The organism is Pseudomonas sp. 86_A, assembly GCF_017491705.1.
GTDB lineage: Bacteria > Pseudomonadota > Gammaproteobacteria > Pseudomonadales > Pseudomonadaceae > Aquipseudomonas > Aquipseudomonas koreensis.
In genome coordinates, this window is the sequence record NZ_JAFGYS010000018.1 from 1 (window position 1) to 57,671 (window position 57,671).

A 57,671-nucleotide genomic window follows, 5' to 3' on the forward strand; every position below is an offset into this window, starting at 1 on the left:
TCGGCGCCGTCTCCCACGACCTGCGCACCCCGCTGTCGCGGCTGAAACTGCGGCTGGAACAGATCGACGACGACAAACTGCAGGGCCAGATGCGCCAGGACCTGAACGACATGATCGGCATGCTCGACGCCACCCTCACCTACCTGCACGAACAGCGCACCAGCGAAGCCCTGCAGTTGATGGACGTGCAGGCGCTGGTCGAATCGCTGTGCGAAAACGCTCAGGACCAAGGCGCGGACGTGCAGGTCAGCGGCCATTGCGCACCGCTGCAGGTGCAGCCGATGGCGCTGCGCTCGTGCATCAACAACCTGATGGACAACGCCCTGCGCTATGCCGGACAGGCGCGCATCGAGCTGCAGGATCAGCGCGAGCAACTGCTGATCCGCGTGATCGACCACGGCCCCGGTATTGCCGAAGACAAGCGCGAAGCAGTGTTCGAACCGTTCTATCGCCTGGAAGGCTCACGCAACCGCAACTCCGGCGGTGTCGGCCTGGGCATGACCATTGCCCGAGAAGCGGCGCAACGACTGGGCGGGCAATTGAACCTGGCCGAAACACCCGGCGGCGGCCTGACCGCAATCATCCGCCTGCCGCGCACCTGAGAGCCACCCAATTCCCTGTGGCAACGAGCCTGCTCGCGAAGGCGTCGGCTGATCCAACCTCTCCTTTGGATGTGCCGACCTCTTCGCGAGCAGGCTCGCTGCCACAGATTTCGGTGGCGCTCATTGCATCGTGTGTATCCACCGGTACAAAAACCAAACACCCAGGACAACTTGCCCCTTGAGTCTGCACAAGCCGGTACGCCCACCGGTTTTACAGTCCAAGGAGTGAGCCCATGATCGGTAGCGTCAGCAACTACACGAGCTATACCAGCACCAGCAGCACCTCTACCCAGAACGCCCGCAGCCAGCAATTGCAAAAGCAACTGTTCGCCAAACTCGACAGCAACGGCGACGGCGCGGTGGACCAGGATGAACTGAAAAGCGCCCTGTCGCAGAAGTCCGACGACGGCCTGCTGGTCAACCTGAGCAAACAATTCGGCGATCTGGACAGCGACGCCAGCGGCAGCCTCAGCGCCGAAGAAATGACCGCCATGGCGCCCCCACCGCCACCCCGCGACGAGGCCCCGGACACCGACCTGGCCGACGCCCTGATCAGCGCCCTCGACACCGATGGCGACGGCGCCATTAGCAGCGATGAACTGAACAACGGCCTGACCAGCGCCGGCAGCAGCGCCGACGGCAACCAAATCTTCTCGGCACTGGACAAGAACAAGGACGGCACCGTCAGCCAGGACGAACTCACCGCCAGCCTGCCGCCACCACCGCAACAAGCCTCCAGCGACGAACTGTTCAGCCAACTGGATGCCGACGGCGACGGCAGCATCAGCGCGACGGAACTCAGTAGCGCGTTACAGAGCAGCAGCGACAACACCTCAACGAACAGCACTGATACCAGCGCCGCACTGCTCAAGGTGCTGGACAGCGACAGCAGCGGCGGAGTGAGCAGCGACGAATTGAAAGCCGCGCTGCAATCCGGCCGGGAACGCCCGCCTGAGGAAAACACCGCCAGCACCCAGACCACCACCGAAGCGCTGAACCGGATGATTGCCAACTTGAGCAAACAGTATTCACTCGACAATGCTGCGCCGGTAGGCAAATACCTGAATGTGGCGACTTGAGTTGATGAGGTGAAGGGTGATCGTTTCCATGGGAGTGGTGTGGGAACGGTCATCTGAATGCAGCAGGAAGAGGGTGGCTGGCTGAAAGGGCCTCTTCGCGAGCAGGCTGGCTCCTACAGTTTGATTCAGTTTTTTCAGTCAGAGATTGGCTGGCTGTCAGGCCGCCATCGCTGGCAAGCCAGCTCCCACAATTGGATCGGGTGCATTCAGTTGGAGACTGGTCGGCTGTCAGGCCGCCATCGCGAGCAGGCTCACTCCTACAGTTGGATTAGGTGTGTTCAGTTGGAGACTGGTCGGCTATCAGGCCGCCATCGCGAGCAGGCTCACTCCTACAGTTGGATTGGGTGCGTTCAGTTGGAGACTGCTCGGCTGTCAGGCCGCCATCGCTGGCAAGCCAGCTCCCACAGTTGGATTGGGTGCGTTCAGTTGGAGACTGGTCGGCTGTCAGGCCGCCATCGCTGGCAAGCCAGCTCCCACAGTTGGATTGGGTGCGTTCAGTTGGAGACTGGTCGGCTGTCAGGCCGCCATCGCGAGCAGGCTCACTCCTACAGTTGGATTGGGTGCGTCCAGTTGGAGACTGGTCGGCTGTCAGGCCGCCACCGCTGGCAAGTCGAATCGTCGCACCGCAGCTCCCACAGAAATCAACAGCACACCGCATCCGCTTCTCACCACTCAACAGGATGAGCGTTAGCTCGGCTGCAGCTCTTGATCTTAAGGCCCCTTCGGCAGGCTGAGTGGAGGGATTCATCCGGGGGGTGGGAGCGCAGCGACCGTTCGACGAAGTCGAACACATCGAGAGGAGGTGCAGCGAAGCAAACCGTAGACGATGCCCCCGGATGAACCCCGCAACGAAGGAACCCGAGCCACGGCGAGGGCCGAACGCCGGGGCCCAGCGTTTTGGTTACTTTTGGGCGTCTGCAAAAGTGACCCGCTGTAAGAGCGGAACCGCCAGCCGCCACACCCGCAGCAACGGATAAACACCCAAAACCCCAAGAACCTGGTCGGCCCAAAGGCCGCCAAGCCATAGCATCCCCGCCCACCCTAAACCCGAGCCTGACTCTTGCTCCAATCCGTCAACAAACTATAAGCCACCGCCAACAACGTCGGCCCAATAAACAACCCGATAAACCCAAACGCAATCAACCCGCCAAACACCCCAAGCAACACAATCACCAACGGCAGATTCCCGCCGCGGCTGATCAGATAAGGCTTCAACACGTTATCCACGCCACTGATGATGAACGTCCCCCAGATCCCGAGAAAAACCGCCATCCCATACTCACCCTTCCACGCCAGCCAGGCCGTCGCCGGAATCCACACCAACGGTGGCCCCATCGGAATCAGGCTCAACAGAAAGGTCACGATCCCCAGCACCAGCGCCCCTGGAATCCCGGCGATCAGAAACCCGATCAACGCCAGAATCGCCTGGGCCGCCGCCGTACCGATCACTCCGTTGACCACCCGCTGCACGGTGCCGGCCACCAACTCGATGTAATACCCGGCCCGCTCACCGATCAGCCGCTGCAGCAGACCGTGCACGAACGCCGCCAGTCGCGGCCCGTCACGGTAGAAAAAGAATACGAAAACAATGCTCAGGGTCAGCTCGAGAATCCCGCCGCCGATCTGCGCACTGCGCGCCAGCAACCAGTTCCCGACCTGCCCCAGATACGGCTTGATCGACACCATCAGTGCCGCGCCCTGCTGATCGATGCTGTTCCAGACCCCGACCAGGCGCTCCCCCACCAGCGGCACAGTGCCGAGCCAGACCGGTGCTTCCGGCAAGCCATCAACCTGCACATCCTTGATGAACGCCGTGGCATCGCGCACATGATCGGCCAGGTTGAACCCCAGCCACACCAGCGGCGCCGCCACCAGCAACATCCAGCCCAGGGTCAAGATACCTGCGGCCAGCGATTCGCGACCATTGAGCCAACGGGTCAGCAGACGCATCAGCGGCCAACTGGCGAACGCCAGCACCGCGCCCCAGAACAGCGCCGACCAGAACGGCGCCATCACCCACAGGCTGGCGCCAAACAGCACCAGCAGGAGGATTTGCACCAACAGCCGATCGTTATTGAGCATGTAAAGTCTCGAGAAAGTCAGTCCGTCAAAGAGTAGGCGAACACGCCACGCGTGCTCGCCCGATACAGCTTATCGCAACAGATCGATGCGCAGGCCCGCGCTGTCGGCACTGCCCGCCTCCATCCGTGCCGCACGCACACCCTGACCGATCAGCGCCTGACGCCAGGCCTCGGCCTTTGGCCCGGAAATCGTTACCCGCTGGGTGGTGTCGAGGTTCAAGCCACGGGAAATCAACCGCAACCAGGTGTCATCCGGATCGCCCGCCAGTTTCGGCAAGCTCAGCTCGCCAGTGCTCTTGAGTTGACGCAACAGCGTGGCCGAGGTCGGCAGCAGCTCGCCCAGCGGTGCGCCCGCCTCGAACTGCTCGACATGCAGATAGGCTTTGCGATTGCCACGGGTGATGCTGTAGAGCGCCACCAGGGTGTTGTCCTGCGGTGCGGCCAGACGCAACAGCAGATAGGCCTGTTGCTCGTCGGCACCATACAGCTTGGCATTGCCGAACACTTCGTTGGCCCAGAGGCTGCTTTCGCCGCAGTCGCGGGCCTGACACCAGAACAGCAGCTCGGCACCCTGTTTTTGCAGGGCTTCACGGGCAGCGGTGAAGGCTTCGGTGGCGGCGTGTTCCGGTGGCAACTCGTAGGTCACCGACGTGGTCTGGCCGCGCGCCGTGACCTGGCCGTCGAAGCGTAACTGGCCGCTGATCTTGCGGATCGAGCCCAGCGGGTAAATCCGCTCGAGCTCCACGGGAGGGCGATAGTCGACGATCTGCGCATCGGCCAGACGCGGCACGATCTGCAGATCCTGGCTGCCCGGCACATCGGCTGCGAATAGAACGGGACTGAAACAGCACAGCGCCAACAGACTGAGTGACCGCATAGTCAGGCTCATCGGATCGGCATGGCTTGGCGGGTCGGGGTCGCAGCGGTATAGAAATCCATCGTGTTTGTCTCCCATTTCAACCCGCCCAGCCTCGACAGTTGCCCGGTGCAAGTCAAGGAATGGCGAAGAAGCGATTGAAACAGTCTGCGACAAGGTCGGCACCGGACTCGTCGTTCAGGTGCAAATGGTGACCACCCGCCAGCTGTTCCTGGCTAAAGGGTAGACGTTCCAGCAACTCCGGATGTCGGGCCAGCATGCCGTCGGCGGCGACCACCAGTTGCGCCGGGCAGGTGATGCGCTGAACGAAGGCCATGGCCTGCTCCTGCGTCAGGCGCAGCGGCGATGGCAGGGTCAAGCGATTGTCGGTGCGCCAGGTATAACCGCCGGGCACCGGCACCAAGCCGCGTTGCGCCAGCAGTTCGGCGGCTTCGCGACTGACCGCCACCAGGCCTTTCATGCGCGCTTCGATGGCGCGATCGAGGGTGTTGTAGACCGGTTTGCGCTTCTCGCGCAGGTCCAGTTGCGCCTGCAGCGCCATGCCCATGCGCTCGGCCGCATTTTCACCTTTGTCCGTCGGCGGAATCACCCCGTCGATCAACGCCAGATGGCTGATGCGCTCCGGCAACGAGCCGGCCAGCACCAGCGAAACGATCGCCCCCATCGAATGCCCGAGCAGGCCGAAGCGCTCCCAGCCCAGTTGCTCGGCCACCTGCAACACATCATGGGCGTAGTCCCACAAGGCGTAACCAGCGCCGTTCGGCCGATGCCCGGAGTGACCGTGCCCGGCCATGTCCAGGGCAATGATGCGCAGGCCTTTGAGCTTGGGCGCCAGCCGCGCGAAGCTGTTGGCGTTGTCGAGCCAGCCATGCAGGGCAATCACCGGCAGACCGTCCTCGGGACCGAACAAATGCGCTGCCAGTTCGATATGCGGCAGGCTCAGGCGCACTTCTTCGAAGGTCGGGCTCATGCGCAGTCCTTGTCCTGACGACCTTCCCAGCGGTTGAACAGATTTTTCAGCAGCCGTGCGGTGTCCTGTGGACGTTCCAGGGGAAACATGTGCCCGCCGGGCATGCTCAGCAATTCACCTTGGGGCAGGCGCGAGACGAAACTGCCGTGATGACGCATCACCACGCGGCTCTTGTGCCCGCGCACCACCGCCAGTGGCACTTTCAGTTGCCGGGTGCGGCCCGGGCTGGTGTGCGGCACGCCACGATAGATGCTGATTTCGGTAGCCGGATCGAAGCGCAGGCGCAACCTGTCGCCGACCTTGTGCAAACCGTGTTGCAGGTAGGCGTCGAAGCACTCCGGATCGAAACCGCGAAACAGGCTCTTGCCGGCAAAGTAGCGGCGCGCACTGTCGAGGTCGGCAAACTCTTCGCGACGGCCCAACGTGCGCCCGGCCGGGGTCAGTCTGTCGATGAAACCGAAGCGCTTGGCCGCGCGGATCACCCATTGGTCGGTGCGGGTCAGCACCGGCGAGTCGAGCATCACCACGCCGCGATACAGCTCAGGACAACGCAGCGCCGCGTGCAGGTGCAACACGCCGCCAAAGGAATGACCAACGCCCCACACCGGTTGATCCTGTTGCTGCAAATGGTGGATCAGCTCGTCGACGAGGTTGTACCAGTTGTCGTCCGCCGGGAACCGCGGGTCATGGGCATGCACGTCCAGATGCGCGACCCGATACTCGGGCGCCAACGCCGCGAACAGCTTGCCATAGGTGCCCGAGGGGAACCCGTTGGCGTGGGTGAAAAAGATCGGTTGCGACATGCCGGTAAATCCATGAGCGGAAACATGCGCTGATTGTCCGCAAGAGCGCGGCCCTGAGCAATGACCGTAACTGCCAGGAATGATGACAGTCCGGTCATGGCTATGGCGCATCGAACATCAACGGGCCGGCGGCTGCTCGCCCAGCGGCACCACCGCCATGGTCAGGCGCGAGACACAACTGGCCTTGCCTTCATCGCTGGTCAGGCGGATATCCCAGACGTGCGTGGTGCGACCGATATGAATCGGCGAGGCCACGGCCGTCACCCGCCCGCTGCGCAAGCCGCGCAAATGATTGGCGTTGATCTCCAGCCCCACGCAGTAGAACTGGCTGGCATCGATGCACAGGTAACTGGCCATCGAACCGACGGTTTCTGCCAGCACCACCGAGGCGCCGCCGTGCAGCAGACCGTAAGGCTGGTGGGTACGGTGGTCGATGACCATGCTCGCCGTCAGCGACGCTTCGTCGAAGGACTCGAAGCGGATATCCAGCACTTCACCGATGGTGTTTTTCTGGATTGCGTTCAACTGCTCGATGTTCGGAGTGGTGCGCCACAAGGTCATCGCAGGCTTCCTTTGTTGTTTTGATCGTCGCTCAATCCTGCCACAGCACCGCCTCGCTGCGCGCGCTCCATTCTTCAAACCGCGCGCCGTAGGTGTCTTCGATGACGTTGCGCTTGATCTTCAACGTCGGCGTGAGAAAACCGTTTTCCACCGCCCAACTGTCCTTGACCACCACCAGCCGGCGCAGGCGTTCATGCTTGTCGAGCACCGCGTTGACCTCCTCGAGCAATTTTTCCAGGCTCGAATGCAGACTCGCCCGCCCCTCGTCCTGATTGACCGTCGACAACACGCACAAGCCCAGCGGCGCGCTCAGACCATCACCGACCACGCACACCTGTTCGATCCGCGAGTGCACCGCCAGGCGGTTTTCAATCGGCGCCGGGGCCACATATTTGCCCTTGCTGGTCTTGAAGATTTCCTTGAGCCGCCCGGTCAGGCGCAAGCGCCCCTCGGCATCCTGTTCGCCCTTGTCGCCGGTACGCAGGAAGCCGTCCTCGGTCAGGGTCTCGGCGGTTTTCTGCGGCTCCTTGAAATAGCCGAGCATGTTCGCCTGACTGCGCACCTGCACCTCGCCCGATTCGTCGATCCGCACTTCGACCTCCGGGCACGGCTTGCCGATCCAGCCCTGTTTGTACTGGCCCGGCAGACAGATGTGGGAATAACCGCAACTCTCGGTCATGCCATAGACCTCCAGCACATCGAGGCCGAGCTTCTGATACCAACTGAGCAAGGTCTGTGGCACCGGCGCCGCGCCAGACAGGGCGACGCGCAGTGCATCGAGCCCCAACCCGGCCAACACCTTGTGCCCGACCCGCTTGCCAATCCACGGCAGACCGAGCAGGAAATCCAGGCGCTTGGCCGGGATCTTGCCGTACACGCCCATCTGGAATTTGGTCCAGATGCGCGGCACGCCGAACATCGCGGTCGGCCGCGCCCGCTGCAGATCAGTGATGAAGGTGTCGAGGCTTTCGGCAAAGAACACCGTTTGCCCGGTGTAGATCGACGCCAGTTCAACGAACATCCGTTCAGCGACATGGCACAGCGGCAGGTACGACAGCAGCCGATCGTTCTCGTTGAGCCCGAACAACTGCGTGCCATGCGTCGTGGCAAATCCCAGATTGGCAAAGCTGTGCATCACACCCTTGGGCAACCCGGTGGTGCCGGAGGTGTAGATGATGGTTGCCAGTCGCTCGCCCGCCGGGCGCGGATCGTCCTGGATCGGCGAACTCTGTTGCAGGTCGTTCCAACTGAAATCGAACTCGCCCGGCGGATGCAGCGGCAGGCTGATGGTCGCCAGCCCCGGCGGAATGCCTTTGGACATCCCCGGCCAGTCATCGAGTTTGCCGATAAACGCCAGGACGCTTTCCGAGTGGGTGAGGACCTGATTCACCGAGTCTGCGGTGAGGTTGGGATACAGCGGCACCGACACGTGCCCGGCCATCCAGATCGCCAGATCGGCGATGATCCAGTGCGCGCAGTTTTTCGAGATCAGCGCGATGTGGCTGCCTTGCGGTAATTCCCGGGCGCGCAGCCAGTGCGCGGCGCAACGGGCCTGATGACCGACGTCGGCCCAGGTCAGGGTCTCGACCTGCCCGCCGCCGATGGGCTGCACGAGGAAGCGCTGGCGCGGGTGCCGGGCCTCACGCTCGTAAAAAACGTCCAGCGGCAAACGGAAGGCGGCAGACATGCGACTCGCTCCTGTTTTTTTGGTCTGGAGCAAGCGTAGTCAACCAAGCAAGTGCTTGGTTGGAAAATTCCAACAAATAATTTCGCCCGCATGAAGAACCTGTAGGAGTGAGCCTGCTCGCGATAGCGGTGTATCAGTCAACCTCCATTTCGGCTGACAGGGCCTCATCGCGAGCAGGCTCACTCCTACAAGGGAATGGTGTCAGGGGTGCTTGAGGCTGTTAAGCGTTATCGAGCCAATCAACAGCTCGGGGCTTTCCAGCTCGGCCAGACCCGCGGTGCCAACCTGCTCCGGCGGGTACCCGGCGCCATGCTGCAGATAGCTCAGCAGATTGCCCACCAGCGGGTTGTGGCTGACCAGCAGCACATTGCTCACCGACACCAGTTGATCGGTGACCTTGTCCGGATCGGTCTCGGGCGTCAGCCATTCGACCGTACGAATTTCCGGCTCGAACCCCAGCGCCTCGCGGACAATCTGCGCGGTCTGCTGCGCTCGCAGATAAGGGCTGGCGTAGATCGCCGTCAGCGGCTGCCCGATCAACCGGGCCGCACTGCTCAGAGCTTCCTGACGGCCGTGCTCGGTCAACTCGCGCTCGGAGTCCGGGCACGAGCCATAAGGCACCGCCTCACCGTGACGCAATACCCAGAGTTTCATAGCTTGGGTTCCTCATCCCGGGCCGGATGCGGGGCTGGCGGCACGGCGTGCGGCGCCTCGCCTTCCGGCGCGCGCGGGGTTGGCCAGTCGGCGAACGGCCACGGTTTCTGGTCGCTGTGAAAGCTGCCGAAGCGGCCGATCTGCGCCAGGAACTGGCTCAGGCTGTCGCCGAAATTCATCAGGCTGGCGCTCGGGGCGCCGTAGATCAAACGATAGATCAGTTGCACCAGCACCACCGCGCCGAGGATGAACTGTGCCACTTGCCAGACCAGCACGTAGACGATCATCCACAGCACCCGCAGGAGAATGGATTCGTACTTGGCTTCGGTTTTCGGTTCGTTCATGGCTCGCTTCCTGTTGAATCAGTTGAAACCACTGGTGGAAATAAAGTCGACGTCGGTTTTCGGCTCGGCCCGCATCAGTAGACCGATCACCTGCTCCAGCGTGCGTCCTTCAAACAGAATCGCGTGCAGCCCGGCGACCAGCGGCATGTACACGCCAACCTCCTGGGACTTAGCCTTGAGCACCTTCAGGGTGTTCACGCCTTCGGCGACTTCGCCCAGACGCGACACCGCTTCGTCGAGGCTCAAGCCCTGACCGAGGGCAAATCCCACCTGGTAGTTGCGGCTCTTGGGTGACGAGCACGTCACGATCAAGTCGCCGACCCCGGCCAGACCGAGGAAAGTCATGGGGTTGGCACCCTGATTCACCGCGAACCGGGTCATCTCGGCCAAGGCACGGGTGATCAGCATGCTCTTGGTGTTCTCGCCCATCTCCAGCGCCACCGCCATGCCGGCGATGATCGCGTAAACGTTTTTCAACGCCCCGCCCAGCTCGACACCGAAGCGGTCGGCACTGGCATAAACGCGGAAGGTGCGACCGTGCAGCGCAGCCTGCACCTGTTTGCACAGGTCTTCGTCTTCGCTGGCGACCACCGTGGCGGTCAGCGCATGTTCAGCGATCTCCCGCGCCAGGTTCGGCCCGGACAACACGCCGATGCGTGCCTGCGGGGCGATCTCTTCGAGGATCTGGCTCATCAGTTTGAAGGTGTGGGCTTCGATGCCTTTGGTCAGGCTGACCAGCATCTTGCCGCTCAGGCGCTCGGCGTGGGCGGCCAGCACCGTGCGCAGGGCGCTCGAGGGCAGCGCGACGAAGCACAGCTCGCAGGCGTCGAGGGTGGCCTGCAGGTCGGTGACGGCGGTCACTCCCGGCAGAATCTTGATGCCCTTGAGGTAACGCGGGTTCTCGCGATTGACCCGGATGGCCTCGGCCTGCTCGGGGTCACGCATCCACTGCCGGACTTGATGGCCGTTCTCGGCCAAAAGATTGGCCACGGCGGTACCAAAACTTCCGCCTCCCAGGACCGCAATCGGGCGCTGTTCAGTCATATGCAATCCGTTAATCCATACCAGTGGCGATGCCGGCATTATACGGGGCGACCGGGTCGCGGCCAGCCCCTGCGTCAATTACCGGCACTTGTAGGAAGAAGACCAAGAAAACCGAGGAAAATGCCCGCATCGTGACTGGAAAAGTCGCTGCCCTCGGTTAACATGCGCGCCAATTCTCTGTGATCAAGGCTGTGTCGTGTCTTTTGGCTCTCCCCCCTCGCGTTCATCCCTGTTGCTGGCGCTGCTGATCAGCCCGGCATTGCAGGCGGACGACCTGTTTGTCGACAGCGAAACGCTGCCGCAGGTGCTGACGGCCACGCGCCTGAAACAGACACCGGCGGAAGTGCCGGGGAGCATGACCGTACTCGACAGTGAATTGATCAACGCCAGCGGCGCCCGCGACATCAGCGAACTGCTGCGCCTGGTGCCGGGGATGATGGTGGGCAACATCAGCGGCAATCAGGCTGCGGTCAACTATCACGGGACCAACGCCAGTGAAGCACGGCGCATGCAGGTGCTGATCGATGGCCGCTCGGTGTACCGCGCGGGTCTTGCCACGGTGGACTGGAGCGATATTCCGGTGGCCATGGAAGACATCGAGCGCATCGAGGTTTTCCGTGGGCCGAACACGGTCAGCTACGGCGCCAACGCGTTGATGGCGGTGGTCAACATCATCACCCGCAACCCGGCGGACAGCCACGGCACGCGCCTGAAGTACACCCGTGGCCAACGCGGCATCAATGACTTCTATGCCAGCCAGGGCACCGGTTGGAATGGCGGCGATCTGCGCCTGTCGCTGTCCGGCCAGGAAGACGATGGTTTCGACCACGACCGCAGCGGCGCCGATTACCGTGACAGCCGCCGCTTGAACCGCTTCAGCCTCGCCGTCAGCCAGACCTTGAACGACAACCAGAGCCTCGACTGGCAGGTCAACGCGAAGGACGGCAGCAACCAGCGGCCTTACACCTACCGCCCGGTGTTCTCGGGGATTACCGCTGCCGGGAACAATTCCGACGTGGTCGCCAAGGATTATGCCGGTTCGGTGCGCTGGAACCTCGACATCAACCCGCAACACAGCCTCTATATACAAGGCTCGGCCCAGCATTGGGATCGCCAACAGGTGTGGCGCGCCTGTGATGCCGAAGTGTCGTTCAGCCCACAACTGACGCAGCTGTGGCAGCTCAACCCGAACTACACCGAACGCCTGGCGCGCAACATCACCCGTTTCACCGGCCCTGGCCCGGAGACTGGCACGCCGCAGGAGATGGCCTTGGCCAATCAAGTGCTGGATCAGTGGCGCAACGGTGCCAGCCAGACCCTGTGTGGCGACATCGACCAGAGCGCCCGCGAATCGCGCTACGACCTCGAGTTGCAGGACACCCTCAGCCTGTCCGACAGCCTGCGACTGGTCAGCGGCATGAACTATCGTTACGACCGGGCGGATTCCGAAACCTACTTCAACGGCACGCTGGACGACACCACCTGGCGTGCGTTCGGCCAACTGGAGTGGCGCGCCAGTGAACACTGGCTGCTGCAGGGTGGCGCCATGTTCGAAAACACCCAATTGATCGGCAGTTCGCTGACGCCGCGCTTCGCGGTCAACTACCTGATCAACCCGCGCCATGGCCTGCGCGCGGTGTACTCGGAGGCGATCCGCTCGCCGGACATGTTCGAGAACAACGTCAACTGGAGCTATCAGGTGAGTAACCTGCGGCCCTCGGCCTACGGTCAGTCCTCGGCCCGTTACTTCGTCAAGACCCGCGGCCCGGGCAATCTCGACCAGGAACACATGCGCTCGCGCGAGCTGGGCTACAACGGCTATTTCGCCGAGCTGGGCCTGGCGGTCGATGTGAAGCTGTTTTACGACGAGATCACCGGGATGATCAGCGAGCCGCTGCGCAACAACCAATACATCGCCAGCAACGCCAACAGCTCACGCTTTCGCGGTACTGAAACCCAGCTCGACTGGCGCCTGAGCACGATCGATCGCCTGCGCTTCACTTACGCCTTCGTCGACGCCGAGGCGAGCAATCCGCTGGATCAGCAATTCACCTCGCGCAACAGCGGCTCCGCCGGTTGGCTGCGCGACTGGGGCCACGGGTGGAACAGCGCCCTGTTCTATTACGGCGACAACGCACTCAACGGCTACCGCTTCGAACGGGTCGACACGCGCATCGCCAAACGCATTCCCGTGGGCAAAGCTCAATTGCAACTGGCCGGCGTGCTGCAACAGCGCCTCGACAACGAGCCGACCACCTTCGTCGACAACAATTACGACGAACGCCGAGTGATGTATTTCAGCGCCGAGCTGGAGTTCTAGGGTGCGCTACGGCACGGCAAACAAGACGCCAACCCTTGGCCACTGGCTGGCCGGTGCCTGTCTGTTTTTGACTGCTTGGCTGCACGGCGTGGCGGTGCAAGCCGCCGATATTCTGTTGACCGGCGCTGAAGACAGTCCCGGTGTGCAGGCCTTCGTCCAGGCCCTGAGTGAGTTGCGCCCCACCGACAGCGTGCGCTTCCAGCCGCTGGCCAGCCTGCCTTCGCCGGGCAAGTTGCCGGGCAACTTGCGGATGATTCTGCTCGACCTGCCAAGCCTCGACTGGCGCCTGCAAGAACCCCAGGGACCGGCGACGCTGGTATTGCGCATCAGCCGCCTGCAGGCCCGGCAACGGCTGGGTGGCACACAACCGGCGCACTTGAGCCTGCTGTGGAGCGATCCACCGCTGGGGCGGCAACTGCAATTGATTCAGCGGATTCTGCCGCAGGCGCGGCGAGTGGGGGTGCTGTTCGATCAACACAGCGAATTCCTGCTCAAGGAGCTGCAACTGGCTGCCGCGCCGTTGCACCTGCAAATCGTCAGTCAACGCTGGGACAACACCCAGGACAGCCGCTCCTTGCAGACAGTCCTGAAAAACAGTGACGTGCTGCTGGGCCTTGACGACCCCGACCTGTACAACCCGAAAACCGCGAAGAACCTGCTGCTCAGCAGTTACTCAAGGCAAATCGCACTGGTCGGGCCCAACGCGGCGTTTGTCCGAGCCGGCAGCCTGGCCAGCACGTACAGCGATCAGTCCGATTGGCTGACCATCCTCGACCAATTGCTTGACCGCCCGCCGGCCACCTGGCCGCGAACGCTCTATCCCGAGCGCTTTAAAGTTTCAAGTAATGCGCAGGTCGCTCGTTCCCTGGGTATCGAGCCAATCGATGAAGCATCTGTTGCCCGCCAGTTGGCTGAAGGAGAAAGCCACCCATGAATCTGCGTCGCCGCTGGGACATCAATACCCGCACGCAATTGATCAGCCTGGGCCCTGCACTGCTGCTCACGCTGTTGCTGATCAGTTTCTTTACCTTCGTGCGGATCCAGGATTTGCGCCAGGAGCTCAATCACACCGGGCAACTGATCGCCAATCAACTGGCCCCGGCCACCGAGTACGGGGTGATTTCCGGCAACAATGAAGTGCTGGAAAGTCTGCTCAAAGCGACTCTGGCCACACCGAACGTGCGTTTTCTCGAGGTGCAGGACAGCGCCAACCGGATCCTGGCCTACGTTGAACAAGCCGCCGACGTGCACAACCGACCGCATCAGGTCGAGGTATTCCAGGCCCCGGTGCGCCTGCAACGGATTGCCCTGAACAGCGATTTCTTTCACGACGCCAAAGCCAGCAACAACGTAACCAGCGAGGATTATCTGGGCCGGGTGATCGTCGGTCTGTCCAACGATGCTTTCAGTCAGCGCCAGCAGGAAATCCTGTTCAAGGCCGCAATTCTGGCGTTGTTCGCCCTGCTCTTCACCTTTGTTCTGGCGCGGCGTCTGGCCGGCAGCCTGTCGGCGCCGATCCGCGATATCGGCAACGCGGTCAAGGCGATCCAGCAAGGCGACTACAAGACCCCGCTGCCGATCGTCGATGACACGGAATTGGGCGCCCTGTCGCAGCACATCAACAACCTCGCCCAGGCTCTGGAGCAGGCCAGCCGCGAGCAGCATCAGGCGATGGCGCAACTGATCCAGACCCGTGAGGAAGCGGAAAAGGCCAACAACGCCAAATCCGACTTCCTGGCGATGATGAGCCACGAACTGCGCACACCCATGAACGGCGTGCTGGGCATGTTGCAGTTGCTGGAAACCACGGACATGACCGAGGAGCAGATCGAGTACGCGGCGCTCGCCTCGGAGTCGACCGAGCACCTGCTGAAAGTCATCAACGACATTCTCGACTTCTCGCGGATCGAGCGCTCGGAGCTGGAGCTGGAGCACATCCCGTTCAATCTCGCCGATCTGATCGGCGCTTGCGCCCAATCCTTTCAGCACAGCGCGGTGCAGCGTGGCCTGGACCTGAGCCTGCGGATTCCCGAGGACATGCGCGACTTGCAGGTGCAAGGCGATCCGACACGGATCCGGCAGATTCTGGTCAATCTGGTGGGCAACGCCTTGAAGTTCACCGAGCGTGGTCGGGTCAGCATCGAGGCGCAATGGCAGTCGCTGGATCACGAATTGCTCTGGTTCACCTGCTCGGTGCGCGACAGCGGCATCGGGATTTCGTCGCAGAGTCTGGAGTTGATGTTCAATGCCTTCCAGCAGGCCGACAGTTCGATTTCCCGGCGCTATGGCGGCACCGGCCTCGGTCTGCCAATCGCCCGCACCCTGGCCGAACGCATGGGCGGGACGTTGCGGGCGCAAAGTGAAGAAGGCCTGGGGTCGGTGTTCACCCTGGAAATTCCGCTGGCCCTCTATAAGCAGACGCCGCCCCCACTGGCGGCACCGCGCGCCGCCAGTGGCAACGGGCATGGCGAGGGACGCAATGTGTTGCTGGTCGAGGACAATCCGGTCAATCAGACGGTCATCGAAGCCATGCTGCGCAGCCTGGGCTTTACCGTCAGCGTCGCCACTGATGGCGCGCAAGCCGTATGCAGCGCCGAGGGCAATGATTTCGAAGTGATTCTGATGGACTGCCGCCTGCCGATCATCGACGGTTACGAAGCGACCCGGCAGATCCGCCAATTGCCCGGGCGCGGCAAGGTGCCGATCATCGCGCTGACCGCCAATGCCTTGCAGGGCGACCGCGAAACCTGCCTGTCGGCGGGCATGAACGATTACCTGGCGAAGCCGTTCAAACGCAATGACCTACAACAGATTCTGCAGCGCTGGGTGCAGTAGTGACGGTTTTTCGACCATCTGCGACTGGCGTGAAAAGCGAAAGTGCGGCAGTCTTAGGCACCCGAACAAGCCTCAAAAGAGGCTTGAATAAAAATTTCAGTGCACAAGTGTACATTCATGTCCTTGGTGCTGTGACTTTCACCACAACGCAATAGTCTATGAGTAGGCTGCCGGTACGAGGCATGAACGCGTCGATCGGCCGGGAAGATTTGCCCCACCTGCCGCATGGGATTATTGAGGAGCTCGCATGACCAAACAAAACGCCTTTACTCGGGAAGATCTGCTGCGCTGCAGTCGCGGTGAGCTGTTCGGCCCAGGTAACGCGCAACTGCCCGCCCCGAACATGCTGATGGTGGATCGCATCACCCTGATCAGCGAAGAAGGCGGCAAGTACGGCAAAGGTGAATTGGTCGCCGAGCTGGATATCAACCCTGACCTGTGGTTCTTCGCGTGCCACTTCGAAGGCGATCCGGTGATGCCGGGCTGCCTGGGTCTGGACGCCATGTGGCAACTGGTCGGCTTCTTCCTGGGCTGGCAAGGCCTGCCGGGCCGCGGCCGTGCGCTGGGTTCGGGCGAAGTGAAATTCTTCGGCCAGGTCCTGCCGACCGCCAAGAAAGTCACCTACAACATTCATATCAAACGCGTCCTCAAGGGCAAGCTGAACCTGGCCATCGCCGATGGTTCGGTGACTGTCGACGGTCGCGAAATCTACACCGCCGAAGGCCTTCGCGTCGGCGTGTTCACCTCCACTGACAACTTCTAAGGGTTATTCGCATGCGCCGCGTCGTTATCACTGGTCTGGGCATTGTTTCGTGCCTGGGCAATGACAAAGAGACCGTCTCCGCTAACCTGCGTGCAAGCCGCCCTGGCATCCGGTTCAACCCGGAATATGCTGAAATGGGTCTGCGTAGCCAGGTTTCCGGCTCCATCGACCTCAACCTTGAAGAACTGATCGATCGCAAGATCTATCGTTTCGTCGGCCACGCAGCGGCTTACGCCTACCTGGCCATGAAAGACGCGATCACTGACTCCGGCCTGACCGAAGAGCAAGTGTCCAACCCGCGTACCGGCCTGATCGCCGGCTCGGGCGGCGCGTCGACCCTGAACCAGATGGAAGCGCTGGACATCCTGCGCGAGAAAGGCGTGAAGCGCGTCGGCCCATACCGCGTCACGCGGACCATGAGCAGCACCGTTTCCGCGTGCCTGGCCACGCCGTTCAAGATCAAGGGCCTGAACTACTCCATCGCTTCTGCCTGCGCCACCAGTGCTCACTGCATCGGTACCGCCATGGAACAGATCCAGATGGGCAAACAGGACATCGTCTTCGCCGGTGGCGGTGAAGAAGAACACTGGAGCCAGTCGTTCCTGTTCGACGCGATGGGCGCCCTGTCCAGCAAGCGTAACGACACCCCGGAACAAGCCTCCCGCGCCTACGATGCCGACCGTGACGGTTTCGTCATCGCTGGCGGTGGCGGCATGGTCGTGGTTGAAGAGCTGGAACATGCGCTGGCCCGTGGCGCCAAGATCTACGCCGAAATCGTTGGCTACGGCGCAACGTCCGACGGCTACGACATGGTTGCCCCAAGCGGCGAAGGCGCGATCCGTTGCATGCAAATGGCAATGTCCACTGTCGACACCCCGATCGACTACCTGAACACCCACGGCACCTCGACTCCGGTCGGCGACGTTGCGGAAATGAAAGGTGTGCGTGAAGTGTTCGGCGACAAGGCACCAGCGATCAGCTCGACCAAGAGCCTGTCTGGTCACTCCCTGGGCGCCGCCGGCGTTCACGAAGCGATCTACTGCATGCTGATGATGGAAGGCAACTTCATTGCCGGTTCCGCCAACATCGACGAGCTGGACCCTGAAGTGGCCGATCTGCCGGTGCTGACCAAGACCCGCGAGAACGCCACCATCAACACCGTGATGAGCAACAGCTTCGGCTTCGGCGGCACCAACGCCACGCTGGTACTGAAGCGCTGGGAAGGCAAGTAATTCCCCGCTGCTGAGCTCCACATGAAAACGCCCCGACTGGTTCGGGGCGTTTTTTTTTGGCCGGTTTGAAACCTCGGATCCCTGTAGGAGTGAGCCCTGCTCGCGATAGCGGTTTTCCAGTTGCCATCACCAGTGACTGACACTCTGCTATCGCGAGCAGGCTCACTCCTACAAGGGTTTCGAGGCGCCCTGAAAATGAAACTTCTGTCATGCAACTTCCCGCCCTGCGACCGAATGTCGCGGATTTAGCGGGCTGCAGCACTGTTGCAAAAACCGCAACAACACCTTGCACGAATCAAGCGTTTACTTAGCAAGCTAACAAATCATATAAAAGAGTCCTGCACACGCCTTGCTGCAGATAACTTGAGATTTGGAGCTAGCAGATGACTGTAAAAGTAACTGAACGCGACGATTCACACATGTCCCATGAAGGCGTAGCCGCCGGTGTACGGATCTGGGATGTGCATCAACAAGACTTGCTGGTCGGCATGTTCCACAACGAGATCGATGCCCACAACTACAAGGCCGAACTCGAACTGCAGGAACAGCAACGGGATCTGAAATCCGCTTAGCGAATATTGAACTTGTGGCGAGGGAGCTTGCTCCCGCTGGGGCGCAAAGCGGCCCTGTTCTTTAACTCAAGAGCAGGGCCCGTTACGCAGTCCAGCGGGAGCAAGCTCCCTCGCCACAATGTGTCGTTGTTACAGCTTTATCGGTTTACCACATCAGGTCATCAGGGATCTGATAGGCCGCGTACGGATCGTCCTCGGCGTTGACCTCTTCGGTCTGCACATTGAGCTGCACGATGCGTTGCGGGTCGCGCTCCTGGATCTTCAGGGCCGCTTCACGGGGGATCACTTCATAGCCGCCGGCATGGTGCACGATGGCCAGCGAACCGCTGCTGAGCTTGTTGCGCATCAGCGTGTTGACCGAGATGCGCTTGACCTTTTTGTCGTCGACGAAGTTGTAGTAGTCCTCGGTGGTCAGCTTCGGCAGACGCGAGACTTCAATCAACTGCTTGACCTGCGCGGCACGGGCCTTGGCCTCGGCTTTCTCTTGCTGCTGACGGTTCAGCTCCTGATCGCGCTTGACCTTCTCGGCCATGGCTTCCTGCGCCGCACGCTGCTGCGAATCATCCAGCTCGGCCTGCCCCTTGTGGGCCAGACGCTGTTGCTTCTGCTTGTCTTTGCTGACCTGCTTGGCCTGCTTTTGGTTGACCAGGCCTGCTTTGAGCAACTGGTCGCGAAGGGAAAGGCTCATTAATGCTTACTCACTTGGGCAACGGCTCAGCCGCAGCTGGGCACATTCTTTTCCTGGCGTTTGGCTTCACCCCACAGGGCGTCCAACTCTTCGAGGGTGCAATCTTCCATGGGACGACGGGTGTCGCGCAATGCCTGTTCGATAAAACGGAAACGTCTTTCAAACTTGGCGTTGGCGCCGCGCAGCGCGGTTTCCGGATCGACCTTCAGATGCCGGGCCAGGTTGACTACGGAAAACAGCAAATCGCCGATCTCGTCGGCCACCGCTTGCGGATCGTTTTCGGACATGGCTTCGAGCACTTCATCGAGCTCTTCACGCACCTTGTCCAGCACCGGCAGTGCATCCGGCCAGTCGAAACCGACTTGCCCGGCGCGCTTTTGCAACTTGGCCGAACGCGACAGCGCCGGCAGCGTGGCTGGCACATCATCGAGCAGTGACAGTTGCTGCGGCGCGGCGGACTTCTCCGCGCGCTCTTCAGCCTTGATCTCCTCCCAGCGCTGCTTGACCTGTTCTTCGCTCAAACGCGGCGCGTCCAGCGGCGCATACAGATCCCCGCTGGGGAACACGTGCGGATGACGGCGGATCAGCTTGCGGGTGATGCTGTCGATCACGCCGGCAAATTCAAAGCGCCCTTCTTCCCGGGCCAACTGACTGTAATAGACGACCTGAAACAGCAGATCGCCCAACTCGCCCTGCAAGTGATCGAAGTCGCCGCGCTCGATGGCGTCGGCCACTTCGTAGGCTTCCTCGAGGGTATGCGGGACGATGGTCGCGTAGGTTTGCTTGATGTCCCACGGGCAACCGTACTGCGGGTCGCGCAGACGGCTCATCAGGTGGAGCAAGTCTTCAAGGCTGTACATACAAAATCTCACTCAACCGTGTAGGAGCTGCCGCAGGCTGCGATCTTTTGATCTTAAAAACAAAGTCAAAAGATCGCAGCCTGCGGCAGCTCCTACAGGGGACCGCGTTATGGGGTACGGTTACGCCGCGTCTCGATGATGTTCGGCAACTGCGAAATCCGCCCCAGCAAGCGTCCCAGCGCATCCAGCCCGGGGATCTCGATGGTCAGGGACATCAGCGCGGTGTTGTCCTCCTTGTTCGAGCGGGTGTTGACCGCCAGCACGTTGATGCGCTCGTTGAGCAGCACCTGCGACACGTCACGCAGCAGACCGGAACGGTCGTAGGCGCGGATGACGATGTCCACCGGATAGGTGAGCACCGGCACCGGGCCCCAGCTGACCTGGATGATCCGCTCTGGCTCGCGACCACCGAGTTGCAGCACCGAGGCGCAGTCCTGACGGTGAATGCTCACACCGCGCCCCTGGGTGATGTAACCGACAATCGCATCACCCGGCAGCGGCTGGCAGCAGCCGGCCATCTGCGTCATCAGGTTGCCGACGCCCTGGATCTGAATGTCGCCACGCTTGCCCGGCTTGTAACCGGTGGCCTTGCGCGGGATCAGCTCCAGCTGTTCGTTGCCGCGTTCCGGCTCGACCAGTTGCTGCGCCAGGTTGACCAGTTGCGCCAGACGCAGGTCGCCGGCACCGAGGGCGGCGAACATGTCTTCGGCGGTTTTCATGTTGGCCTTTTCGGCCAGCTTGTCGAAATCCACCGCCGGCAGACCAAGGCGATTGAGTTCGCGTTCGATCAGGGTTTTACCGGCCGCCACGTTCTGGTCACGAGCCTGCAGCTTGAACCAGTGAACGATCTTCGCCCGCGCCCGCGAGGTGGTGACGTAGCCCAGGTTCGGGTTCAGCCAGTCGCGGCTCGGGGTGCCGTGTTTGCTGGTGATGATCTCGACCTGTTCACCGGTCTGCAGGCTGTAGTTGAGCGGTACGATGCGGCCGTTGATCTTCGCGCCACGGCAGTTGTGACCGATTTCGGTGTGCACGCGGTAGGCGAAGTCCAGCGGCGTCGCGCCCTTGGGCAAGTCGATGGCGTGGCCGTCGGGGGTGAAGATGTAGACCCGGTCCGGTTCGATATCGACCCGCAGCTGTTCGGCCAGACCACCGATGTCGCCCAGTTCTTCGTGCCACTCGAGAACCTGCCGCAGCCAGGAGATTTTCTCTTCGTAGTGGTTGGAACCGGATTTGACATCGGTGCCCTTGTAGCGCCAGTGCGCGCAGACACCGAGCTCGGCCTCTTCGTGCATCGAATGCGTACGGATCTGGACCTCAAGCACCTTGCCCTCAGGACCGATCACGGCAGTGTGCAGCGAGCGGTAGCCGTTCTCTTTCGGGTTGGCGATGTAGTCGTCGAATTCTTTCGGAATGTGCCGCCACAGGGTGTGGACGATGCCGAGCGCGGTGTAGCAATCGCGCATTTCCGGCACCAGCACGCGCACGGCGCGCACGTCGTAGATCTGGCTGAATTCCAGACCCTTGCGCTGCATTTTGCGCCAGATCGAATAGATGTGTTTGGCCCGGCCGCTGATGTCGGCATCGACGCCGGTGGCCTGCAATTCGTCCTTGAGCTGGGTCATCACGTCGCTGATGAAACGCTCACGGTCCAGCCGCCGCTCGTGGAGCAACTTGGCGATCTGTTTGTATTGATCGGGCTCCAGGTAACGGAAGGACAAGTCCTCCAGTTCCCATTTGATATGACCGATGCCCAGGCGATGCGCGAGCGGCGCATAGATGTCGAAGACTTCCCGGGCGACCCGGTTGCGCTTCTCGTCGTCGGCGGTTTTCACCGCGCGGATCGCACAGGTGCGCTCGGCGAGTTTGATCAGTGCGACGCGCACGTCGTCGACCATCGCCACCAGCATCTTGCGCAGGTTTTCCACCTGGCCCTGGGTGCCCATCACCATCGACTGGCGCGGGCTGAGGCTGGCACTGATCGCCGCCATGCGCTGCACGCCGTCGATCAGCTTGGCCACCACCGGACCGAAGCGCTGGCCGACTGCCGCGAGTTCGATCTGGCCCTCGCGTACGCCGCGATAAAGGACCGCAGCGACCAGCGAATCCTGATCGAGCTTGAGGTCAGCGAGAATCTCGGCGATTTCCAGGCCTGTACTGAAACTGCCGGTGCCTTCGGCCCACAGGTTCTTCTTGGCATTGGACTGTTGTTCGGCCTCGCGAGCGAACTCGCAGGCTTCTTTCAAGGCTTCGCGATCCAGCGCCATGTCGACACTGACCGCGTGATCGAGCCAAGCCTCGAGATTGATACTGCCGTCAGTGTTGATCGGCTGGTGTGCTCTCACCTGTACCATCTTGCTTTACCTTCCCTACGACGCAGATTCAATGCGTCAAATCGCTGATCCTTATTGCCCGTTTGCGCTCGCGGGGCTAAAGCGAGCGCTGCGCGGACAGATCAGGCGGATTCAGACGAGCCGTCCTGGCTCGCTTCAAATAACGCCATGGCCTCGACATGCGCCGTCTGAGGAAACATATCGAGAATCCCGGCACGTTTTAACCGGTAGCCCTGCTTGATCAATTCGACCGTATCGCGCGCCAGAGTTGCAGGGTTGCACGACACATACACCAACCGCTCGGCACCCAGGGTCGCGAGCTTGCGCACCACCTCGAAAGCACCGTCACGCGGTGGGTCCAAGAGTACCGCAGAAAAGCCGTTTGCGATCCACTGGGCATCGGTCAAAGGCTGGGATAAATCGGCTTGAAAAAACTTTGTGTTATGCAAATTGTTACTAGCGGCGTTCGCGGCGGCACGGTCGACCATGGTCTGCACGCCCTCCACTGCCACCACTTCACGCACACGTTTGGCCAGCGGCAAGGCGAAGTTGCCCAAGCCGCAGAACAGGTCCAGCACGCGCTCGTCGGCGCGCGGTTTCAGCCAGTCCAGCGCCTGCGCCACCATCGCCTCGTTGACCCCGGCGTTGACCTGAATGAAATCCCCCGGCCGCCAGGCCAGGTCCAGGTCCCACTGTTCCAGGCGATAGCCCAGCGACTGGGTGGCATCCACCGGTTGCGGTTCGCCTTCGCCATGCAGCCAAAGTTGCGCTTCATGGAACTGGCAGAAGTCCTTGAGAATCGTCAGGTCCGCTTCGGACAACGGCGCCATGTGCCGCAACAGCACGGCCAGCGATGAACCGCTGAACAACTCGACATGGCCCAGCGCTTGCGGTTTGCTCAGGCGACGGAGCATCTCCGGCAAACGGGTCATGATCGGTTGCAAGGGCTGTACCAGCACCGGGCATTCGCTGATCGCGACAATGTCCTGGCTGCCGGCGGCACGAAAACCGACTTCGAGTTTCTTCGCCTTCATGTCCCAGCGCACGGCGATCCGCGCGCGACGGCGATAGCCGAACTCCGGACCGCTCAATGGTGCGGCCCACTCTTCAGGCGCGACGCCGGCGACCTTCGACAACTGCTCGGCGAGCATGCGCTGTTTCAGGGCAAGCTGTTCGGCGTGGGGCAAATGTTGCACGCTGCAACCGCCGCAACGGCCGGCGTGTGGACAGGCGGCCGGACGGCGCACGTCGCTGGCCTTGAACACGCGCTCGGTGCGCGCCTCGACCACTTTGCCGTGGGCGCCGAGCACCCGCGCCTCAACCTCTTCACCCGCCAGGGCGCCGAGGACGAACCAGGTGCGGCCTTCAAAAAACGCGATACCGCGACCGTCATTGGCCAGGCGCTCGATGTTCAGGCGCTGCTTCTTGCCGGTCGGAATTTGCGCGGCCTTGCTACCGCCGGTGGGCTGGAAGCGCAAGCCTCTCTCGTGCTTGGCCATCAGTTGGCCGCGTCGAAAATGCCGGTCGACAGGTAACGGTCGCCACGGTCACAGATGATCGCGACGATCACCGCGTTTTCAACTTCTTTGGACAGGCGCAGCATCGCTGCCACCGCACCGCCCGAGGACACGCCACAGAAGATGCCTTCTTCGCGGGCCAGACGACGGGTGACGTCCTCGGCTTCGCTTTGCGCCATGTCGACAATGCGGTCGACGCGGTCGGCCTGGTAGATCTTCGGCAGGTATTCCTGCGGCCAGCGACGGATACCGGGAATGGCCGAGCCTTCCATCGGTTGCAGACCGACGATCTGCACGCTGGCGCTTTGCTCTTTCAAGTAGCGCGACACGCCCATGATGGTGCCGGTGGTGCCCATGGAGCTGACGAAATGGGTGATGGTGCCCTGGGTCTGGCGCCAGATTTCCGGGCCGGTGGTGGTGTAGTGCGCCTCAGGATTGTCGCCGTTGGCGAACTGATCGAGCACCTTGCCACGGCCTTCGGCTTCCATCCGCTGAGCGAGATCGCGAGCGCCTTCCATGCCCTCTTCCTGGCTGACCAGAATCAGCTCGGCACCGTACGCGGTCATCGCCGCCTTGCGCTCGGCGCTGGAGTTGTCCGGCATGATCAGGATCATCTTGTAACCCTTGATCGCGGCGGCCATGGCCAGGGCGATGCCGGTGTTGCCCGAAGTCGCTTCGATCAGCGTATCGCCGGCGTGGATCTGCCCGCGCAGTTCGGCACGGGTGATCATCGACAGCGCCGGACGGTCCTTGACCGAACCCGCCGGGTTGTTCCCTTCGAGCTTGAGCAATAGGGTGTTGCTGGTGGCACCGGGCAGGCGCTGCAAACGCACCAGCGGAGTGTTGCCGACGCAATCGGCGATGGTTGGGTACTGCAGGGTCATGGCGTATTCGCAATCCAGACGTGCGGGGGCGACTATCATACCGGCAAACCTGCGCGGGCCATATCACGCAAAGTGCGGTGCTTATGGTTTCTGGGAATAAGCAGTAAAAGTCTTGCCAGCGGTGAGACTTTTGAGTTGAGGCGATGCGACTGGCCTCATCGCTGGCAAGCCAGCTCCCCCATTGATCAGTGTTGCTGCATCAATTTTGTCAGCAGTGCTGACACTGTCTTGTCTGCTCACATAATCTGCTGGTGAAACACATTCACGGTGGGAGCTGGCTTGCCAGCGATGGTGTCGGGACTGACAGCGCTGTCATCAGCAAGCAGTCGCAAATTCAACCGCAACCCGGCCCCGGCATTCTCCGCCCACAATATCCCGCCCTGGCGTTGCACCGCATTCCTCGCAATGCTCAAGCCCAACCCGAACCCGCCATCCCCCGGGCGCGAGCCGTCGAGGCGGGTGAATGGCGAGAAGATCCGTTGCAGATCGCCCTCGGCCACGCCACCGCCCTGATCTTCCAGCCACAAATGCCAGTGATCGCCATCACGCCGTCCATCGAGGCGCACGATGCCGCCCTCGGGCGAATGACGAATGGCGTTGCGCAGAATGTTCTCCAGCGCCTGCGCCAGGGTATTGAGGTGGCCGCGCACCCAGCACGACGCCGGCAGCGCGCACTGCAATTGCAGGCTCGGCCAGCCGCTTTCATAACAGGCGTTGTCGGTGAGCATTTCCCACAGCGCCTGAATCTGGATCGCCTCGTCCGGCAGCGGTGCACGCTCGGTGTCGAGCCAGGCCAGTTGCAGGGTGTCTTCGACCAGGCGCTGCATGCCATCGACTTCACGGCCGATGCGCTCGCGCAGTTGCCGCAGATCCTGCTCGCTTTCACTGGCCACGCGCAGCCGGCTCAGCGGCGTGCGCAGTTCATGGGACAGGTCGCGCAGCAACTGCTGTTGCAAGGCGACGCTGGATTGCAGGCGTTCGGACATCGAGTCGAAGGCCCGGGCCAGTTCGCCGAGTTCATCCGGGCGCTGGGTGATCCCGCTCGACAGGCGCACATTCAATTGATCGGCGCGCCAAGCGTTAGCCTGCTCGCGCAAGTTGTTCAGCGGCACCACCAGCAAGCGGTACAGGCCGACGCACAGCAACAAGGTGAACAGCCCCGGAATCACGCCATTGGTGATCACTCGCCAGAACACCCGGTATTTCCCCGGCAGGAAACGCTCGGGCAGCTCGATCACCAGACTGCCGGCGGACGGGTCCCGGGGAAACGGCACGCGCAGCCACGGCCGGCTTTTCTTGTGAATCGGCCAATCGAGGCCGCGCAAAAAGGTCAGGTGCTGGATTTCCTGCTCACTCAACGGATCGCTGCTCAACGATTGCAGATTGCGGTCGATCACCCCGACCCAGCCCGCCTCGCGCAATTCCATGCTCTGCAACCAATTATCGATCCCGTCACGCTCGCCGCGCTGCCACGCCCGTTCGGCTTCGGCGGCATAACGGCTGAGGGTGCCGCGCGCCTCGTCGGAGAGGAACTGGTTGCGCTCCTCCATGTAACGCCCCCACGACCAGCTCAGCCAGATCATCAGCAGACAGAACGCCACCAGCAGACACGCCAGCTTCCAGAACAGCGAGTGCCGCCCGGGCAGGTCAGAGAGTTTCATCGGGTGCACTCAGCACATAACCCTTGCCCCACACCGTGCGCACTTCCCGCTCGGCGTAACCGATGGCCTTGAGTTTGCGGCGGATCTGGCTGATGTGCATGTCGAGGCTGCGGTCGTGGGGCGCATAGCCGCGTTGCAGAACGTGCTGATAGAGGAAAGCCTTGCTCAGCACTTCCTCGTCGTGGCGATTGAGCGTTTCCAGCAGACGGTATTCGCTGCGGGTCAGGTCGGCGGCCTGTTGGTTATAAAAGACGTCGCACTGCGCATCGTCAAAATGCAGCCCGCCACTGAGGCTGGGCAGCGCAATCGCTGGCGGACGTCGATCCAGCGCCACGCGACGCAGGATCGCCTCGATCCGCACATGCAGCTCGGCCATGCTGAACGGCTTGGGCAGGTAATCGTCGGCCCCCAGGCGGAAACCGCTGATGCGATCGGCCTCGGCGCCCAGGGCCGACATCAGCAGCACCGGCGTCGAATGGCTCTGGCGCAATTGCGTCAGCACCTTCAGGCCATCGAGCCCGGGCAACAGAATGTCCATCAGCACCACGTCGAACGGCTGGTGGCGAGCGATGTTCAGACCGTCCTGGCCGTTCTGGCACCAGGTCACCGCAAAGCCGCTACGGCCCAGATGTTCGTGAAGGTAGGCACCCAGGACCGGGTCGTCCTCGATAGCAAGAATGCGTGGCGGAGAGGCGGAAACAGAAGTCATGAGTATCTGCAAATAATTCTCAGTTGAGCGATTATTCAAGATTGCCCGCCATCGGGCAACCCAAGGTTGACTGGCGGGACAAACGAGCCGGACCCTGCCGACCGATGCCGAGATGATTTTTCCGAAGATTGCCTGCCTGCAAATCGCTACACTGCGCCAATGCCGCGTGCCGGACGCACGTGCGAGTCAACAGTTCAGCGGGATGCAGGAGATGGGTGTGCTCAAGAAACTGGGAATCAAAGGTCGCGTATTGTTGCTGACCCTGTTGCCGACCAGCCTCATGGCGTTGGTGCTCGGGGGCTACTTCACCTGGATGCAACAGTCCGACCTGCAGACCCAATTGATGCAACGCGGCGAAATGATCGCCGAACAGCTGGCACCGCTGGTGGCGCCCGCCATGGGCCACGGCAATACCGATCTGCTGGAACGCATCGCCACCCAGTCCCTTGAACAGCCTGACGTGCGCGCCGTCACCTTCCTCGCCCCTGACCGCACACCGCTGGCGCACGCCGGCCCGACCATGCTCAATCAGGCCCCCAGTGGCGACAGCGCGCTGTTGCAACGGCGCAGCGGCAATGACGCCACCCGCTACCTGATGCCGGTGTTCGGCAAGCATCGCAATCTGGCCGGCGACGTCATCCCGCAAGAATCCGAGCGCCTGCTCGGCTGGGTCGAACTGGAGCTGTCGCACAATGGCATGCTGCTGCGCGGCTATCGCAGCCTGTTTGCCAGCCTGCTGTTGATTGCCGCAGGCCTTGCCGGTGCCGCCCTGCTCGCATTGCGCATGGGCCGCACGATCAACCGCCCGCTGAGCCAGATCAAACACGCGGTCGCCCAGCTCAAGGACGGTCATCTGGAAACCCGCCTGCCACCGCTCGGCAGCCAGGAGCTGGACGAGTTGGCTTCGGGTATCAACCGCATGGCCGGGACCCTGCAGAACGCCCGCGAAGAACTGCAGCACAGCGTCGATCAGGCCACCGAAGACGTCCGGCAGAACCTGGAAACCATCGAGATCCAGAACATCGAACTGGACCTTGCGCGCAAAGAGGCGCTGGAAGCGAGCCGGATCAAATCCGAATTCCTCGCCAACATGAGCCACGAGATCCGCACCCCGCTCAACGGCATTCTCGGTTTCACGCACCTGCTGCAGAAAAGCGAACTGACCCCGCGCCAGCTCGACTATCTGGGCACCATCGAAAAGTCCGCCGACAGCCTGCTGGGGATCATCAACGAGATCCTCGACTTCTCGAAGATCGAGGCCGGCAAACTGGTGCTCGACCATATTCCGTTCAACCTGCGCGACCTGTTGCAGGACACCCTGACGATTCTGGCGCCAGCCGCCCACGCCAAACAATTGGAGCTGGTGAGTCTGGTGTACCGCGACACGCCGCTGTCGCTGGTCGGCGATCCGCTGCGCCTGAAGCAGATTCTCACCAACCTGGTCAGCAACGCGATCAAGTTCACCCGCGAAGGCACCATCGTTGCCCGCGCCATGCTCGAAGAAGAGCACGAAGACAGCGTGCAACTGCGTATCAGCATTCAGGACACCGGCATCGGCCTGTCGAGTCAGGATGTGCGCGCGCTGTTCCAGGCCTTCAGTCAGGCCGACAATTCGTTGTCGCGCCAACCCGGCGGCACCGGTCTGGGGCTGGTGATTTCCAAGCGGCTGATCGAACAGATGGGCGGCGAAATCGGCGTCGACAGCACCCCGGGCGAAGGTTCGGAATTCTGGATCAGCCTGAGCCTGCCGAAAACCCGCGACGACACCGAAGACCTGCCGGGCCCGCCGCTGCTCGGGCGCCGGGTCGCGGTGCTGGAAAGTCACGAACTGGCGCGTCAGGCGCTACAGCATCAACTGGAAGACTGTGGCCTCGATGTCACGCCCTTCAACACCCTGGAAAGCCTGACCAACGGCGTCACCGGCGCACATCAGACCGATCAGGCAATCGACCTCGCCGTGCTCGGCATCACCAGCAACGACATGCTTCCGGAGCGCCTGAACCAGCACATCTGGGACCTCGAACACCTGGGCTGCAAAGTCCTGGTGCTGTGCCCGACCACCGAACAGACACTGTTCCATCTGTCGGTGCCCAACCCGCACAGTCAGCTGCAGGCGAAACCGGCGTGCACGCGCAAACTGCGCCGGGCCCTGGCGGACCTGGCCAACCCGCGCCAGCCACGCAACGAACCGGGCGAACCGCTATCGAGCCGCGCGCCGAAAGTGCTGTGTGTCGACGACAACCCGGCCAACCTGTTGCTGGTGCAGACACTGCTCGAAGACATGGGCGCCAAGGTCCTGGCCGTGGAAAGCGGCTATGCGGCGGTCAAAGCGGTGCAGAGCGAATCCTTCGATCTGGTGCTGATGGACGTGCAGATGCCGGGCATGGACGGACGCCAGACCACGGAAACCATCCGCCAGTGGGAAAGCGAACGGCATTGCACGCCGCTGCCCATCGTCGCCCTCACCGCCCACGCCATGGCCAACGAGAAACGCGCGTTGCTGCAAAGTGGCATGGACGACTACCTGACCAAACCGATCAGCGAGCGGCAACTGGCGCAAGTGGTGTTGAAGTGGACCGGTCTGGCCTTGCGCAATCAAGGACCGGAACGGACCATCGACAGCGCGGCGGGCAGCCATGAACTGCCGGTGCTCGACCACGAAGAAGGCCTGCGCCTGGCCGCCGGCAAGGCCGACCTCGCAGCAGACATGCTGGCGATGCTGCTCGCTTCGCTGGAAGCCGACCGCGAAGCCATTCGCGCAGCCAGCGAAGCCCGTGACCAGAACGCGCTGATCGAGCGTGTGCATCGCCTGCACGGTGCCACGCGGTATTGCGGCGTACCGCAACTGCGCGCGGCCTGTCAGCGCAGTGAAACCCTGCTCAAACAGGGCGACCCGAAAGCGGTGGCGGCGCTCGAAGAGCTGGAGCGCGCGATCAATCGCCTCGCGGCACAGGCCAGGATCAGCGCCTGATCCACGGCAATGTCGGCGAAGCGATCTCACGCTAAAGTGAGGGCGGATCAACACTGACTCGCCATCCCGCTCCAGGAGGAATGCATGCGCACGATCGTTTTCAGCAGCCAGACCTACGACCGCGACAGTTTCCTCGCCGCTGACTGCCCGGCCGCTATCGAGCTGCACTTTCAGCCGGCCCGGCTCAGTCTCGACACCGCGGCCCTGGCCGAGCAGCACGAAATGGTCTGCGCGTTCATCAATGATGACCTCAGTGCGCCGGTGCTGGAGCGTCTCGCCGCCGGCGGTACGCGGCTGATCGCTCTGCGCTCGGCGGGTTACAACCACGTCGACCTGGTTGCAGCGAAACGCCTGGGGCTGGCCGTAGTGCGGGTTCCGGCCTACTCGCCGCATGCCGTGGCCGAACATGCGGTGGCGCTGATCCTCGCCCTGAACCGACGCCTGCACCGCGCCTACAACCGCACCCGCGAAGGGGATTTCAGCCTGCACGGCCTGACCGGTTTCGATCTGGTGGGCAAGACCGTCGGGATCGTCGGCACCGGACAGATTGGCGCCACGTTCGCGAAAATCATGCACGGTTTCGGTTGTGAATTGCTGGCCTACGATCCGTTTCCCAACCCCGAGGTGGTGGCGTTGGGCGCACGTTATCTGAGCCTGCCGGAGCTGCTCGCGCAGTCGCGAATCATCAGCCTGCACTGCCCGCTCAACGCGCAGAGCAAACATTTGATCAACCGTCATTCACTGGCGCATCTGCAACCGGGGGCGATGCTGATCAACACCGGACGCGGCGGCCTGGTGGACACGCCAGCACTGATCGACGCCTTGAAGGACGGTCAACTCGGCTATCTGGGACTGGATGTCTATGAAGAAGAGGCGCAGCTGTTTTTCGAGGATCGCTCCGACCTGCCGCTGCAGGACGACGTGCTGGCGCGCTTGCTGACCTTCCCCAACGTGATCATCACCGCGCATCAGGCGTTTCTGACCCATGAGGCCCTGGGCGCGATTGCCGCGACCACCTTGCACAACATCGCGACCTGGGCTGCAGGTGCGCCGCAGAACCAGGTCGAAGGTTGAAGGTTTGTCGAATTATTTCGGCGAAAGCGAAGAGGCCAGGATCAGCAGCGCCAGCCAGCCAAAGCCGAAAAAGCGTTGCTTCATCGAGTGGCCGTTACGCAGCAGGAACCAGACAAACACCATCGGCAACAGGAACACCATGATCTTCAACCAGCCTTCCACCGGACGCGAGCCGTCGGCGTTGGGCTGGACTTGAGGGACTGGCGCGGATTGCCGACGACGGCGACCGACTGCGGCCGGTAAAACTTTCGGCGCCGGCTCAGGCGCCGGTGGCAGGACAAAAGCCTCGGGCACGGATTTGTTACGTGGCAGGCTGCCAAATGAAATCGTGGTCGCTGCTTGCGCCGGGCTGTGCTCGTGCTGCTGCGCCATCGGAGCACCACAATGAATGCACGCCTTTACTTCCGAGCTGATGCTCCGCTTGCATTCATAACATTCAATCAGCGCCATGTTCCGTTCCCTCAGAGTGAAGGGCGGCAGTTTGCCATGAGCGCCGGCCGATTTGAACCGGATCGAAGGTCGCACGCGTACGCCATCCTGCAATCAAGCCCGTGCTAGCATGTCGCGCATATTTGGAGGACCCATGGTAGAACACGATTTCCGCTACACCCTGATGAACCCGCAACACACCCTCACCGATTGCCGCGCCCTTGTACCGGGCCGCTATCAGGTCACCGGCAATGGTGGCTCGATCCGCAACGGTGACGTCCTGTTGGTCACCCTCAAAGGCAGCAAGGACTTGTCCATGCGCCTGACCGTCGACACGGTGCGCCACCTGATCAATCCGCCGGGCCAATGGACCGCGATGACCACCGGCCCGGTATTCGGCGAACTGGCGATCCACACCTGGCAGGTCAACTGCGACAGCTGTGCCAAAGAGCTGAACTTCGAATTCGCGGTGGACGCCAAGCTGGGCAAGCCTGCCGAGAAACCGGCCGCCACCGCGCGCATCGCCGAGCTGGGCTGGAAAGCCGTCGGTGACAAGCACCTGTGCCCGAAATGCCAGGAGCCTGCGTGATGAAACGCCTTGCCCTGCCCCTGCTGGTCGGTGCCGCTCTGGTGGGCTGTGCTGCAGAGCCTGTGCAATTGCAGCAAAACCGCAGCTACATTCTGGAGTGGATCGGCGAGCGGCCGTTGATGGATTACAGCCACCTGACCGTGACCCTCGGCGACGATGGTCGTGCTTACGGCAATGGCGGCTGCAACCACTGGTTCGCGCCGTACACCCTCGACGGCGACAAGCTGAGCTTCGGCCCGATCGGCAAGACCCGCAAACTCTGCGCACCGGCGCTGATGGAGCAGGAACAACGCTTCCTGCAGGCGCTGCAAGGCGTCGAACGCTGGGACATCTCGCCGATCGAGCAGATGCGCTTCTGGCCGGCTGAAGGCAAGCCGCTGCGCTGGTGGCTGGAAGAGGGTTAAGCCCCCTCGACGCACACTGAGTTGACTGTGGCGAGGGAGCTTGCTCCCGCTCGGCTGCGCAGCAGTCGCAAAACCGTTAACCGCGCGTTGCCGAAGACACGAGTCAGCAGGGTTTGGGGCCGCTTCGCGGCCCAGCGGGAGCAAGCTCCCTCGCCACAAAAGCCCATTCAACTCACTTTGTAGCCTGCAACGCCTCCAGCTTGGCCATCACCCCCGCCGCCGTCTGCTCGCCCATCAACTGTTCGCGCACCTTGCCCTTGTTGTCGATGATGTAGGTCACCGGCAACGCCTCACTGCGCGGCAGGTCGAACAGGTCCGCCGGATCCTGCGCCAGCACGGTGAACTTGATGCCCAGCTTCTCGCTGGCAGACTTGAGATCCTCGCCCTGTACGTTGTCGAAGTTGACCCCGAACACGCCGATGTTCTTGCCTTTCAACTCGTCCGCCAGATGATTGAGTTCCGGAATTTCCGTGCGGCACGGGCCGCACCATTCGGCCCAGTAATTGAGCACCACCCATTGTTTGTCCAGACGCTCGGACGCGACTTTCTGACCGTTCTGGTCAATGCCGTAGTCGTTCCCGCAGCCCCCCAGCATCAACGCCCCGATTATCGTCAATGCCGCTGCCAATCGCCGTGTCATGTCATGTTCCCTGGTCAAAAATTGAATGCGCCTGCGACCCATCGCCTCTGAAGGTTCTGGATTGCGCGCTGCACAGTTAGAATAGCCGCCACTTTACGCCAGAAGCGACCCGCCATGACCGATCTGACGCTTTATCACAATCCGCGCTGCTCGAAATCCCGCGGCGCACTGGAACTTCTTGAGGCCCGTGGCCTGACCCCGAACGTGGTGCGTTACCTGGAAACGCCGCTGGACGCCGCGCAGATCAAGGCCTTGCTTGGCAAGCTGCAGATCAGCGCGCGGCAACTGCTGCGCACCGGAGAAGATGAATACAAAATGCTTCAGCTGGCTGACACGAGCCTCAGCGAAGCGCAACTGATCGCCGCCATCGCCGAGCACCCGAAACTGATGGAACGGCCGATTCTTGAAGTCGGCGACAAGGCCGTGATCGGTCGTCCGCCGGAGCAGATCCTGGAGTTGCTGCCGTGAGCGCGCCGTACATTCTGGTGCTGTATTACAGCCGCAACGGCTCGACCAACGAGATGGCCCGGCAAATTGCCCGCGGTGTCGAACAGGCCGGCCTCGAAGCGCGTCTGCGCACCGTGCCGGCGATATCCACCGAGTGCGAAGCCGTGGCCCCGGGCATTCCCGATGAAGGCGCACTCTACGCGACCCTCGATGACCTGAAGAACTGTGCCGGCCTGGCCCTCGGCAGCCCGACCCGCTTCGGCAACATGGCCGCGCCGCTCAAATACTTCCTCGACGGCACCAGCAACCTGTGGCTGACCGGCGCGCTGGTCGGCAAACCGGCCGGCGTGTTCACCTCAACCGCCAGCCTGCACGGCGGCCAGGAAACCACTCTGCTGTCGATGATGCTGCCACTGTTGCACCACGGCATGCTGATCACCGGCCTGCCGTACAGCGAGTCGGCGCTGCTGGAAACCCAGGGCGGCGGCACACCGTATGGCGCCAGCCACCACGCCGGCGCGGACGGCAAAAAAGGCCTCGATCAGCACGAAATGGCGCTGTGTCGCGCCCTCGGCCTGCGTCTGGCCAAGACTGCGCAAAAGCTGGAGGGCTGAGGGTGGCGAAGAAGCCGAAAGTCCTGCCCTCGATCGAGTGGCTCGAACCGCGCGTCAAGGCGATGCGGGTCATCAGCCTGCTGTGCTTCTTCGGCCTCGCCGGGCTGCTCGCCGCTTACTACCTGGTGTTCGCCGACCTGCACGGCGCGCGGCCGTGGGTGATTCTGCTGGTCGAGCTGATACCGTGGATCGTCCTCGCACCGGCGATGATCATGGGCAGCGCCCGCGGGCATTCGTGGATGTGCTTTGTGGTGAATCTGTACTTCATCAAAGGCGCACTGGCGGCCTATGACCCGAACCGGCAGCTGTTTGGTGTGCTGGAGATGGTCGTCAGCCTGGCGCTGTTCTGCTCGGCGCTGCTGTATGTGCGCTGGCGGTATCAGTTGAATCGCAAGCTGGCTGGCGAGGGCGAGATTTCCGTCGCATGATCGAAAAAGATCGCAGCCTGCGGCAGCTCCTACAGGGAAACGCATTCCAAATGCAGGAGCTGCCGCAGGCTGCGATCTTTTAGCTGTTCAATGGTTGACGGTGTACGCGAGCATCATCGAAATCTGGCTCATCGGCCGCCCGCCGCTCTGTTCATGCCACTGGTTGAACGCATCCTGCACACTCGCCAGATCGCGCAGGCTGGTCGGCGCCTTGTCGACAATCTTCTGCGCATTCAGCGCCGCGACCACGTCATAGCTCGGCACGAAGGTGTCCTTGCCGACCATGCGCAGGAAGCGCGGCGCCGACAGCCCGCCCAACTGACTGCCGTGCTTTTTCAGGTAAGTCCACAGACCGACGATATCGGTCACCGGCCAGTCGGCGATCAGCGCGCCGAAACTGCCCTTCTCCTTCTCGACATCAAGGATGAACTGCGCATTGCGCGGCACGCTCTTGAGCTTGCCCAGGTGGCGGATAATCCGCGCGTCCTGCATCAGGCGTTCGAGGTGTTCGGCGCTCATCAGCACGACTTTTTCCGGGTCGAACTTGAAGAACACCTCTTCGAAGGCCGGCCACTTGGCGTCCACCAGGCTGTGCTTGAGCCCGGCGCGGAACACGCGCAGGGCCATGGTCGAGAGGTAGCGATCGTCGCTGATCTTGCGCAATTGCGCCGGGGTCTTGGGAACGGGCAGATGGGCTTCCAGTTCAGCCGCCGAACCGAAGCGGTTCAGACAGTATTCGTGCAGCCACTTGTAATCGCGCATGCCCTCTCCCGGGAATTGAAACGAAAAAACTATTGTAGGAGTGAGCCTGCTCGCGATTGCGGTGTGTCATCCAACGATGATGCTGACAGACACACCGCAATCGCGAGCAGGCTCACTCCTACAGGTGGTGATTAAAGGTTGACCACGTTGACGAACCGCGAAGCCGCCGTCTCGTCGATCTTCAGGCTGGTGAAGTCGAACAGGTTGCGGTCGGCCAGTTGCGACGGCACCACGTTCTGCAGACTGCGGAAGATGCTTTCGGTTCGACCCGGTGTCTTGCGCTCCCAGTCCTGGAGCATTTCCTTGACCACCTGACGCTGCAGGTTTTCCTGCGAACCGCAGAGGTTGCACGGGATGATCGGGAATTCCTTGAAGTCCGAGTAAGCCTGGATGTCCTTCTCGTTGCAGTAGGCCAACGGGCGGATCACCACGTTGCGGCCGTCATCGGCGCGCAGCTTCGGCGGCATAGCCTTGAGGGTGCCGTTGAAGAACATGTTGAGGAAAAAAGTCTCGACGATGTCGTCACGGTGGTGACCGAGGGCCATCTTGGTCGCGCCGATTTCGTCGGCGAAGGTGTACAGCGTGCCGCGACGCAAGCGCGAGCACAGCGAGCAGGTGGTCTTGCCTTCCGGCACCAGCTCCTTGACCACCGAGTAGGTGTCCTTCTCGACGATGTGGTACTCGACGCCCAGCTCTTTCAGGTAGGCCGGCAGCACGTGCTCGGGGAAGCCCGGCTGCTTCTGGTCCATGTTCACGGCGACGATCTCGAACTTGATCGGTGCAACCTTCTGCAGGTGCATCAGCACGTCGAGCATGGTGTAGCTGTCCTTGCCCCCGGACAGGCAGACCATGACCTTGTCGCCGTCTTCGATCATGTTGAAATCGGCGACCGCTTCGCCGGCCAGGCGGCGCAGGCGCTTTTGCAGTTTGTTCTGGTTGACCGTAAGAGTGCCCATGACGCGAAATCCGTGAGGTGTGACGAAAGGCCGGCATTTTACGCAAAAAACCCGCCGGGGGCGAAGGGCCGTGGGTCTGCCCCTTTCAACCGATCCCCTGTGGCGAGGGAGCTTGCTCCCGCTGGGCTGCGAAGCGCCCCCAAACCTGCAGCCGCTATTTTCCTGAAACACCGAAAGCATTGGCGACTGCTGCGCAGCCGAGCGGGAGCAAGCTGCCTCGCCACGGGAACCTCTGACGTCCAAGACCCCAAGGCGATTACGCCCCGTGTTTACAGCGCGATTTGCTCTAAGCCCCTAGTCCCTGTGCGGTTAAGTCCTTTCTATACTGCGACATAAGGTCGCACACATCTGAAGACCTGAATTTGCTCGGCCACCTTGGCCCGTAGGCGCTCCGTTGGGGGGCGATGGCAATAACAAGAGGAGTGACTGGCATGATCCATCACGTAGTGGGACTGTTTACCCACCCCGATCAGGAATGGAAGGAAATCCGTGGCGACCAAGAGGAAAGCATCAGCCACATGTACCTGACGCACACGCTGATTCTGGCGGCGATTCCGGCCGTTTCGGCGTTCATCGGCACCACCCAGGTGGGCTGGGTGATCGGCAACCGCGCGCCGGTGATGCTCACCGTGGAAAGCGCGATCTGGATGACCGTAATGTCGTACCTGGCGATGCTCGGCGGGGTCGCGGTGATGGGCGCCTTCGTGCACTGGATGGCCCGAACCTATGACGCCAACCCGAGCCTGGCCCGTTGCGTGGCATTCGCCACCTACACCGCGACACCGTTGTTCGTCGGCGGGCTGGCAGCGCTGTATCCGCACATGTGGCTGGGGATGATCGTCGGCACGGCGGCCATCTGCTACACGGTGTATCTGCTGTACGTGGGGCTGCCGACGTTCATGAACATTCCGTCGGACGAAGGCTTTCTGTTTTCCAGCTCAGTGCTCGCGGTAGGTCTGGTGGTGCTGGTGGCCATCATGGCGTTCACCGTGATCGTCTGGGGCCTCGGCGTGGGGCCGGTGTATACCAACTGACAGGATTCACCCCCGAGAACAACAAGATCTGCCAATACAGGCCGCCGCAAGGCGGCCTTCTCGTATGGCGGATGACCATTCGGCAGGTCGGCGATTCGCAAGTCCGGGAGGTTGCGGCATACTCGACGCCTCTGGAGATCCATCAAGCATGCCCGAGCAACTCAATACCCGCGTCGAAGACTGTTACCAACTCGCTGAAGCCTTTTTCAAACGTCATTTCCAACGCCCCGTCGTCAGCCTCAAGCTGCGCGGGCAGAAAGCCGGTGTCGCGCATCTGCACGAGAACCTGCTGCGCTTCAACCCGCAGTTGTACCGGGAAAACACCGAACACTTCCTCAAGCAGACCGTAGCCCACGAAGTCGCGCACCTGATCGCCCATCAACTGTTCGGCGACCGCATCCAGCCGCACGGCGAGGAGTGGCAACTGATCATGCGCGGGGTCTATGAACTGCCGCCGGACCGTTGCCACACCTACGCCGTGAAACGCCGCAGCGTGACGCGCTACATCTACAAATGCCCGTGCGCCGACAGTGATTTTCCGTTCTCGGCGCAACGGCACAGCCTGGTGCGTCAGGGACGGCGCTATTTGTGCCGCAGATGCCGCAACACCTTGGTGTTCAGTGGTGAGATGCGGGTCGAGTGACTCCCTGATCGTTCCCATGCTCCGCGTGGGAACGAGCTACGCAACTACCTTTAAGGCCCGCAATTCAGCAATCCGCTCAGCACTGAAGCCCAACTCCCCCAACACTTGATCCGTATGCTGCCCCAACCCCGCGCCAACATGCCGTGGCGCCGGCAACGCCTCGGAAAATTTCAACGGACACGCCATTTGCGCCTGGGTCGTGCCATCCCCGCGCGGCACCTGGGTCACCACTTCCCGCGCCTGTAACTGTGGATGGCGCACCGCCTCCCCCAGACTCAACACTGGCTCGACACACGCATCGATCCCGGCAAACATCTCGCACAGCTCGGCAAAGTCATGTTTTTCGAACTCGACCGTCAGCGCGTATTTCAACGCCCGCTGCTGCTCAGGCTTGGGCGACAAGCCTTGCGCCGCCAACTCCGGGCGACCCAGCGCCGTGCACAATTGCTGCATGAACCCAGGCTCGAGACTGCCTACCGACATCCAGCGCCCGTCGCGCGAGCGGTAGTAATCGTAAAAGCTACCGCCGTTGAGCATCTGGTCTTCCCACGCCGGCTCCTCGCCACAGGCCAGATACCCGGCCCCGGCCATGGCGTTCAGGCTGAACGCGCAATCGGTCATGCTCACGTCCAGATGGGTGCCCTGCCCGGTCTGCTGACGGGCAATCACCGCCGCCAGCAGGCCGATCACCCCGTGCAACGACCCGCCCGCCACATCCGCTACCTGCATGCCCAGTGGCAACGGACCGCTGTCGGCGCGGCCGGTGTAGCTGGCAAGCCCGGCCAATGCGAGGTAGTTGATGTCATGCCCGGCGCGATCCTTGTACGGCCCGGTCTGGCCGTAACCGGTGATCGACACGTAAATCAGCTTCGGGTTGATCGCCTTCAGCGCCTCGTAACCCAGGCCCAGACGCTCCATCACGCCGGGACGGAACTGCTCCAGGACGATGTCGTAATCAGCCAGCAATTGCTTGACCACCTCCAGCGCTTCAGGTTGTTTGAGATCCAGCGCCAGACTGCGCTTGTTGCGGTTCAGGTACGCATGACTGGTTGACACCCCTTGATCGTGGGGCGGCAGCACTCGCAGCAGATCCATGCGCGTCGGCGATTCGATGCGCAGCACTTCAGCGCCCATGTCCGCCAGCAGCAGCGAGGCGAACGGACCTGGCAGCAATGTCGAGAAATCGAGGATCTTCAGTGAGGCCAGCGGTGCGGACATAGGCGATCTCCTTGGGCGATGTACCCAGCCTAGGCAGCGCTGCCGCGTACGGCAATCACCTTATGTGTCAGCAGTTGTGACCGTAATGCTCAAATCGCAGGCAATAAAAAACCTGCCGAGGCAGGTTCTTCAGTGCCTGTGTGCCGAGGGAGCTTGCTCCCGCTGGGGCGCGAAGCGGCCCCGCTCTTCAAAGAGGGGCCTGCTACGCAGTCCAGCGGGAGCAAGCTCCCTCGCCACAAGGTATTGCCAAATACAGCTTACTTGACGCTGGTAGGCGTTGGGCCTTCAGCCACACCCAGGTCGTCTTCAGGACGGGTGTCCGCGATACCGCGACCGCCCGAGGCCAGCTCGGACTGCAGCACGTCGGTGTCCAGCTCTTTCACCCACTTGGCAACCACGATGGTCGCTACGGCGTTGCCGACCAGGTTGGTCAGGGCGCGAGCTTCGGACATGAAGCGGTCGATACCGAGGATCAGCGCCAGACCGGCCACCGGCAGGTGACCTACTGCCGACAGAGTGGCCGCCAGCACGATGAAGCCCGAACCGGTCACACCGGCGGCGCCTTTGGAGGACAGCAGCAACACCACCAGCAGGGTGATCTGATGGGTGATGTCCATGTGCGTGTCGGTGGCCTGAGCAATGAACACGGCAGCCATGGTCAGGTAGATCGCAGTACCGTCGAGGTTGAACGAGTAACCGGTCGGGATCACCAGACCCACTACCGATTTCTTCGCGCCCAGACGCTCCATCTTGATCAGCATGCGTGGCAGTACCGATTCCGAGGAGGAAGTACCCAGCACGATCAGCAGCTCTTCACGGATGTAGCGGATCATCTTCAGCACACTGAAGCCATGAGCGCGGGCAATACCGCCCAGCACGATCAGGATGAACAGCAGGCAAGTGACGTAGAAGCAGATCATCAGTTGACCCAGCTGCACCAGCGAGCCGACACCGTAGGCACCGATGGTAAAGGCCATCGCACCGAAGGCACCGATTGGCGCGAGCTTCATGATCATGTTGATGATGTTGAACATCACGTGGGCGAAGCGATCGATGAAGTCGAGGATCGGACGGCCGTAGTCACCCAGGCGATGCAGGGCGAAACCGAAGATCACCGAGAACATCAGCACTTGCAGGATATCGCCAGTGGCGAACGCGCCGACGATGGTGGTCGGGATCACGTTGAGCAGGAAGCCGACAACGCTCTGGTCAGCGCCTTGTTGCACGTAGGTCGCGACTTTCGAGGCGTCCAGGGTGCTGACGTCGATGTGCATGCCATTGCCCGGCTGCACGATGTTGACCACGATCAGGCCGACCAACAGGGCGATGGTCGAAACGATTTCGAAGTACAGGAGCGCGTAACCACCGGTCTTGCCGACCGACTTCATGCTTTGCATGCCAGCAATACCGCTGACCACGGTGCAGAAGATGATCGGGGCGATGATCATTTTGATCAGCTTGATGAACCCGTCACCCAGTGGCTTAACCGCCACACCGAATTGCGGGTAGTAGTGACCAAGGGCAATACCGATGATGATCGCGACGATCACCTGGAAATACAGGGATTTGTACAGTGGCTGACGAGTCGTCATTGCAAGTTTCCTCAAGCGTCCCGCGGGCAACATCCATCTGTTAAGCGCAGAACCTGAATTGCGAACCCTCCTGCACTGGAGGGATTTGTTGTTCGAGCGGCGCTTTTCCCACGGGATAGACGCACACTTCTGTCGCTCTTATCGCAAACGCCGTGCCACTTTGGTGCAATTCGCTGCAAGCCTTTTGATATCAGGACTTGCAGCCTGTTCTGTGTCACTGTTTGGTGACTCAAGTGTGGCGGATTTCCGCCAACTCGCCGGATCTCGTCCTACAATTTGGCGGAAATCCGCCTTGTTGGCGATGATGCCCGCGGCTAACATCCGGCGCCTGAGGAAGGATCTGCCGCTTATGCGCGAACGTACCATCGCCAGTCATTTCGCCCGTGCCGCCCTCGGTGGCGCACGCCGCTCGGGGTTCGATTATCTGCCGCTGCTGCAACAGCTGGGCATCAGCCCGGAGCTGCTGGATGAGCCGCGGGCGCGCATCGCCCCAGAGCAATTCACCCAACTGCTGCAGAGCCTGTGGCTGGCCCTGGATGACGAATACCTGGGCTTTGGCAACGCACCGAGCAAACCCGGCAGTTTCGCGATGATGTGCCACGCCCTGATTCACTGCCGCAACCTGGAGAAGGCACTGCAACGCGGTTTATTGTTTTATAGCCTATTCCCCGCGGCCCCGCGCCTGAGCCTGCAGCGCGAAGACGAATGGGTGCGCCTGAGCCTCGATGATTCGCAGTTATGGGACCCGGATCACTTTCTCAGCGAAAGCCTGCTGGTGATCTGGCATCGCCTCGGCAGCTGGCTGATCGGCCAGCGGATTCGTCTGGAGCAGGCCACGTTCAGCTATGCGAAACCGCCGCACGGCGCCGAGTACGACTTGCTGTTCCCCTGCCCGCTGGTGTTTTCCGCCGAGCAAAGCAGCCTGCTGTTTCACAGCCGCTATCTGTCGATGCCGCTGCTACAGGACGAACGCACCCTCAAGCATTTCCTTGAACGCTCCCCCGCCGACCTGCTGTCACGCCCCGACGACGGCGACAGCCTCAGCAGCCGCCTGCGCCGTTTGCTCAGCCGCGACAGCGCGCACTGGCCGGACCTGGAAGCGGTGGCCGCGCACCTGCACATCAGCCCGCAAACCCTGCGTCGGCATTTACGCGAGGAAGGCACCAGTTTTCAGGAATTGAAGGATCAGTTGCGGCGGGATATCGCCATTTACCACCTGGGCCGGGCGGATCTGTCGTTGCAACAGATCGCCGAGCAGCTGGGGTTTTCCGAACCGTCGGCGTTTCACCGGGCGTTCAAGAAGTGGACGGGGCTGACGCCGGGGGCTTATCGGGCGCAGGAGCAGTGAGTGCCGCGGTGAACCGACTGGCGTCTTCGCGAGCAGGCTCGCTCCCACAGGGGGGCTGTGAACGCCGCCGATCCAATGTGGGAGCGAGCTTGCTGGCGAAGGTGCCGGCAAGACATGCGACTAAACCGCCGGAAACTGAATCCTGAACGCCGCCCCGCCCATCGGCGAATCGCCGAGCATCAGTTTGGCGTTGTAGCTTTCAATGATGTCCTTGACCACCGCCAGCCCGATGCCCTGCCCCGGGTGCTGACGATCCAGACGTTCGCCACGCTCGAGAATCCGCGCGCGCTGATTCGGCGGCACACCGGGGCCGTCGTCCTCGACGCACAATTCGATACCGTCCAGGGTCTGGCGCACGCTGATACGCACTTCGCCCAGGCACAGGCGATAGGCGTTTTCCAGCAGGTTGCCCATCATCTCCAGCAATGCACCCTGCTCGATCGGCACGTAGCAATGCTCCGGCAGATCGAAGGCCACCCGCACGTGTTTGTCGCGGTAGACCTTGTCGAGGGTGTCGCACAGGCTTTTGAGCACCGGTTGCAGACGCACCTGGTGGCGCACCAGGCCGCTTTTGCGCAGACTGGCCCGCTGCAGTTGATAGCTGATCTGCTGGCTCATGCGTTCGATCTGGGTTTGCAGCACCCAGGCCTGATCGCGATCTTCCGGGCGCTGGGCCATGTCCTCACTGACGCCTTGTAACACCGCCAGCGGGGTTTTCAGGCTGTGCGCCAGGTCATCGAGGGAGTCGCGGTAGCGGCTGCGCTGCTGGCGTTCGCTGTGCAGCAGACGGTTGAGCGAGCCGGTCAGCCGCAGCAGTTCGCGCGGGTGCTGTTCGCTGAGGCTTTCGCGGGTGCCGCTTTCGATTTCGTCGAGTTCCTGACTCAACCGGCGCAAGGCTTTCAAACTCCAGGTCAGGCCAATCCACAACAGCGCAAGCAAGACAAACAGTGCAGCACCAAAGCCCAGATAAAGGTTGTCGCGCAGGCCTTCGAGCGTCGATTCGTACTCGTGCACCGGTTGCAGGGTCACAAAGCTGAACGCCGCACTCTTGCCCCCGAGCAACTTGACTTCTACGTCGTAGACAAAAAATTCCTGACCGCTGGCCTGACGAATCCGCGCGAACTCATTGCCCATGCCGTCGTAACGCGGCTTGTAGTTGATCTGCCCTTCTTCCGTGCCCTTGGAGCGCCAGACCAGATGCCCCTCGCGGTCATAGATGTAGCCCAGCAGACGCCCGTCGGTAAGGTTGAATCGCTCGTCAGGCAACTGCGCCGGCATCTCCAGGCGACCGTTCTCGATACGTGCCGCCGAGATCAGCGTGGTCACATCCGAGGCCAGGCGCTGCTCGATCGAGTCCTGCAATGCCAGGCTGAACGCGCCTTGCATGGCCGGCAACAAGCCGAGCATGAACAACACCGCCAACGTGGTGGCGGCGAGCATCAAACGAACGCGAAGAGAACGAATCAAGTGCAGCGCTCATTGAACAGGTAGCCGAGACCGCGCACGGTTTCGATCGGTTTGAACCCGCCCGGACTTTCAAGCTTGCGACGCAGGCGGCCGACCAGCACCTCGATCACGTTCGGATCGCGCTCGTCGTCGTCCGGATAGAGCTGTTCCATCAGGCGATCCTTGGGCACCACTTGCTGATGGTGGCGCATCAGGTATTCGAGGATGCGGTATTCGTAGGCGGTCAGCGCCAGCGGTTCTGCATCCAGCGACGCCTGCTTGCGATTGAGGTCCAGCAGCAACGGCCCGGCGACGATGGTCGACTGGGTGAACCCGCTGGAGCGGCGCAGCAAGGCATTGAGTCGTGCCTCGAGTTCTTCGAACTGGAACGGCTTGACCACGTAGTCGTCTGCACCGGCAGCGAGGCCTTCGACCTTGTCTTGCCAGTTGCCGCGCGCGGTGAGGATCAGGATCGGAAACGTCTTGCCGCTGGAACGCAACTGGCGGATCAGGTCCAGGCCGCCCATGCCCGGCAGACCGAGGTCGATCACCGCCAGATCGAAGTTGAACTGTCCGGTCTGGTACAGCGCCTCTTCGGCATTGGCCACGGACTCGACCACATGACCACTCTCCGTGAGGCGGGTTTGCAAGTGATGGCGCAACAGCGCTTCATCTTCGACGACCAACAGTTTCATAACGCTCTCCCGGGCAAATCAAAAAGCTCCAACGTCAACAGCATACTTGTGAGGGCGAGTCTGCTCGCGAAGGCGACGGCACAGGCGACAACTTTCTCATTGCTGTTCGATAGGGTGCAAGGTTAGCAAGCCGCCCCTGTACCTGCCCTGAACACTCGGTGAACCTGCACTGAATCAAATCGACTAGGCTGTCCTGACCACTTTCGATAAGGAGACCGACCATGCGCCTGTTACTCGCCCTCGCCCTGCTCGCTGCCAGCAGCCTGGCCAACGCCGCGATCAAGACTCAGGAGATTCCCTACCAGAGCGCCGACGGCACCAGGCTGATCGGCTATTACGCCTACGACGACGCAATCAAGGGCAAGCGCCCGGGCGTGGTGGTGGTGCATGAATGGTGGGGCCTGAACGATTACGCCAAGCGCCGCGCCCGCGACCTCGCCGAACTGGGTTACAGCGCGCTGGCGATCGACATGTACGGCGAAGGCAAGAACACCGAGCACCCGAAAGATGCGATGGCGTTCATGCAGGCCGCGACCCAGGATGCCGCCGCCTCCAGCAAGCGTTTCGAGGCCGGGCTCAATCTGCTGAAGCAACAGCCGCAGACCGACGTGAATAAAATCGCCGCCATCGGCTATTGCTTCGGCGGTGGCGTAGTGCTCAACGCCGCGCGTCAAGGCGAACCGCTGGCGGGTGTGGTGAGCTTCCACGGCGCACTGGCGACCACCACTCCGGCCACGCCCGGCAGTGTGAAGGCGAAAGTTCTTGTCGAGCACGGTGCGCTGGACAGCATGGTCACCGCCGACAACGTCACCGCGTTCAAGGCGGAAATGGACAAGGCCGGCGCCGACTACACATTCGTCAGCCTCGATGGCGCCAAGCACGGCTTTACCAACCCGGATGCCGATCGTTTGAGCCACGGTGAGCACGGTGGCCCGGATATCGGCTACAACAAGGCAGCCGATGAAAAATCGTGGGCGGACATGAAAGCGTTCTTCCAGAAAATCTTTGGCTGACATTGCCCCTGTGGCGAGGGAGCTTGCTCCCGCTCGGCGGCGAAGCCGTCGCAAAAACCTGCCGATGCGGTTTACCTGACAGACCTCGTCCACAGTTTTTTGGGCGGCTTTGCCCCCCCAGCGGGAGCAAGCTCCCTCGCCACAAAAGTACGCAGCCTCTACCCAGTCGTGGCTTCAACCGGCAAAATGCCCGCCATGAATTCCAGCCCGATCCTCCCCGCCTGTTGCACCCCGCTCGACGCCCACTGGCCGTTGCCGAACGTGTTGGCCGACAGCGTCCTGCTGAGCACCCGTTTCGACCCCGGGCAACTGCTGGGCGATGACTTCCAGCGCAGCGCCATCGAGCCGCCGCCGAGCATTCAGCGTTCTGTTGCCAAGCGTCAGACAGAGTTTCTCGCCGGGCGGATCTGTGCCCGCGCCGCGTTGCAGCAGCTCGAAGGCTCAAGCGTGATCCCGGCGATTGGTGAAGACCGCGCCCCGGTGTGGCCGCCGCATATCTGCGGCTCGATCACCCACAGCACCGGGCGCGCGGCGGCGATCGTCGCCAATAAACGGCACTGGCGCGGCTTGGGCATGGACCTGGAAAACCTGCTCGACAGCGACCGCGCCGAACGCCTGGCCGGAGAAATCCTGACGCCAGCGGAATTGCAGCGCATGGCCGCCGGCTCGCCGGAGCAACTGGGCCTGTGCGTGACGCTGACCTTTTCGGTGAAAGAGAGCCTGTTCAAGGCGCTGTATCCGATCGTGCAAAAGCGCTTTTACTTCGAGCACGCCGAAGTGCTGGAGTGGACGGAGCAAGGTCAGGTGCGGCTGCGGCTGCTGACCGATCTGTCTGCTGAATGGCGCCATGGCACTGAGCTGGACGCGCAATTTGGGGTGCTGGATGGGCAGTTGTTGAGTCTGGTCAGTATTCCTGCCTGAAGGTTTGCGGTGTCGGCACCGGCCCTATCGCGAGCAGGCTCACTCCTACAAGGGAACGCATTCCAAGTGTAGGAGTGAGCCTGCTCGCGATCGGGCCAGCCCGGTTACCCTTGCTATCAGCGCCGCTCCTGATTCCTCGGCCAGCTCAGACTGAAGCATGCCCCACCCAGACTTTTGCTCTTGTTGATCAATGCCCGACCGTCATGCCAGTGGATGATCCTTCGCACAATCGACAGGCCCAGCCCATGTCCGCCCGACGCCCGGGTGCGGCTGTCATCCAGGCGCAGGAACGGCGTGAAGATGCGCTCCCATGCCGACTCCGGCACGCCCGGCCCGTCATCCTCGACGTCGACCCGACAGCGCAATTGCCCGACCTGATAGCTCACCGTCACCTTCGAACGCGCGTGGCGCATCGCGTTGCTCACCAGGTTTTGCAACGCGCGGTGCAGAAAGCGCGGCTCGGCCTCGACCCAAGCGCCGTCGTTGTCCGCCGCTGACAGGCACAACCCGCGCTGCACCGTGACCTCGGCGCGCAACGGCGCCAGTTCCTCGATCACCTGATTGACCAGCGCATCAAGATCGATGCGTTGAAAGGTCAGCGCTGGCGAGCCCTGCTCCAGCCGCGCGTAGGTGAGCATTTCATCCACCAGCTTATCGAGGTCCTCGATGTCATGGTCCATGCCCTCGCGGTACTTTTCCAAAGCCTGCGGGGTGGTGGCCGAGCCGATCATCTCCAGCCCGAAACGCAGGCGCGCCACTGGCGTGCGCAGTTCATGGGACACCGCACGCACCAGTTCGCGCTGGATGGCCAGTAACTGCTGCAAGTGCTCGGCCATGCCGTTGAACGCCGCCGCCAGACGCCCGACCGAATCAGCGCCGCGGGCCGGCACACGGGTTTCCAGGCTGCCCTTGGCAATACGCGTGGCCGCCGCTTCCAGTCCACGCAAGCGCCGCTCAAGCTGACGCACCAGCAGATAAACAATCAGACCGATCAGGCTCAAGCCGAGAGCGGCGATCAGCACCAGCCATTGCGGCGGATACGGATTCATTTGATACAGCGGGCCGATCTCCAGCACCCACGGCGTGCCGACCATGCCGGCGAACACCCGGATCGAATCACCGCCCTTGCCCAGCGCCATGACCGTATCGCCTTCGGACACGCGACGGCTCTGGTCTTCGTCCATGTCGGCCTCGTTCACCGTGACCAGCCGCAAATCAAAGCCGAAGCCCTTCTCTTCCTTTAACTGCGCCAGTCGCTTGGGCTGCTCGCCGACCGGGAAACGCACCAGTTCATCGGCCAACAGGTAAATAGTCGCCCGCGCCAATTGCTCGCTGATCTGCTGCACGTCGCCGGTGAGCACCAGTTGTTCTTTATCGCTGACCATCTTGTAAACCCGCGCTGCGTGCGGGCCGGTCTGCTCCACCAACGCCTGACCGCGCTGCACCCGAGTGCGCTGGGACAGATCCAGACCGGTTTCGGAAAACCTCTTCAAGGCCAGCGGAATCCCCAGCAACCGCTCCCACACCAGCAGCGCCCGATGGCGCTCGGTCTCGTTCATCGGTTGCAGGTTGTCGGCCATCAGCGAAAACGTGCCGTGGGCCAGGCGCTCGCGGTACTGCTCGCTGCGCACCTGATTGAGCAGGTGCAACGCCAGCACGCCAAGCACCGCGACCAGAATCAGCGCTGCGCACATACCGCCGTAGATGCGCAGGAAGATCGAGTTCACAGCGCCAGATCCACGCAGGCTTCGGGGACGAACAAATAGCCTTTGCTGCGGATGGTCTTGATCAGGCGCGGGTGATCGGGGTCGTCGCCGATTTTCGGGCGGATGCGCGAGATGCGTACATCGATCGAACGGTCCTGGCCGTCGTAGCCGATACCGCGCAGCGCGGTGAAGATCTCTTCGCGGGAGAGGATCCGCCCGGCATTCGACACCAGCAGCCAGAGCAGATCGAACTCGGCGCTGGTCAGTTCGATGCCGCTGTCGCTGAGCCAGGCTTCGCGCAAGGCGTTGTCCACCACCAGCGGACCGAATTGCAGGCGACGGCTTTTTTCCGCGATCGGCTCGGCTGTGTCACTGCGTCGCAGCAACGCCTGGATCCGCGCCAGCAACAGCCGTGGCCGCACCGGCTTGCACACGTAATCGTCGGCACCGAGGTCGAGGCCCTGAATCTGGTCGGCATCGTCGGTGCGTGCGGTGAGCATCAGGATCGGCCCGTCGTAACGGTCACGCACCTTACGGCAGATGCTCAGGCCGTCTTCACCGGGCAGCATCAGGTCGAGGATCACCAGGTCCGGCTGCTCCTTGATGATCCGCGCCGCCGCCAGCGCGCCGTTGCCTTCGATCTCCACGCGCAATCCATTGACTTGCAGGTATTCGCGGGTGAGTTCGGCCAGACGCTGGTCGTCCTCGACTATCAATACCTGCCAGGCTTCTTGCTCCACCAGTGACCTCTGCTTGCTGTTTTATTAATAAGGCAGGAACGCATTGCCCCCTGCAGGAGCTGCCGCAGGCTGCGATCGTTTGACCTTGCTTTCTAAAATCAAAAGATCGCAGCCTTCGGCAGCGCCTACACAGGTGTGCGGTCGCCCGCAGATTCGGATCCTCCGGTCTTTTTGTCATCTTTGGGGAGGATAAGAATGGGTAAACACCGCTCGATTGTATAAACGGCGTACAGCCAGAACACAAGTCACCAAATGCGTTCGGACAAGGCGGTTTTTTGTGGTAGGGTTCGCGCCCTTAAAAATCCGCTGAAGCGTTTTTCCCGACTGAAAAACAGTGACAAACGGTCTAGCTCAGCAGGTTCGCGGCCTACACGGGAATTCCTGGTTTCTTACACAATTTACGCACAGGTTTATCCACAGCTAGTACGTTGCAAGCCCCCTCGAAACGCATTATCTTGTAGCACGGCGCAAGGAGAGACCCTACATATAGGGTTTTCCACTCAAACGCCCAACCACATTTCGGACCTGAAACTCAAGCGCTTTATTGCCAGTTTCCGGTTGAACCAAGCAAGTTTTTCAAAGCCCAAACCGCACTTGCGGATGGCGCCGTTTTTCAGGTTGGAAACGACCGGAACGGTACGGGTGTTGCAGTCAGTACTGTCACCCTGGAAGGAATCCGGCTCGAGCCCTGGCTCGCAGCCAAAAACTTCGGCAAGGATGCGGCGTCATTAGCCTTTTTCCTACTGGTCCGAAGTTGTTATGCCCGACGCCCGTCGGTTGTAGTGCTTCGGACCAGAACGGTGAGCACCATGATGGTGCTCAAACAAACATAGAGAATGTGGAGATCACCCCCCATGCAAACCGACACAACTCGCGAGAACCCGCAGGGCACCTTGCCGCAGGCCGCCGATTCGAATTCGGATCTGGCCGCCACCGCGCCTGGTCAACTGCGCGTGATCAAGCGTAATGGCACTGTCGTTCCTTACACCGATGACAAGATCACCGTCGCTATCACCAAAGCGTTTCTCGCAGTTGAAGGCGGCACCGCTGCCGCTTCGTCGCGAATCCACGACACCGTTGCCCGCCTGACCGAACAAGTCACCGCGACTTTCAAGCGTCGCATGCCTTCGGGCGGCACCATCCACATCGAAGAAATCCAGGACCAGGTCGAACTGGCCCTGATGCGTGCCGGTGAGCAGAAGGTCGCTCGCGACTACGTGATCTACCGTGACGCCCGTTCGAAAGAACGCGCCACCCGCACCACCACCGAAGAGCCGGTACAGGCGCATCCTTCGATCCGCATCACCCGCGCCGACGGTAGCCTTGCGCCGCTGGACATGGGCCGCCTGAACACCATCGTCACCGAAGCCTGCGAAGGCCTGGCTGAAGTCGACGGCGAGCTGATCCAGCGCGAAACCCTGAAAAACCTGTACGACGGCGTGGCCCTGAACGACGTCAACACCGCCCTGGTGATGACCGCGCGTACCCTGGTCGAGCGTGAGCCGAACTACTCGTTCGTAACCGCCCGCCTGCTGATGGACACCCTGCGTGCCGAAGGCCTGGGCTTCCTGGGTGTGGCCGAAAGCGCCACGCACCACGAGATGGCCGACCTGTACGCCAAAGCGCTACCGGCTTACATCGCCAAAGGTATCGAGTTCGAACTGCTGAACCCTGTGCTGGCCTCCTTCGACCTGGAAAAACTGGGCAAGGCGATCAACCACGAGCGCGATCAGCAATTCACCTACCTGGGCCTGCAGACCCTGTACGACCGTTACTTCATCCACAAGGATGGCGTGCGTTTCGAACTGCCGCAGATCTTCTTCATGCGTGTGGCCATGGGCCTGGCGATCGAAGAGAAGCAGAAAGAAGACCGTGCGATCGAGTTCTACAACCTGCTGTCGTCCTTCGACTACATGGCGTCGACTCCGACCCTGTTCAACGCCGGTACCCTGCGTCCACAGCTGTCGAGCTGCTACCTGACCACCGTTCCGGACGACCTGTCGGGCATCTACCACGCGATCCACGACAACGCCATGTTGTCCAAATTCGCCGGTGGCCTGGGCAACGACTGGACTCCTGTTCGTGCTCTGGGCTCGTACATCAAGGGCACCAACGGCAAGTCGCAAGGCGTGGTTCCGTTCCTGAAAGTGGTGAACGACACCGCCGTAGCCGTTAACCAGGGTGGCAAGCGCAAAGGCGCTGTGTGTGCCTACCTGGAAACCTGGCACATGGACATCGAAGAGTTCATCGAGCTGCGCAAGAACACCGGTGATGATCGTCGTCGTACCCACGACATGAACACTGCCAACTGGATCCCTGACCTGTTCATGAAGCGCGTCTTCGATGACGGCAAGTGGACCCTGTTCTCGCCATCCGAAGTGCCGGACCTGCACGACCTGACCGGTAAAGCCTTCGAAGAGCGCTACGAGTACTACGAAGCCCTGACCGAGTACCCGGGCAAGGTCAAGCTGTTCAAGACCATCCAGGCCAAAGACCTGTGGCGCAAAATGCTGTCCATGCTGTTCGAAACCGGCCACCCATGGCTGACCTTCAAGGACCCGTGCAACCTGCGCAGCCCGCAGCAGCACGTCGGCGTGGTCCACAGTTCGAACCTGTGCACCGAGATCACCTTGAACACCAACAAGGACGAGATCGCCGTTTGCAACCTGGGCTCGATCAACCTGCCGAACCACATCGTGGATGGCAAGCTGGACACCGCCAAGCTGCAACGCACCGTGAACACCGCTGTACGCATGCTCGATAACGTGATCGACATCAACTACTACTCGGTGCCGCAAGCGAAGAACTCCAACTTCAAGCACCGTCCGGTCGGTCTGGGCATCATGGGCTTCCAGGACGCTTTGTACCTGCAGCACATCCCTTACGGTTCCGACGCTGCCGTCGAGTTCGCCGACAAGTCGATGGAAGCGGTCAGCTACTACGCGATCCAGGCCTCCTGCGACCTGGCCGACGAGCGCGGCTCGTACGAGACGTTCCAGGGTTCGCTGTGGTCCAAAGGCATCCTGCCGCTGGATTCGCAACAGATCCTGATCGAGGCTCGCGGCCAGAAGTACATCGACGTTGACCTGAACGAAACCCTGGACTGGGCACCGGTTCGCGCCCGTGTACAGAAAGGCATTCGTAACTCCAACATCATGGCCATCGCACCGACCGCGACCATCGCCAACATCACCGGCGTCTCGCAGTCGATCGAACCGACCTACCAGAACCTGTATGTGAAATCGAACCTGTCGGGCGAATTCACCGTGATCAACCCGTACCTGGTTCGCGACCTCAAGGCTCGCGGTCTGTGGGACTCGGTCATGATCAACGACCTGAAGTACTACGACGGTTCGGTTCAGCAGATCGAGCGCATCCCGCAAGAACTCAAAGAGCTCTACGCGACCGCGTTCGAAGTGGACACCAAGTGGATCGTTGACGCCGCCAGCCGTCGTCAGAAGTGGATCGACCAGGCCCAGTCGCTGAACCTGTACATCGCCGGCGCCTCGGGCAAGAAGCTCGACGTGACCTACCGCATGGCCTGGTACCGTGGTCTGAAAACCACCTACTACCTCCGTGCCCTGGCCGCGACCAGCACCGAGAAGTCGACCATCAACACCGGCAAGCTGAACGCTGTTTCCAGCGGCGGCAACCACGGCGACGATTCGGTGCTGGCAGCTCCTGCCGGCCCGGCTCCAGTGCCAAAGGCTTGCGCGATCGACGAGCCGGATTGCGAAGCTTGCCAATAAGCTGAGCTGAATCAGGCGTTGCGAGACGCCTGATACTCTCCGGGCAAAAGAAACCCCCGACAGACTTCTGGTTTGTCGGGGGTTTTCTTTTGCCTGCAAAACACCAAAGCTCTAACGAACAGGTTTTAGCAGACACAAAAAAGGCCCCTTCAAAGAAGGAGCCTCTTGTCAGTGCTTACCGGCGGCAGCCGCCGTTATTGTAAGGACCGGCAACACGAACCCAGCCGCTGGCCTGCGGAACATTGCTGCACATAGTGCGGCCAGTCGAAGCCGACTCATAAAGCCACCAGGAAGCTGGCGCAGCCTGAACAACGACAGCACCCAGCAGCAAACTTGCGGCCAAAGTCAGACCAAAACCCATACGCAGCGACATAACGATCTCCATTTCAAATAAACATCCCAAGTTGCCGTCGGCACAATGAACGCTTAGCGTTCATCATCTTCTCGATTCAACCAGAGCGTGCAATATAAGTACTGCAAGCGAGTACCCAATCAATCATCAAGAGCCTTGACGAAAGAGCGCGCACCTTACGTTACGAAACAACTAAAAACAATAAATAAAACCTGGAAAGAACCGGCTATTTATTAATTAAATAGAAAAGAAAAAAATAACAAACAAGCAAAACCCTACAAGATTAATTGCATACCAATACAATGACCTACATCAATAAAACCCACTAAATCAATTCAGAGACGCAGCACAATCTTCCTTAATCACTGACAAGCTTCAAATCCTTTAACGTCTGTGTGCGCAATAAGCTATTGCGCGAAGCCCCCACCCAGTGCCAGATACAACCCCATTCGCGCCTGTAGTCGCTCGAAGCGATTCTGTGCCAGCGAAATTTGCGCGGCACGCCGGCTCTCTTGCAGATCCAGCCACTCCTTGATACCCGTCTGCCCGCTGCGATAGCGGATCTCCGCCAACTCTTCTGCTTTCAGTGCGGCGGCCAGTGCCTGCTCACGACGCACACCCTGCTGGGTAAACTGCACTTGTGCTGACAACGCATTTTCAACTTCCGATAGCGCGATATAAAGCCCTTGGCGGAACTCAATGATCGCCGCCTCGTAGTCAACGGCGGATATTCCAACTGTATATTTGCGAACATTCCACTGCACAAACGGCAGGTTTATACCGACCCCCAACAGACCGACTGGATTATTGAGCACTTGGCTCAACTCCCGACTACCGCCTGTTGTCAGACTGCCCGTCAGCGTAAACGTGGGATAGAAACTGGCTCGCGTTGCGTCATAGTTCGACAATGCCTGACGCAATCGCCACTCAGCCGCCTGCAGATCCGGACGGCGGCCAACCAGATCGGCGGGCAAGCCTGCCGGGACACTCGCCAATGTTACCGAAGGCAGTTGTTCCAGCTCTGTAAAGCGGTGCTCGGGTGCCTGATCGAAAACAATCGCCAGTGCGTTGCGCGCTGCTTCAAGTTGCTGCTGATAATCGCTGAGTACCGCACGTTGCGTAGCCAGCACCTGCTCGGCTTGTGCCTCTTCGAGCCCAGTCGCCGCGCCAGCCAGACGCTGGGACTGCACCAGCTGCAACGTCCGTTCGGCGTACCGGATACTGTCCCGGGCTGACTGGACCAGTTCGTTGAACAGGCCGATTTGCCAATACAGGCGCGCCGTGGTGCCGACCAGGCTCAATGCACTGGCGCGCCGATCAAAGTCAGTCGCCACTAACGCCCACTGCGCAGCATCGCGCGTACTCGCCAGCCGCCCCCACAAGTCGATTTCGTAACGCATCGACGAGGTCGTGGAGAACCGGCGCAGGGTTGAACCGTCACGACGCAGGTTCCTGCTCCAATCCGCCCCGGTACCCACGTCCAGATCGGGCGTCACAGTGGTGCCGGTGAGCCCTGCCTGAAGCGCTGCCCGGCGCACTCTGAGGGCAGCCACAGCGAGATCGTTGTTACGCATCAGGGCGTCGTCGACCAACGCATTCAGACGCGGATCACCAAATGTTTCCCACCATCGCTGCCCCGCACTTAACGAGCGATCGGGCGCCGTGTCACCCAACCAGAAGGCCGGTGCGTGCACCTCGGGTTGACGGTACTCGCTGTGCAGCAGAGCGCCACATCCACTCAAGCACAAAGGCAGCAGCAACGCCCAAGTCCACTTGCCATTCATGCACTTCATTCTCGGGACAACGCCTGAATGGGATCAAGCCGGGCGGCATTGCGCGCCGGGATATAACCGAACAACACGCCGACCAGAAGCGAACACAAACAGGCTGAAATCATTGCCAACGCCGTGAACTCCATGACGATCATCTGCACGAAGTAGCCAAACACCTGGCTGACCAGCAACGACAACAGGACGCCCAGTAAGCCACCCAACAGACAGACCAACACTGCCTCGATCAGGAATTGCTGCAAGATGTCTGCACGTCGAGCGCCGACGGCCATGCGGATACCAATCTCCCGGGTACGCTCAGTGACCGATACCAGCATGATATTCATCACCCCGATACCACCGACCAAGAGTGAAATGAACGCCACGGCAGAGATCAGCAGCGTCAGGGTATCCGTGGTTTTCTGCACGATTTTCAGGATGCTGTCGCTGGAACTGAGGAAAAAATCTGCGCGCCCATGACGTGCCACCAACAATGTTTGCAGCGCTTGCTCTGCTGCAGCGCTGACCACCTGGTCCTTGAGTCGAACTTTGATCGAATTGAAATGGCTCTGCCCCAACAAGCGCCCCATCACCGTTGTATAAGGCAAATAGACTTGCAGGCTCGGCCCTGAAAAACCGTCATCGCGACTTTCCATGACTCCCACCACCGTGCAAGGCAGGCCGCCTACCAGGATCACTTTGCCCAGCGGTTGCTCCCAGTCCTTGAACAGCCGCTGTCGAGTATTGTGGTCAATGATCAAGGTCTGACCGCGGCGTACCACATCGCTGGCACTGAACACCGCACCCGTGCTCATGCGCACACCCATCACCTGGAAGTAATCGTTGCCGACACCATTGACGGTGGCACTGACATGCAGATTGCGATAGCGAATCGTTCGGCTGCCATTGACCATCGCCGAGACGCTGTCGACCCAGGACTGCCCCTGGATGATCCGCAAATCCACAGGTTGCAAAGTCCGGATCGAGGCGGCCTGCTCATCTCCCCAGTCCTTGCCGGGATAAACATCGATGGTATTGGTGCCCATGGCGCTGATATCGCGCAGGACTCGAGTCTGCGCCCCCTGCCCCAGCGCAACCACTGACACCACCGAGGCGATGCCGATGATGATCCCCAGCATCGTCAGCAATGTCCGCATGCGATGGCTGCGCAGGGAAACCCAGGCCATCTTGAAAGCCTCGCTGAAGCGACGCCAATGCACCGCCGCCGCGTCGCGCTTCTGGTCTTGCGTGCTTTCATCAGCCTCGGTGACCTGCGCCGCCAGCACTTTTCGGCTGGCATTCAATTGATCCGCGACGATCTCGCCGTCATGAATCTCGATGATCCGGTCAGCGTGCTGCGCCACCTGCAAGTCATGGGTCACGATAATAATGGTATGGCCACTACGGTGCAGTTCCCGCAGGATGGCCATCACCTCTTCGCCACTGCGTGAATCCAGCGAGCCAGTGGGTTCGTCAGCCAGGATCACCGCGCCACCATTGATCAGCGCCCGGGCAATGCTGACCCGCTGCTGCTGACCACCGGAAAGCTGCCCCGGCCGATGCTGCATGCGCTGCCCCAGCCCCAGGCGCTGCAACAGTGCCCTGGCCTTTTGCTGGTGCTGGATAAACGGCTGGTCGGCGTAAATGGCCGGCACCTGAACGTTGGCCTCGGCACTCAAATGCGACAGCAAATGAAAGCGCTGGAAAATGAACCCGAAATGCTCACGACGCAATGTCGCCAGCTCATCGCTGCTCATACCAGCCATGTCGACACCGTTGATACAGTAGCGACCGGCAGAGGGACGATCCAGGCAGCCGAGGATATTCATCAGGCTGGATTTTCCGGAGCCGGACGGCCCGATAATCGCCACCATTTCACCAGCGGCAATGGTCAGATTCACGTCGCGCAGCACATGAGTCCTGGCCTCGCCATCGGCGAACCAGCGCTGCACGCCCTCAAGGGTTAGCAACTGCGTAACCGGCAGAGTCTCTTGCGCGGGTTTTGGTGTCACGCCGCGAAGATCATTGGCACTGCTCATTGAGCCTCCGGCTCTTCGCCGAGGACAACTTCGTCATGCTCCTTGAGACCGTCCAACACCTGAACGTTAAGGTCATTGCGCAAACCGGTCTTGACCAGCACCGTCTGCAACTGACCATCAACCAGTCGACGCACTTCATAGCGGCCATCAGCGATGCGTTTGCCCAACGCGGCCACCGACACCGTTGTGGCTTTTTGCGCCGAATCGAGCAGCACGCTGACCTGCGCCGTCATTGAAGTGCGTAACGAACGGTCGGCATTGGGCACGTCAAACAGCGCGTTGTAATACACCGCTGCGTCGGCACCACCAGCGTTGGAGCCACCGCCACCCTGCATTGGGTCCTGCCGGGCAATGGACTCTGGTGCCGGCTCTACCGCCCGAATATGACTTTCAAAGCGCCGATCCGGATCGCCCAGGATAGTGAAGGACACCGCCTGGCCCGGCCTGACTCGAACTACATCAGCTTCAGATATCCGCGCCTCGACCGTCATCCGGTCCAGCCGGGCCAGGATCAGCAAGGTCGGGACACTCTGCGCGGAAACGACGGTCTGCCCCTGCTTCGTCACCACGGCAATGACTTCTCCGTCCATCGGTGCACTGATACGCGTATAGCCAAGGTTGACTTCGGCAATCCTGATTTCTATCTCCGCCTGGGAAATCTGCGCGGCCAGGGAGGCCAGTTCGGCGCGTGAGCTTTGCAATTGCGCTTCGGCAATTTCCAGATCGGCCCGCGACCCAGCCTCACTGGCAACCAGACTTTGCTTGCGACGGAAATCAAGTTCGTATTGGCGAATCATCGCCTGACGGGCTTTATATTGTGCCCGGACACTGAGCAATGCTGCCCGCGACTTGAGCAGCTCGTTCTGTGGCAACAGCGGGTCGATCTCGGCCAGTAGCTGCCCCTGGTGCACGGTATCGCCCAACCCGGCCTTCAGACTCTGGAGTTGCCCGTTGACCTGTGCGCCAACACTGACTTGCTGGAAGGGCTTGACCGTACCGCTGGCCAATACCGTTTCTTC

At 61.3% G+C, this 57,671-nt stretch carries 51 protein-coding genes (1 of these 51 running past the window's edge); 21 read left to right on the top strand and 30 right to left on the bottom strand.

The features are described 5' to 3' along the window. A partial coding sequence (locus J5M57_RS24420) for an ATP-binding protein (RefSeq protein ID WP_243435655.1) occupies positions 1-602 on the top strand: 602 nt, incomplete at its 5' end. Between the two features lie 233 nt (positions 603-835). Beyond that, on the top strand, positions 836-1,681 hold the full coding sequence (locus tag J5M57_RS24425; RefSeq protein WP_207848055.1) for an EF-hand domain-containing protein: 846 nt from the start codon (positions 836-838) through the stop codon (positions 1,679-1,681). 1,041 nt (positions 1,682-2,722) lie between these two features. Here J5M57_RS24425 and J5M57_RS24430 read toward each other — a convergent pair. The 9 genes from J5M57_RS24430 to J5M57_RS24470 form a co-directional block, all read right to left on the bottom strand. Then, a complete protein-coding gene (locus J5M57_RS24430) occupies positions 2,723-3,763 on the bottom strand; it encodes an AI-2E family transporter (RefSeq protein ID WP_064588722.1) in 1,041 nt (346 codons plus the stop codon). Between the two features lie 69 nt (positions 3,764-3,832). Then, the gene (locus tag J5M57_RS24435) at positions 3,833-4,639 is read right to left on the bottom strand and encodes a DUF4892 domain-containing protein (RefSeq protein ID WP_064588723.1); all 807 of its coding nucleotides are present in this window, start codon (positions 4,637-4,639) and stop codon (positions 3,833-3,835) included. A gap of 115 nt (positions 4,640-4,754) precedes the next feature. Further along, on the bottom strand, positions 4,755-5,609 hold the full coding sequence (locus J5M57_RS24440; protein ID WP_207848054.1) for an alpha/beta hydrolase: 855 nt from the start codon (positions 5,607-5,609) through the stop codon (positions 4,755-4,757). Next, positions 5,606-6,412 (bottom strand): alpha/beta hydrolase, encoded by an 807-nt coding sequence (locus J5M57_RS24445; protein WP_169842119.1) that lies wholly within the window; start codon positions 6,410-6,412, stop codon positions 5,606-5,608. Before J5M57_RS24445 ends, J5M57_RS24440 begins: the two co-directional genes overlap by 4 nt. Positions 6,413-6,529: 117 nt before the next feature. Beyond that, on the bottom strand, positions 6,530-6,973 hold the full coding sequence (locus J5M57_RS24450) for a hotdog fold thioesterase (protein WP_207848053.1): 444 nt from the start codon (positions 6,971-6,973) through the stop codon (positions 6,530-6,532). Between the two features lie 31 nt (positions 6,974-7,004). After that, positions 7,005-8,660, bottom strand: a complete 1,656-nt coding sequence (locus J5M57_RS24455; protein WP_207848052.1) for an AMP-binding protein — start codon at positions 8,658-8,660, stop codon at positions 7,005-7,007. A 201-nt stretch (positions 8,661-8,861) separates the two neighbouring features. Further along, the gene (gene sixA, locus J5M57_RS24460; protein WP_207848051.1) at positions 8,862-9,314 is read right to left on the bottom strand and encodes a phosphohistidine phosphatase SixA; all 453 of its coding nucleotides are present in this window, start codon (positions 9,312-9,314) and stop codon (positions 8,862-8,864) included. Then, positions 9,311-9,658, bottom strand: a complete 348-nt coding sequence (locus J5M57_RS24465) for a DUF4389 domain-containing protein (protein ID WP_083368207.1) — start codon at positions 9,656-9,658, stop codon at positions 9,311-9,313. The genes sixA and J5M57_RS24465 overlap by 4 nt, the downstream gene beginning before the upstream one ends. A gap of 18 nt (positions 9,659-9,676) precedes the next feature. Continuing rightward, positions 9,677-10,702 (bottom strand): NAD(P)H-dependent glycerol-3-phosphate dehydrogenase, encoded by a 1,026-nt coding sequence (locus J5M57_RS24470; protein WP_047600375.1) that lies wholly within the window; start codon positions 10,700-10,702, stop codon positions 9,677-9,679. A 196-nt stretch (positions 10,703-10,898) separates the two neighbouring features. Here J5M57_RS24470 and J5M57_RS24475 point away from each other — a divergent pair, with 196 nt between their 5' ends. The 6 genes from J5M57_RS24475 to J5M57_RS24500 all read left to right on the top strand — a co-directional run bounded on the left by J5M57_RS24475 (position 10,899) and on the right by J5M57_RS24500 (position 18,424). After that, positions 10,899-13,022: a TonB-dependent receptor gene (locus tag J5M57_RS24475; RefSeq protein ID WP_207848050.1), complete on the top strand. Its 2,124-nt coding sequence runs from the start codon at positions 10,899-10,901 to the stop codon at positions 13,020-13,022. 1 nt (position 13,023) lies between these two features. Next, a complete protein-coding gene (locus J5M57_RS24480; RefSeq protein WP_207848049.1) occupies positions 13,024-13,956 on the top strand; it encodes an ABC transporter substrate-binding protein in 933 nt (310 codons plus the stop codon). Next, positions 13,953-15,857, top strand: a complete 1,905-nt coding sequence (locus J5M57_RS24485) for a response regulator (RefSeq protein ID WP_169842126.1) — start codon at positions 13,953-13,955, stop codon at positions 15,855-15,857. The genes J5M57_RS24480 and J5M57_RS24485 overlap by 4 nt, the downstream gene beginning before the upstream one ends. Positions 15,858-16,104: 247 nt before the next feature. Then, complete coding sequence (fabA, locus tag J5M57_RS24490; RefSeq protein WP_003227150.1) at positions 16,105-16,620, top strand: 3-hydroxyacyl-[acyl-carrier-protein] dehydratase FabA; 516 nt, start codon at positions 16,105-16,107, stop codon at positions 16,618-16,620. An 11-nt stretch (positions 16,621-16,631) separates the two neighbouring features. Continuing rightward, positions 16,632-17,852, top strand: a complete 1,221-nt coding sequence (gene fabB, locus J5M57_RS24495) for a beta-ketoacyl-ACP synthase I (protein ID WP_007968959.1) — start codon at positions 16,632-16,634, stop codon at positions 17,850-17,852. A 383-nt stretch (positions 17,853-18,235) separates the two neighbouring features. After that, on the top strand, positions 18,236-18,424 hold the full coding sequence (locus tag J5M57_RS24500) for a hypothetical protein (protein WP_003227153.1): 189 nt from the start codon (positions 18,236-18,238) through the stop codon (positions 18,422-18,424). 145 nt (positions 18,425-18,569) lie between these two features. On the opposite strand, the gene J5M57_RS24505 is transcribed toward J5M57_RS24500, so the two are convergent. The 7 genes from J5M57_RS24505 to J5M57_RS24535 all read right to left on the bottom strand — a co-directional run bounded on the left by J5M57_RS24505 (position 18,570) and on the right by J5M57_RS24535 (position 27,073). Next, complete coding sequence (locus tag J5M57_RS24505) at positions 18,570-19,112, bottom strand: DUF2058 domain-containing protein (protein WP_007968960.1); 543 nt, start codon at positions 19,110-19,112, stop codon at positions 18,570-18,572. A 26-nt stretch (positions 19,113-19,138) separates the two neighbouring features. After that, a complete protein-coding gene (gene mazG, locus J5M57_RS24510; RefSeq protein ID WP_207848048.1) occupies positions 19,139-19,972 on the bottom strand; it encodes a nucleoside triphosphate pyrophosphohydrolase in 834 nt (277 codons plus the stop codon). Positions 19,973-20,079: 107 nt separating this feature from the next. Continuing rightward, a complete protein-coding gene (gene relA, locus J5M57_RS24515) occupies positions 20,080-22,323 on the bottom strand; it encodes a GTP diphosphokinase (RefSeq protein WP_064588736.1) in 2,244 nt (747 codons plus the stop codon). A 101-nt stretch (positions 22,324-22,424) separates the two neighbouring features. Next, positions 22,425-23,801 carry a 23S rRNA (uracil(1939)-C(5))-methyltransferase RlmD gene (rlmD, locus tag J5M57_RS24520; RefSeq protein ID WP_064588737.1) on the bottom strand — a complete coding sequence of 459 codons (1,377 nt, stop codon included), beginning with the start codon at positions 23,799-23,801 and terminating at the stop codon, positions 22,425-22,427. After that, positions 23,801-24,703: a cysteine synthase CysM gene (cysM, locus tag J5M57_RS24525; RefSeq protein ID WP_064588738.1), complete on the bottom strand. Its 903-nt coding sequence runs from the start codon at positions 24,701-24,703 to the stop codon at positions 23,801-23,803. Before cysM ends, rlmD begins: the two co-directional genes overlap by 1 nt. 236 nt (positions 24,704-24,939) lie before the next feature. Then, positions 24,940-26,364 (bottom strand): sensor histidine kinase, encoded by a 1,425-nt coding sequence (locus J5M57_RS24530; RefSeq protein WP_207848047.1) that lies wholly within the window; start codon positions 26,362-26,364, stop codon positions 24,940-24,942. After that, positions 26,351-27,073, bottom strand: coding sequence for a response regulator transcription factor (locus J5M57_RS24535; protein ID WP_083368200.1), 723 nt, complete (start codon positions 27,071-27,073; stop codon positions 26,351-26,353). The genes J5M57_RS24530 and J5M57_RS24535 overlap by 14 nt, the downstream gene beginning before the upstream one ends. 217 nt (positions 27,074-27,290) lie before the next feature. On the opposite strand from J5M57_RS24535, the gene J5M57_RS24540 reads away from it, so the two are divergent. Both J5M57_RS24540 and J5M57_RS24545 read left to right on the top strand, forming a co-directional pair. Further along, on the top strand, positions 27,291-30,044 hold the full coding sequence (locus J5M57_RS24540; protein ID WP_169842430.1) for a response regulator: 2,754 nt from the start codon (positions 27,291-27,293) through the stop codon (positions 30,042-30,044). An 84-nt stretch (positions 30,045-30,128) separates the two neighbouring features. Next, positions 30,129-31,118 carry a 2-hydroxyacid dehydrogenase gene (locus tag J5M57_RS24545; protein ID WP_207848046.1) on the top strand — a complete coding sequence of 330 codons (990 nt, stop codon included), beginning with the start codon at positions 30,129-30,131 and terminating at the stop codon, positions 31,116-31,118. 12 nt (positions 31,119-31,130) lie between these two features. On the opposite strand, the gene J5M57_RS24550 is transcribed toward J5M57_RS24545, so the two are convergent. After that, positions 31,131-31,568 (bottom strand): hypothetical protein, encoded by a 438-nt coding sequence (locus tag J5M57_RS24550; protein WP_083368198.1) that lies wholly within the window; start codon positions 31,566-31,568, stop codon positions 31,131-31,133. Between the two features lie 133 nt (positions 31,569-31,701). Between J5M57_RS24550 and J5M57_RS24555 the strand changes: the two genes are divergently transcribed. Further along, the gene (locus J5M57_RS24555) at positions 31,702-32,136 is read left to right on the top strand and encodes a hypothetical protein (protein WP_207848045.1); all 435 of its coding nucleotides are present in this window, start codon (positions 31,702-31,704) and stop codon (positions 32,134-32,136) included. Continuing rightward, a complete protein-coding gene (locus J5M57_RS24560; protein WP_007968709.1) occupies positions 32,136-32,540 on the top strand; it encodes an META domain-containing protein in 405 nt (134 codons plus the stop codon). Before J5M57_RS24555 ends, J5M57_RS24560 begins: the two co-directional genes overlap by 1 nt. A gap of 172 nt (positions 32,541-32,712) precedes the next feature. Here J5M57_RS24560 and J5M57_RS24565 read toward each other — a convergent pair whose 3' ends face one another. Continuing rightward, entirely contained in the window at positions 32,713-33,180 is a 468-nt protein-coding gene (locus J5M57_RS24565) for a TlpA disulfide reductase family protein (protein ID WP_007968708.1), read from the bottom strand. A gap of 114 nt (positions 33,181-33,294) precedes the next feature. Between J5M57_RS24565 and arsC the strand changes: the two genes are divergently transcribed. Genes arsC through J5M57_RS24580 form a run of 3 tightly spaced genes read left to right on the top strand, consistent with a single transcriptional unit; the run spans position 33,295 to position 34,669 of the window. After that, positions 33,295-33,648, top strand: a complete 354-nt coding sequence (arsC, locus tag J5M57_RS24570; protein ID WP_064588744.1) for an arsenate reductase (glutaredoxin) — start codon at positions 33,295-33,297, stop codon at positions 33,646-33,648. Continuing rightward, on the top strand, positions 33,645-34,241 hold the full coding sequence (gene wrbA / locus J5M57_RS24575) for an NAD(P)H:quinone oxidoreductase (protein WP_083368196.1): 597 nt from the start codon (positions 33,645-33,647) through the stop codon (positions 34,239-34,241). The genes arsC and wrbA overlap by 4 nt, the downstream gene beginning before the upstream one ends. 2 nt (positions 34,242-34,243) lie before the next feature. Then, positions 34,244-34,669, top strand: a complete 426-nt coding sequence (locus tag J5M57_RS24580) for a DUF2069 domain-containing protein (RefSeq protein WP_169842132.1) — start codon at positions 34,244-34,246, stop codon at positions 34,667-34,669. An 87-nt stretch (positions 34,670-34,756) separates the two neighbouring features. Here J5M57_RS24580 and J5M57_RS24585 read toward each other — a convergent pair whose 3' ends face one another. After that, positions 34,757-35,431, bottom strand: coding sequence for a DNA-3-methyladenine glycosylase I (locus J5M57_RS24585; protein WP_169842133.1), 675 nt, complete (start codon positions 35,429-35,431; stop codon positions 34,757-34,759). A 131-nt stretch (positions 35,432-35,562) separates the two neighbouring features. Then, positions 35,563-36,387 (bottom strand): tRNA 2-thiocytidine(32) synthetase TtcA, encoded by an 825-nt coding sequence (gene ttcA / locus J5M57_RS24590; RefSeq protein WP_003227187.1) that lies wholly within the window; start codon positions 36,385-36,387, stop codon positions 35,563-35,565. Positions 36,388-36,818: 431 nt separating this feature from the next. On the opposite strand from ttcA, the gene J5M57_RS24595 reads away from it, so the two are divergent. Continuing rightward, a complete protein-coding gene (locus tag J5M57_RS24595; protein WP_007917515.1) occupies positions 36,819-37,421 on the top strand; it encodes a Yip1 family protein in 603 nt (200 codons plus the stop codon). 148 nt (positions 37,422-37,569) lie between these two features. Next, a complete protein-coding gene (locus tag J5M57_RS24600; protein ID WP_041067555.1) occupies positions 37,570-38,064 on the top strand; it encodes a SprT family zinc-dependent metalloprotease in 495 nt (164 codons plus the stop codon). 36 nt (positions 38,065-38,100) lie between these two features. Here the strand turns inward: J5M57_RS24600 and J5M57_RS24605 are convergent, their stop codons facing one another. Further along, on the bottom strand, positions 38,101-39,282 hold the full coding sequence (locus J5M57_RS24605) for a CaiB/BaiF CoA-transferase family protein (RefSeq protein WP_207848044.1): 1,182 nt from the start codon (positions 39,280-39,282) through the stop codon (positions 38,101-38,103). Between the two features lie 257 nt (positions 39,283-39,539). Further along, positions 39,540-40,874, bottom strand: a complete 1,335-nt coding sequence (locus J5M57_RS24610; RefSeq protein WP_169842135.1) for a dicarboxylate/amino acid:cation symporter — start codon at positions 40,872-40,874, stop codon at positions 39,540-39,542. A gap of 349 nt (positions 40,875-41,223) precedes the next feature. On the opposite strand from J5M57_RS24610, the gene J5M57_RS24615 reads away from it, so the two are divergent. After that, positions 41,224-42,222, top strand: a complete 999-nt coding sequence (locus tag J5M57_RS24615) for an AraC family transcriptional regulator (protein WP_064588750.1) — start codon at positions 41,224-41,226, stop codon at positions 42,220-42,222. Between the two features lie 120 nt (positions 42,223-42,342). Here J5M57_RS24615 and J5M57_RS24620 read toward each other — a convergent pair whose 3' ends face one another. Then, entirely contained in the window at positions 42,343-43,689 is a 1,347-nt protein-coding gene (locus J5M57_RS24620) for an ATP-binding protein (RefSeq protein ID WP_064588751.1), read from the bottom strand. Next, positions 43,686-44,363, bottom strand: a complete 678-nt coding sequence (locus J5M57_RS24625) for a response regulator transcription factor (RefSeq protein WP_064588752.1) — start codon at positions 44,361-44,363, stop codon at positions 43,686-43,688. Before J5M57_RS24625 ends, J5M57_RS24620 begins: the two co-directional genes overlap by 4 nt. A 221-nt stretch (positions 44,364-44,584) precedes the next feature. Between J5M57_RS24625 and J5M57_RS24630 the strand changes: the two genes are divergently transcribed. Together J5M57_RS24630 and J5M57_RS24635 are read left to right on the top strand one after the other, a co-directional pair. Beyond that, positions 44,585-45,376, top strand: coding sequence for a dienelactone hydrolase family protein (locus J5M57_RS24630; RefSeq protein ID WP_207848043.1), 792 nt, complete (start codon positions 44,585-44,587; stop codon positions 45,374-45,376). Between the two features lie 195 nt (positions 45,377-45,571). After that, positions 45,572-46,297, top strand: coding sequence for a 4'-phosphopantetheinyl transferase (locus tag J5M57_RS24635; RefSeq protein WP_207848042.1), 726 nt, complete (start codon positions 45,572-45,574; stop codon positions 46,295-46,297). A 116-nt stretch (positions 46,298-46,413) separates the two neighbouring features. On the opposite strand, the gene J5M57_RS24640 is transcribed toward J5M57_RS24635, so the two are convergent. Next, complete coding sequence (locus J5M57_RS24640) at positions 46,414-48,024, bottom strand: ATP-binding protein (RefSeq protein ID WP_064588755.1); 1,611 nt, start codon at positions 48,022-48,024, stop codon at positions 46,414-46,416. After that, positions 48,021-48,743 (bottom strand): response regulator, encoded by a 723-nt coding sequence (locus tag J5M57_RS24645; RefSeq protein WP_207848041.1) that lies wholly within the window; start codon positions 48,741-48,743, stop codon positions 48,021-48,023. The genes J5M57_RS24640 and J5M57_RS24645 overlap by 4 nt, the downstream gene beginning before the upstream one ends. Positions 48,744-49,597: 854 nt before the next feature. On the opposite strand from J5M57_RS24645, the gene J5M57_RS24650 reads away from it, so the two are divergent. Continuing rightward, a complete protein-coding gene (locus J5M57_RS24650; RefSeq protein ID WP_064588757.1) occupies positions 49,598-52,492 on the top strand; it encodes a ribonucleoside-diphosphate reductase subunit alpha in 2,895 nt (964 codons plus the stop codon). A 175-nt stretch (positions 52,493-52,667) separates the two neighbouring features. Here the strand turns inward: J5M57_RS24650 and J5M57_RS24655 are convergent, their stop codons facing one another. From J5M57_RS24655 to J5M57_RS24670, 4 genes are all read right to left on the bottom strand, one after another. After that, entirely contained in the window at positions 52,668-52,865 is a 198-nt protein-coding gene (locus J5M57_RS24655; RefSeq protein ID WP_243435104.1) for a hypothetical protein, read from the bottom strand. A 386-nt stretch (positions 52,866-53,251) separates the two neighbouring features. Further along, positions 53,252-54,628 (bottom strand): efflux transporter outer membrane subunit, encoded by a 1,377-nt coding sequence (locus J5M57_RS24660; protein WP_207848040.1) that lies wholly within the window; start codon positions 54,626-54,628, stop codon positions 53,252-53,254. A gap of 5 nt (positions 54,629-54,633) precedes the next feature. Next, positions 54,634-56,652: a MacB family efflux pump subunit gene (locus J5M57_RS24665; RefSeq protein WP_207848039.1), complete on the bottom strand. Its 2,019-nt coding sequence runs from the start codon at positions 56,650-56,652 to the stop codon at positions 54,634-54,636. Continuing rightward, positions 56,649-57,671 carry the 3' portion of an efflux RND transporter periplasmic adaptor subunit gene (locus J5M57_RS24670; RefSeq protein ID WP_207872017.1) on the bottom strand. It continues 183 nt past the right edge of the window, so 1,023 of the gene's 1,206 nt are visible here — the last part of the coding sequence; its start codon lies off the right edge, out of view; its stop codon occupies positions 56,649-56,651. The genes J5M57_RS24665 and J5M57_RS24670 overlap by 4 nt, the downstream gene beginning before the upstream one ends.

Coding starts and splice junctions, on each gene's coding strand:
- J5M57_RS24425 (WP_207848055.1), top strand. CDS start 836: ATGATCGGTAGCGTCAGCAACTACACGAGCTATACCAGCACCAGCAGC.
- J5M57_RS24430 (WP_064588722.1), bottom strand. CDS start 3,763: ATGCTCAATAACGATCGGCTGTTGGTGCAAATCCTCCTGCTGGTGCTG.
- J5M57_RS24435 (WP_064588723.1), bottom strand. CDS start 4,639: ATGCGGTCACTCAGTCTGTTGGCGCTGTGCTGTTTCAGTCCCGTTCTA.
- J5M57_RS24440 (WP_207848054.1), bottom strand. CDS start 5,609: ATGAGCCCGACCTTCGAAGAAGTGCGCCTGAGCCTGCCGCATATCGAA.
- J5M57_RS24445 (WP_169842119.1), bottom strand. CDS start 6,412: ATGTCGCAACCGATCTTTTTCACCCACGCCAACGGGTTCCCCTCGGGC.
- J5M57_RS24450 (WP_207848053.1), bottom strand. CDS start 6,973: ATGACCTTGTGGCGCACCACTCCGAACATCGAGCAGTTGAACGCAATC.
- J5M57_RS24455 (WP_207848052.1), bottom strand. CDS start 8,660: ATGTCTGCCGCCTTCCGTTTGCCGCTGGACGTTTTTTACGAGCGTGAG.
- sixA (WP_207848051.1), bottom strand. CDS start 9,314: ATGAAACTCTGGGTATTGCGTCACGGTGAGGCGGTGCCTTATGGCTCG.
- J5M57_RS24465 (WP_083368207.1), bottom strand. CDS start 9,658: ATGAACGAACCGAAAACCGAAGCCAAGTACGAATCCATTCTCCTGCGG.
- J5M57_RS24470 (WP_047600375.1), bottom strand. CDS start 10,702: ATGACTGAACAGCGCCCGATTGCGGTCCTGGGAGGCGGAAGTTTTGGT.
- J5M57_RS24485 (WP_169842126.1), top strand. CDS start 13,953: ATGAATCTGCGTCGCCGCTGGGACATCAATACCCGCACGCAATTGATC.
- fabA (WP_003227150.1), top strand. CDS start 16,105: ATGACCAAACAAAACGCCTTTACTCGGGAAGATCTGCTGCGCTGCAGT.
- fabB (WP_007968959.1), top strand. CDS start 16,632: ATGCGCCGCGTCGTTATCACTGGTCTGGGCATTGTTTCGTGCCTGGGC.
- J5M57_RS24500 (WP_003227153.1), top strand. CDS start 18,236: ATGACTGTAAAAGTAACTGAACGCGACGATTCACACATGTCCCATGAA.
- J5M57_RS24505 (WP_007968960.1), bottom strand. CDS start 19,112: ATGAGCCTTTCCCTTCGCGACCAGTTGCTCAAAGCAGGCCTGGTCAAC.
- mazG (WP_207848048.1), bottom strand. CDS start 19,972: ATGTACAGCCTTGAAGACTTGCTCCACCTGATGAGCCGTCTGCGCGAC.
- relA (WP_064588736.1), bottom strand. CDS start 22,323: ATGGTACAGGTGAGAGCACACCAGCCGATCAACACTGACGGCAGTATC.
- rlmD (WP_064588737.1), bottom strand. CDS start 23,801: ATGGCCAAGCACGAGAGAGGCTTGCGCTTCCAGCCCACCGGCGGTAGC.
- cysM (WP_064588738.1), bottom strand. CDS start 24,703: ATGACCCTGCAGTACCCAACCATCGCCGATTGCGTCGGCAACACTCCG.
- J5M57_RS24530 (WP_207848047.1), bottom strand. CDS start 26,364: ATGAAACTCTCTGACCTGCCCGGGCGGCACTCGCTGTTCTGGAAGCTG.
- J5M57_RS24535 (WP_083368200.1), bottom strand. CDS start 27,073: ATGACTTCTGTTTCCGCCTCTCCGCCACGCATTCTTGCTATCGAGGAC.
- J5M57_RS24545 (WP_207848046.1), top strand. CDS start 30,129: ATGCGCACGATCGTTTTCAGCAGCCAGACCTACGACCGCGACAGTTTC.
- J5M57_RS24550 (WP_083368198.1), bottom strand. CDS start 31,568: ATGGCGCTGATTGAATGTTATGAATGCAAGCGGAGCATCAGCTCGGAA.
- J5M57_RS24555 (WP_207848045.1), top strand. CDS start 31,702: ATGGTAGAACACGATTTCCGCTACACCCTGATGAACCCGCAACACACC.
- J5M57_RS24560 (WP_007968709.1), top strand. CDS start 32,136: ATGAAACGCCTTGCCCTGCCCCTGCTGGTCGGTGCCGCTCTGGTGGGC.
- J5M57_RS24565 (WP_007968708.1), bottom strand. CDS start 33,180: ATGACACGGCGATTGGCAGCGGCATTGACGATAATCGGGGCGTTGATG.
- arsC (WP_064588744.1), top strand. CDS start 33,295: ATGACCGATCTGACGCTTTATCACAATCCGCGCTGCTCGAAATCCCGC.
- J5M57_RS24585 (WP_169842133.1), bottom strand. CDS start 35,431: ATGCGCGATTACAAGTGGCTGCACGAATACTGTCTGAACCGCTTCGGT.
- ttcA (WP_003227187.1), bottom strand. CDS start 36,387: ATGGGCACTCTTACGGTCAACCAGAACAAACTGCAAAAGCGCCTGCGC.
- J5M57_RS24595 (WP_007917515.1), top strand. CDS start 36,819: ATGATCCATCACGTAGTGGGACTGTTTACCCACCCCGATCAGGAATGG.
- J5M57_RS24600 (WP_041067555.1), top strand. CDS start 37,570: ATGCCCGAGCAACTCAATACCCGCGTCGAAGACTGTTACCAACTCGCT.
- J5M57_RS24605 (WP_207848044.1), bottom strand. CDS start 39,282: ATGTCCGCACCGCTGGCCTCACTGAAGATCCTCGATTTCTCGACATTG.
- J5M57_RS24610 (WP_169842135.1), bottom strand. CDS start 40,874: ATGACGACTCGTCAGCCACTGTACAAATCCCTGTATTTCCAGGTGATC.
- J5M57_RS24615 (WP_064588750.1), top strand. CDS start 41,224: ATGCGCGAACGTACCATCGCCAGTCATTTCGCCCGTGCCGCCCTCGGT.
- J5M57_RS24625 (WP_064588752.1), bottom strand. CDS start 44,363: ATGAAACTGTTGGTCGTCGAAGATGAAGCGCTGTTGCGCCATCACTTG.
- J5M57_RS24630 (WP_207848043.1), top strand. CDS start 44,585: ATGCGCCTGTTACTCGCCCTCGCCCTGCTCGCTGCCAGCAGCCTGGCC.
- J5M57_RS24635 (WP_207848042.1), top strand. CDS start 45,572: ATGAATTCCAGCCCGATCCTCCCCGCCTGTTGCACCCCGCTCGACGCC.
- J5M57_RS24650 (WP_064588757.1), top strand. CDS start 49,598: ATGCAAACCGACACAACTCGCGAGAACCCGCAGGGCACCTTGCCGCAG.
- J5M57_RS24655 (WP_243435104.1), bottom strand. CDS start 52,865: ATGTCGCTGCGTATGGGTTTTGGTCTGACTTTGGCCGCAAGTTTGCTG.
- J5M57_RS24660 (WP_207848040.1), bottom strand. CDS start 54,628: ATGAATGGCAAGTGGACTTGGGCGTTGCTGCTGCCTTTGTGCTTGAGT.
- J5M57_RS24665 (WP_207848039.1), bottom strand. CDS start 56,652: ATGAGCAGTGCCAATGATCTTCGCGGCGTGACACCAAAACCCGCGCAA.